Below are 55,714 nucleotides of genomic sequence, written 5' to 3' on the forward strand. Positions count from 1 at the left end.
CTCAACGAGAATGGGTTCGTTCCCAGCCGAATCAAGATTGTCGTAGATGAGGTCCATACCCGTTCGAAGCCTAACGTTGGAGGTAAAGGGCGCTGCGCGGTGCTTTATCGCGCAGCGTCCAGCGACCGAAGGGAGCGGCTTTGACCGCAGTGTTAGAAGGGTTTGCCGGGAAAGCGGTGGCACCAGCGAGACGCTTGCAGCCGCGACCGCTGGCGGCAAACTGGAAATACTGAGCAGCCGGGAAAGCCCCAAACCCCGAGGGTTTCGTTTTTGGCTGAAATTTCCCGTTGACCGTAGCAAACGAACAGGCGGCTGAGCCGGGCACGTAAAACCCAGAAGCCGTGCGCCGGAAGCACCCCACGCCGAGCCGGACTGGTGAAACCAGCACACAGCTAAAAACAAGCGAGAGAAGCTTGAACACCATAAGGGACAGAACCTTCTAACGTTGAAGCTCACCGGACGGCGGACAGCGTAGCTGGCCGACGGTCCGGTGGAGCAGATTGTTGGGCATTACGAGACAATGGCAATTTGCCTGTCCCACGAGCTGTGCTTTCCGGAAGGAAACGGGCGGCGACCGGGAAAAGACGTTGAGGTGAGCTTTAAGCCCGAAATTTTCGGGAGATCGAAACGACGCCATTCTGAGATACCACCAGAGCTGCTGCTGCCACCGACTTGGTAACCGAGAACCTGGGTAACGCAGCCATTTACACCCAAAACATGTGGCTCAATGAGACGCGGATGGCCGCTATAAAGGAACTCAATTAGCTTCTTGGTGGTGATAGCTTGCTGGATGAGTTGTTCCATGTGTGAGGCTCCTATTGTGATTATGCCCAACGTCTGAATTCACCGGACTGCGCGGCTTCTCGCGCAGGTCCGGTGGAATGATGGGTTGGGCAGTACAGGGAAAACCTACCGCACGCTCTGCGTATACTCATGGCAGGTCTATCCAGTTTTTGCTGGCAATGGAAGTTAGGGTAGGAAAGGTATAGCTCTTCATATTCGGGTGCGTCTTTTGCGCTTCGCTCAGCATTTGTTTGAGAGTCTTCTTGTATGACGCCAATACCTTCAAGAAGTCAAAAACGTCTTTTTCCGGAAGCGCAGTGCTTGGAGCGACTTGAATGCTGGTCAATATGCGTTGAAGCGCAAACTTTGGCACTTGCTTCTTCAGGATGCACCACAAATTAATCGCAACGTACAGCTCGGAATTGATTGCCGGAATTGCTGCACCTGACGAACCGATTGGGGGGAACTGAGAGCTAGCACCCGATGTGCCCAGTCCTCCTCCCGTAGATACTCCCGGTATCTGCATGTGCTGCAACGGATCCACCAGCGGTGGTAACGGCTGCCCAAGAATGTCTAGAAATGCCTTCGCGCAGTCTTTGCCAACGGAGAATGTATCCTCGTACTTTGTCTTCTTGTGTTTGTAATAAAAGACCGTATGCTCATTTTCCAAATCGCCGCAACACCCTTCAATTGTTTGGCCGGGCAGTAGCGCCATGCGTGATATGACCCTTACCTCATAATCTCTGCAAATCTGCTGCTTCTTTTCGTCGCCTCTGCAACTATCGATCTTTTCGGCCACAGTAGTTTCCTTGTTATTGAACATGGTGAGGGGAGTGTGCTGCCCAACGTGAAGTAGACGTCAAAAACGACGTATACGCTGGCGCACTGACGTCTACTCTGGAGTGCGGTTCGGTGTAAGTAATTGATTGCATGTGTAATCCGTCGAAATCACAAGGATATACGTCAATCATACACGTCACCGCGGTAAAAATGCCTATAGCATCCTATCGTGGTTGTTCAGAGGCAATGTCGTTCAGGATTAAATGCCCTCCTGCCAGCTTCCGTCGCGACAAAGCTGATCAACCAGCGTATGCACCACGCGGGCGACTGCCAGCGTGGCGGCGGAGGCGGGGATGTGGCGGGAGGCGCAGAGCACCACGCGGCGAGTCAGTGCCTCCGGGGCAACGGGAACGGCGCGTAGTTCGCCCCGCTCCAGTTCGCGCTGCATCGGCATCGGCGGCAGCAGGGTGTGACCGAGGCCGGCGAGCAGGCTGGTGCGCAGGATGCTGATCGAGCTGATGTCGGCGACGACGTTGGGGGCGGCGAGGCCGGCTCGTTTGGCGGCGGCCTCGATGATGGGGCGGACGCCGTGCGGCGAGGCGGGCAGGATGAGCGGCAGGCGCAGGGCGTCGCGCAGGCTGATCGGGTTGCCTGGGGCGTCGGCAGCATCGGCGGACGAAATCAGCAGCAGCGCTTCTTCAAGTAGCGGATGGCAGCGGAATTCGTCGAGTTGGCCGTCATCAAAAAGCACGGCCAGATGGATCAGTCCGGTGCGCAACTGCGGGATCAGGTTGCCGGTGAGTTCCTCGGTTAATTCCAGTTCGACGCGGGGCAGGGCGCTGCGCACGGCCTTGAGCAGCGGCAGGGCGAGCGCCTGCGACACGCTGTGCGGGATGCCGAAAATGACCTTGCCGACGATTTCGCCCTCGGCCTGGGTGACACTGTTCCGGGCATCGTCGACCTGGCGCAGGATGGACAGCGCATGCGGATGGAAAGCGCGGCCGGCCGGTGTCAGTTCGACGCCGCGCGGCAGGCGCTGAAAGAGCGCCTGACCGAGTTCGTCCTCCAGTTGCGCCAGTTGGTGGCTGAGCGCTGATTGCGCGACGTGGACCGAGCCGGCGGCCTTGGAAAAGCTGCCGTGTTCGGCAATGGCGAGAAAGTAGCGGAGTTGGCGCAGTTCCATGGCGGAGCGATCCCATGTGGAGCAGCTAGTCTATCTCGATTCAAGATGGGTGTATCGAGATTCTGAATTTTTCAGATGGATTGGTTTGCGATTAAATGGCAACAACTGATCTGCACCGACGCTGCCGGCCACAAGCCGGGAAGCAGTAGCCGAACCCGGCTCCGGTTGGTCCGGTCAGGCGCTTTTTACCGGAAGCGTTGCCCCGCCAGGGGAATGGAACAAGGGCAGGCCGGCATCGCCGGCCTGCCCTTTGCCTTTCTGTGGGCGCGGTATCCCGGAAAGGGGCGTGCCTTTTCCAGGAGAGAGCCTCCCGACTCAGGTTCGGTGCTGGTCTTCTCCTGCTGTGTCGGGTTCTACTTCGGCGTAAAGCTCCTTGATTTCGATAATGGCCGGGAGTTGCTCAATGAATAGATCGACCAGCAGTGGGTCGAAGTGCTTTCCCTTTTCGCGTTGCAGCAGTGCCACGGCCTCGTCGACCGGCCAGGCCTTCTTGTAAGGACGGACCGAGGTCAGTGCGTCGAATACGTCGGCGATGGCGACGATACGAGCCTCGATCGGGATGCTGTCACCGGCTATCCGGTAGGGGTAGCCGCTGCCGTCGTACTTCTCATGGTGGCAAAGGGCAATCCGGCGGGCCATCTGGAGTAATTGCGAGTCGTGTTCGCCGAGAATCTCGGCACCCATCAGCACATGTCGTTGCATGATGGACCACTCATTCGCATCCAGCGCCCCTGGCTTGAGCAGCACCGCATCCGGGGTGCCTATTTTTCCGATGTCGTGCATTGGCGCGGCATTGAACAGTTCGTCGGCGCGGGCCGTGCCGAAACCGGCGGCGAGCGCCAGAATGCGCGAGTAATGGCTCATGCGGATAACGTGCAGGCCCGTTTCGTTGTCGCGGTATTCGGCAGCGCGGCCCAGGCACTGAATGATTTGCAAGCGGGTTTTCTTCAGTTCGTCGGCGCGGACCAGCGAGAGGTGGGTGCGCACGCGGGCCCGGACGACAGGAGGGCTGACCGGCTTGGTAATGTAATCGACAGCCCCGGCTGCGAAGCCGGCCGATTCCTCCTCCACTTCGCTAAGCGCGGTGACGAAGATGACCGGAATGGCCTGGGCGGGCGCGGCCGACTTGAGGTGGCGACAGGTTTCCAGTCCGGTCATCCCGGGCATCATCACATCGAGCAGTATCAGGTTTGGCTGTTCGTCGGCGGCAATTTCCAGCGCCTTCTCGCCATTGCGGGCAAACAGCAGGCGGTAGTCCTCATGCAAGATCTGGCGCAGGATCTGCAGATTGGTAGGTTCGTCATCGACAATGAGAATTTTTGGCCGTTCGTCCTGCTGCGTGATCATGCGCATCCCTCTTTCCCGTAACGGGTCGTCAATCCTGAAACTACCTGCCTTGCCGCGTCAAAGTCAAACGCGTTGATAGCCTGGTCGAGGGCTGCGAGTTCGGATGGCGGGAGCAATCTGCCGAGTGCCGCCAGGCTTGCTTCAGGCAGTTCGCCACGGGCCAGCGCTTCGTCCAGGGTGCCCAGTTCGGGTAGCAGGCGGTCGGCATCGACGTTCTCGGCGATTTGGCGGATCGGCGTTTCCGGCTCCAGCTGGCCCAGCGTTTCGCCGACATTGGCCAGTTCGTCGGCCAGCCGGTCGAGCAGTGCTGGCAGTTCCTGCGATTGTCCGGTGACGGCACCGCTTTCCATGGTCTCGCTCAGGCTGGCGACCCGGGAGAGCGCGAGATTGGCGGCAGCGCCTCTCAGTCGATGGACCTGGGCGCGCAGTTCGTCCGGAGCGTGGAGCAGCTGGCGCAGGCGAGGGACCGTCCCGGCGAAGTCGATGAGGAACTGACGAATTGCCACACGGTGGCGCGGCTCGCTTCCCCAGAGCTGCTTGCCCCGTCCCCAGTCGATGACCGAGCCGCGAGCGCCGGGGACGTTTTGCTTGACCGGGGCTTCCGTCTGGGTAACCTGGATATCGAGGAGACGGGCGATTTCGAGGGTCAGGCGGAACAGATCCACCGGTTTGCTGGCGAAGCCTTCCATGCCGGCCTCGCGTGCGGCCAGGGCATCTTTTTCGAGAACGCTGGCGGTCAGGGCTATGATCGGGGTTGGTGCGCGTCCCGTCTCGGCTTCCAGGCGACGAATCTGACGGCTGGCATCGAGGCCGCTGAGGATGGGCATCTGCACGTCCATGAGCACGATGTCAAAATGGCCGTTGGCGAAGGCCTGTACAGCTTCCTGTCCATTGCCGGCCGTGGTGGTTTTATGTCCCAGTCGGCCGAGCATGATCTGCAAGAGTTCCAGATTTTGTGGAACATCGTTGGCGATCAGCAGACTGAGCGGGGGCAGCGCAATTACTTCCCGTTCGTGCGTCACTGCAACGGCGACCCCGATGGGCAGCGGCACTTCGACATGGAACTGGCTGCCGATACCCAGTTCGCTTTCCACCCAAATCCGCCCATGCATGATTTCGATCAACTGGCGGGCAATGGTCGTACCCAGCCCCGTTCCCCCGAAACGACGGCTCATCGAGGCATCGGCCTGGGCAAACGGATCGAAAATCCGGGCGATGCGGTCAGGGGCTATGCCAATGCCGGTATCGCTGACAACCAGGTGAACCACGTCGCCAAGATGGCGAACACTGATCCCGACCTCCCCGCGGTCCGTGAATTTGATGGCATTGCCGAGCAGATTGAGGAGAATCTGCTCGATGCGCAAGGCGTCGCCCTTGAAGAATTCCGGTTCGCGATCCGGGTAATCCAGAACGAGAGGGAGGCTCTTGGCCTGGGCGTTGACCCGAAGCGAGGCGATGACCTGCATGCACACGTCGCGTAGCGAGAAATCCTTGATTTCCAGCTCGACGGCACCTCTTTCCAGCTTGGCGGTGTCCAGGATGTCGTTGAGCAGGTAGAGCAGGGAGCGGGCCGAGTTGCGTACGGTGTTGAGATGGCGGCGCTGGGTGTCGCTGGCCGGCTCGCCGAGCAGAACCTCGGTGAAGCCGAGGATGGCGTTCATCGGTGTGCGGATTTCGTGGCTCATGTTGGCCAGGAAGGTGCTCTTGGCTTCGGCCGCCAGTTCAGCCCTGGCTTTGGCCTCGCGCAAATCCTGTTCCATCGCGTGGCGGTCGGACAGATCATTGGCGAATTTGATGATCTTGTAGGGGTGTCCGTCGGGATCGAAGATCGGGTTGTAGCTGCCGTTGATCCAGATGTCCTTGCCGCCCTTGCCGATACGATGGAAGTCACCGGAGACGTGTACGCCGCGGCGCAAGGTTTCCCAGAGCTGGAAATAATCGGTTGTTACCTCATCCGGGCCGCACAGCATCGCATGTGGATTGCCGACAAGCTCCTCACGGCTGTAGCCGGTGATGGCCAGAAAATTGTCATTGGCATTGAGAATGATGCCTTCGAGATCGAATTCGATGACCGCTACCGAGTGGCCGAGCGCATTGACCACGCCCTCGAATTCGGCATTGCGCCGCTTGCTCTCCGTAATATCGATGATGACGCCGTCGATCCACTGGATGGCGCCGTTCGTGTCGCATACCCCGCTGGCGCTCTCGGAAACCCAGTGCTCGTTGCCACTCCTGTCGATGACGCGGTACTCGATCATGTAGGGCCGGCCTGCGTTGAGCGCATCGCTGATCGTCGCGGCGGTCCGGCTCCGGTCTTCCGGATGCAGCAGTTGGACGAAGGTTTTCCTGCCCGATGCGAAGTCCTCCGGCTTCCAGCCGGTCAGGCGCTCCACGGCATCGCTGACGAACAGCATGCTCCGGTCGCTGTCGAGGCGGCAGCGGAAAGCCGTACCCGGCAGATTGCCAATCAGCGAGCGGTATTGTTGTTCGCTGTTACGCAGCGCCTCTTCCATCTGATGACGTTCGCTGATGTCGGTAATGAAGCCGACGAACAGCGTTTCATTCGGCAGCGTGGCCTTGCCGATGGCGAGGCGCAAGGGAAAGGTCGAGCCATCCTTGCGCAGACCAACGACCTTGCGGCCCGAGCCGATGATCTTGGCGACGCCGCTGTGCAGGTAGTTCTGCAGGTACGTGTCGTGCTGGCTGCGCTCCGGTTCTGGCATCAGCATGCTGATGTTGCGGCCGACAACTTCGTCGGCCTGCCAGCCGAAGATGGCTTCAGCTGCGCTGTTGAAGGCGCGGATGAGGCCGCGGCTGTCGATGGTGATGATCCCATCGATCGCCGTATCGACGATGGTCCGCATACGCGCCTCATTGCGCATCATGCGCTGATAGAGAGTGCGATAACGAAGCAGGACGTTGACGCCGCCGGTGATCAGGATGGCCAGGATGGTGGTTCCGGCGATCGACAGGGCGAGGTAGATGTTGGATTCGGCAGAGGTCTCTCCTTGCGCATTGGGCAGGAACCGGGCGGCAGCCATGCCGGTGTAGTGCATGCCGGAAATTGCGACGCCGAGTATGGTGCCGCTCAGGATGTTGATCTGGCGCGAACTGAAACGCTTGCTGGTGTCCAGGCCGAAACGCAGCCACAAGGCGAGGACCGACAGGACAACGGCGACGACGATGGAAATTGCGAACATGAATGGATCGAAGCGCAGGACCAGCGACGTGTGGACGGCGGCCATGCCGCTATAGTGCATGACGCCGATGCCGGCGCCGACGGTCAGGCCGCTGACCACCAGTTGCCAGCCAGTGATCCGCTCCTTGGTCAGCAAGAGCAGCGCGACCCACGAGGCAAGGAAACTCGGCAGCATCGAGAGCAGGGTGATGAGCGGGTCGTAGCGGGCGGTGCTGCATACGCTATAGGCGAGCATGCCGATGAAGTGCATTGACCAGACACCGGAGCCAAGCACGAAGGCGCCGGAGAACAGCGCCATCTGCCGATTGAGCTGTCGTGTCTCGACGCGCGCCATACCGGCCAGCTGAAAGGCCATGATGCCCGCCAGGACAGCCACGAACAGGGAAAGTGCGACGAGTGCCAGGTCATAGTTGCCATAGAGCAGCGATAACGACGGGCTGTCGGGCAGGAAAAAGCGGTCAAATGGCATGGCGGGAGGTTCGTGATGGGGCGATCCGTGCCGGATGCATCTCGGGCGGGCCGTCGCAGCGATGACATGGGCGTGAGTAAACGGTGATGGATTCTAGCCCCATCGCAGGATGTTTCGCATGCTTCCGGTGCTGGCCAGCGGGTTGTTTACTCGCTGTGCAGCCCGTATTTACGAATCTTGTCGTGCAGCGTCGTCTTGGCGATGGTCAGGGCTTCGGCGGTGCGCGCCAGGCTGCCGTAGCGGCGCAGGGCGTCGGCGATCAGGGCGCGCTCGAAGGCCTCGACGGTCTCGGCCAGCGGGCGGGGCGCCTCACCTGCCGGTTGCCCGAAAGGCGGCGAACCGGCTTCGATGCCGAGAACGCAGCGGTCGGCGACGTTGCGCAGCTCGCGCACATTGCCCGGCCAGTGGTAGCCGACCAGTTGCTGGATGCGACCGGCGGGCGTAGCCGGGACCGGGCGCTCGTGACGGGCGGCGGCCTGCAGCAGAAAGTGTTCGAAGAGCAGCGGAATGTCCTCGCGGCGTTCGCGCAGGGGCGGCAGCGGCAAGGTGGCGACGGAGAGCCGGTAGTAGAGGTCGGCCCGGAATTTCCCCTGCTCGGCCAGCACCGTCAGGTCTTCCTTGGTTGCCGCGATGATGCGGCAGTCGATGGGGATGGGCGTGTTCGAGCCGAGCCGTTCCAGCGTGCGCTCCTGCAGTACGCGCAACAGCTTGATCTGCATCGGTACCGGCATGGTTTCGATTTCGTCGAGGAACAGCGTGCCGCCGCTGGCGTATTCGATCTTGCCGATGCGCCGCTTGCTGGCCCCCGTGTAGGCCCCCGCTTCATGGCCGAATATCTCGCTTTCGAACAGCGTTTCCGGCAGCCCGCCGCAGTTGATGGCGACGAAGTTGCCTTTGGCGCGTGGGCTGGCATCGTGCAGGCAGCGGGCGACCAGTTCCTTGCCGGTGCCGGTTTCGCCATGGATGAGGACGTCGGCCGCGCTGCTGCCAAGGGCGCCGATCAGCCCGCGGACACGGGCCATGCCGGCCGAGTTGCCGATCAGGCGGGCGTCGAGCAGGTTGCGCTGGTCGAGCTGGCGGCGCAGGGTGCGGACTTCCAGCACCAGCCGCCGCTTTTCCAGCGCGCGGCGGGCAATGTCGACGAGTTGCTCGGGGGCGAAGGGCTTTTGCAGGAAGTCATAGGCGCCGTCCTTCATTGCCTGGACGGCCATCGACACATCGCCGTGCCCGGTGATCAGGACGACCGGCAGTTCGGGATCGATGGCCTGCAGTGCGCGTTGCAGGCTGAGGCCGTCCTCGCCGGGCAGGCGGATGTCGCTGATCACGATACCGGGGAAATCGGCTGTCAGACGGCGACGCGCCAGTTCGGCGCTGCCCACGCATTCGGCGGCCAGGCCTTCGAGTTGCAGTGCCTGCTCGCAGCCGAGCGCGACGTCCGGGTCGTCTTCGATGATCAGGATTTTGAGGTTGTCGGTCATGATGCGGGAGCGAGCGGGAGTTCTAGGGTGAAGACGGCACCGCCGCCTGGATGATTGGCGCCATGCAGGCTACCACCGAAGTCGCGGATGATGCCGGCGGAAATGGCCAGGCCCAGCCCGAGGCCGTCGCCGGCCGGCTTGGTGGTGAAGAAGGGCTCGAACAGGTGGGCCTGCGCTTCGTCGCTGAGGCCGGGGCCGTGGTCGCGGACATGCAGGCGGACCACGCCGTCGGTACATTCCCAGGAGAGTTTGAGGCGTGGCCGGGGGTGCTCGGCCATGGCGTCGAGCGCGTTGCCGATCAGGTTGATCAGCACCTGTTCCAGCCGGTTGGAGTCGCACAGGGCGACCGGTTCGTCGGCCGGGCAACTGCGCTCGATGTCGGCGCCGGCCCGGCGGATGCGGGGGTCGAGCAGGGCCAGCGCATTGTCGAGGGCGTGGCAGAGCGGCACCGGTGCCGACTGGCCGCTCGATTTGCGGGCGAAGTTGCGCAGCTGGCCGGTGATGCGGCCCATGCGGTCGACCAGGTCGGCAATACGGCCGAGGTTGGTGCGCGTCGTATCGACATCGCCGCGTGCCAGGAAGCGCTCGGCATTGGCCGACAGGGTACGCAGGGCGGCCAGCGGCTGATTCAGTTCATGGGCGATGCCGGTGGACAGTTGGCCGATGACCGCCAGCTTGCCGGCCTGCACCAGTTCGTCCTGGGCGGCGCGCAGGGTGCGTTCGGCGCGGATGCGTTCGCCGACCTCGTCCTGCAGTTGCTGGTTGGCGGCCGACAGGTCGGCGGTGCGCTCCTCGACCTTGCGTTCCAGCTCGTCGTGCGCCTTCTGCAGGGCTTCGCGGGCGGCCAGCCGGTCACGCAGGTGGCGGCGCCGTTCGTTGAGGATGATGACGAGCAGGCACAGGCAGGCGGCGCCGATGGCGGCCAGCGCGGCGCGGCTCTGGGCGAGGTCGTCGACCTGTTCGAGATGCGACAGCACGGTCAGCGTCCACGGTGTGCCGGGCAGGGTGCGCGATTGTTCGAGGAAACGCCCGGCGACCGGATACACCGAGACCGTTTCCGGGGCGCTGGCAGTGATGCGCACCAGGCGGGCACCGTGGTCGTAGTCTTCGAGGGTCTTGATGCCGAGCGGCTGCAGGGCGCGGCGGTTGTATTGCTGGGTATGGTCGAAAGCGGCGCGCGTGCTGTCGTCGAGCGGGCGCAGGGTGGCGAATTTCCAGGCGGGTACGGCGGAGAGGATGACCACGCCGTTCTCGTCGGCGACGAGGACCGGCGCCTCGACCGTGGTCCATGACTTTTCCAGCTGTTCGAGACTGACCTTGATCGCCGCAACCCCGCGTGTGCCGTTGTCGTCGGTCAGCGCGGAAGCGAGGTAGTAGCCCGGTTCACCGCGGGTGGTGCCGATGCCGAAGAAGCGACCGCTGCCGCTTTCCAGCGCATCGCGGAAATAGGGGCGGAAAGAAAGGTCTTCGCCAAGGAAGCTGTCCGGGCGGCGCCAGTTGCTGGTCGCCAGCACCTTCCCCCGGGTGTCCATGACATAGATGGAAAGGGTGCCGGTGCGTTCGTTGAGCTTTTCCAGGTAGGCGTTGACCCGGGTCGTCGCCTGTTCTCCCCCCTTGCCGGCCAGCAGGTCGAGCACTTCCGGGGTCAGGCTGAGAGTGCCGGGCAGGTAGGCGTATTTGCCGATCTCGCGCTCCAGGCTGGTGGCGTAGAGATCGAGACGGTGCAGGCCGGTCGCCTGCAGGTCGGCAATGCCCAGGCGCTGTGCGACCCGGTAGGCCGAGAAGCCACTCAGGGCGACCAGCAGCAGGCAGAGCAGCAACAGCGGCAGGGAACGGAAGCGGGGCATCGAAGGGCAGTCCGGACGGTGTGGCCTATGTTACCGCGCTCAGCCCAGGAGATCGGCCAGTTGCTTGGCGATCAGCACGACGACGACGCCGAGGAAAGCCTTGCGGATGAAGCCGGCACCATGCTTGAGCGCCAGGTGGGTGCCCATCCACGATCCGGCGAGATTGCACACGGCCATGATCAGGCCGACCTGCCAGAGGATCGGCCCGTGGCTGGCGAAGAAGGCGATGGCCGACAGGTTGGTGGCGAAGTTGATGACCTTGGCGCTGGCCGAGCCCTGCACGAAATCCATGCCGAACAGGCGGACGAAGCCGAAGATCAGGAAACTGCCCGTACCCGGGCCGAAGAAGCCATCGTAGAGGCCGATGATGCCGCCGAACAGGGCGCCTTTCCAGCGGTCGCGGCCGTCGATGACGCGCGTCACCTGTTGGCCGAGATCCTTCTTCATGAAGGTGTAGAGCGCCACGGCGATCATCATGACGACGACCAGCGGACGCATGGTCTCGCGGGGCAGCCAGGCGACCAGCGCGGCGCCGCCCCAGGCGCCGATCAGGGCAGCAACAGTGGCGGGCAGGACGACCGCCCATGGAATGCGCACGTTGCGGGCATAACGCCACAGGGCAGCGCCCGTGCCGGCGATGCTCGATACCTTGTTGGTGCCGAACAGGACGGGAATGGCCGTCTGCGGGAATTGCGAAAGCAGGACGGGAATCTGGATGAGGCCGCCGCCGCCGACCACGGCATCGACCATGCCGGCGAAGAAGGCAGCGGGAGCGAGGATGGTCCAGTCGATCATGGGCGGATTATGGTGTGTTCAGGACTTCTTCAGTAAAAAAAGCCCGGCGCGGGCGCCGGGCAAGCAAGGGGATCGGCACAGAGGGTTGGCCGAACCCGGAGGAGACAAAACGGTTCAGGCGCCCTGGATGACGGCGTCTTCAGGTACTGGCAAGGCCTCGTCGGCATCGGCCAGTTCGGCCGGTACCGGGTCGATGGCACCTTCCCATTTTGCGACGGCTGCCGTGGCGATGGCGTTGCCCAGCACATTGGTCACGGTGCGGCCCATGTCGAGGAAGTGGTCGATGCCGAGGATCAGCAGCAGGCCGGCTTCCGGCAGGCCGAACATGGGCAGCACGGCGGCGACGACGACCAGCGAGGAGCGCGGCACGCCGGCGATACCCTTGGAGGAGACCATCAGCACCAGCAGCATGGTGATCTGGGCGGTCAGCGACATCGGGATGTCGTAGGCCTGGGCGATGAACAGGGCCAGGAAGGTGGTGTACATCATCGAACCGTCGAGGTTGAACGAGTAACCGAGCGGCAGCACGAAGCCGGTGACGCGGTTCTTGATGCCGAACTTCTCGAGTTGTTCCATCAGCTTCGGATAGACCGATTCGCTGCTGGCGGTCGAAAAGCCGACCAGCATCGGGCCGCGTACCAGATTGAGCAGGCGGAAGATGTCCTTGCCGAGCACGACGTAGCCGGCGGCGATGAGCACGCACCACAGCACGGCGAGGGCGAGGTAGAAGCTGAGCATGAACTTGCCGAATACGGCCAGCATGCCCAGGCCCTGCGTGGTGATGGCACCGGCGACGGCGCCGAAGACGCCGAACGGGGCGAAGCGCATCACGTAGTCGGTGACCTTCAGCATGACGTGCACCACTTCGTCCATGGTGTTGACCAGCGAGCGGGCGGTCTGGTTATGCAGGTGGCCGAGGGCCAGGCCGAAGAACACCGCGAAAACCAGAATCTGCAGGATCTCGTTGCCCGACATGGCTTCCATGATGCTCTTCGGGAAAACGTGGGTGATGAAGTCCTTGAGGTTCAGCGCGCCGGTCTTCAGGTTCAGGCCGGCAGCGCTTTCCGGTAGCGGCACGGCGAGCGCGGCGCCCGGCTGCAGCAGGTTGGCGAAGAGCAGGCCGATGAACAGGGAGCAGAACGAGGCGACGATGAACCAGCCGAGTGCCTTGGCACCGATGCGGCCGACCGTCTTCGAGTCGCCCATGTTGGCCAGGCCGGCAACGAGGGTGGCGAAGACGAGCGGGGCGATGATCATCTTGATCATGCGCAGGAAGATGTCGGTCAGGATGCCGAAGTAGCCGGCGATCTCCTTGGCGGCGGCCGGTGAGGGCGCCAGAGTGTTGCAGGCGTAGCCGACGGCGACGCCGAGGACCATGGCAATGCCGATCCAGGTGGTCAGGCGGTTCATTTTCATGTTGTTTTCCTTGCGGTGCAGGGTGAGAAGACGCCTGGATCAGGCGGCGACAGGAAGGGGAATGTTTTGCGGACGGGTCAGCACCTCGGGGCGCAGGACATCGGCCAGCTGCTCGGGGCTCATCAGGCCGCGTTCGATGACCACTTCGGCGACGCCGCGGCCGCTGCGGAAGGCCTCGGCGGCGACTTCGGTGGCGTTGGCGTAGCCGATGTACGGGTTGAGCGCGGTGACGATGCCGATCGAGCGTTCGACCGATTCACGCAGCAGGTCGCGGTTGGCGGTGATGCCATTGACGCAGTGGTCGGCCAGCACCTTGCAGCCGTTGGTCAGGTGCAGCACGCTCTTGAACAGGCTGTGGGCGATGATCGGCTCGAAGGCGTTGAGCTGGAGCTGGCCGGCTTCGGCGGCGAAGGTGGCGGTGGCGTCGTTGCCGATGACCTCGAAGGCGATCTGGTTGACCACCTCGGGAATCACCGGATTGACCTTGCCCGGCATGATGGACGAACCGGCCTGGCGCGGCGGCAGGTTGATCTCGTTGAAGCCGGCGCGCGGGCCGGAGGAGAGCAGGCGCAGGTCGTTGCAGACCTTGGACAGCTTGACGGCGACCCGCTTGAGGACGCCGGACAATTGCACGAAGCTGCCGCAGTCCTGCGTCGCCTCGATCAGGTTGGGCGCGGTGACGACTGGAATACCGCTGATCTCGGCCAGCTTGCGGCAGACCAGCGGGGCGTAATCGGGGTGGGCGTTGATGCCGGTGCCGATGGCGGTGGCGCCGAGGTTCATCTCGCGGATCAAGAGAGCCGCTTCCTTCAGGCGCTCCTCATCCTCGCCGAGCATCACGGCGTAGGTCGAGAATTCCTGGCCGAGGGTCATCGGCACGGCATCCTGCAGTTGGGTGCGCCCCATCTTCAGCACATCGGCGAATTCGTCGGCCTTGCGCTCGAAAGCCTTGCGCAGGTAGGCCATGGCATCGACCAGGCGGAAGATGCCGACATAGGTGGCCAGTTTCAACGCCGTCGGATAGACGTCGTTGGTCGACTGGCTCATGTTGACGTGCTCGTTCGGGTGCAGCGCCTTGTAGTCGCCGCGGGCCTTGCCGAGGATTTCGAGGGCGCGGTTGGCGATCACCTCGTTGGCATTCATGTTGGTCGAGGTGCCGGCGCCGCCCTGGATGACGTCGACGACGAATTGGTCGTGCAACTGGCCGTCGATCACTTCGCGGCAGGCGGCGACGATGGCGTCGGTACGCGTCGCGTCGAGCAGGCCGAGCTGCCGGTTGGCCTGGGCGGCGGCCTTCTTGATCTGGGCCAGGGCGCGGATCAGGTCGGGATAGACGGCGATGGGAATGCCGGTGATGGGAAAGTTTTCCAGCGCGCGCAGGGTGTGCACGCCGTAGTAGGCACTATCGGGTACTTCGCGGTCGCCGAGCAGGTCGTGCTCGAGGCGGGTGGGTGTGTTCGCCATCTATTGTCTCCTGTGTTTTCGCATGCAACCGGCTTCGAGGCCGGGATGGGGTATTTCATTGCATGCGCCGTGCCAGGCTTGAGAGACGATGTAAGTGATTGATTTGAAGCCGGTTGATCTCCGGATGTCTTTCAGAGGCAATCGGAAAACCGAACTTCAGGTGTGGCGGCCGTTCGGAAATCCGAATGCAGCAACCCGGACTGCCTTCCCAGGCGGTCTTTCTGCGGTCGGCGGGGCAAACCTGCTAATATTTCCGATCCGCTGCAATGCAACATAACCAAACCATGATGTCCCCCCCACCATCTGATCGCATGAGCCCCGAGGAACGCCGCGTCGGAGCCTCGCTGGCGTCCATCTTTGCCCTGCGCATGCTCGGGTTGTTCCTGATCCTGCCGGTGTTCTCGGTGTATGCCAAAACCCTTCCAGGGGGCGACAACCTCGCGCTGGTCGGCTTCGCCCTCGGCGCCTATGGCCTGACCCAGGCGTTTTTCCAGATTCCCTACGGCATCGCTTCCGACATCTTCGGGCGCAAGCGCGTCATCGTCGTCGGCCTGCTTGTCTTTGCGCTGGGCAGCTTCGTTGCCGCCTGGGCGCCTGACATGAACTGGATCATCGTCGGTCGCGTGCTGCAGGGCATGGGGGCCATTTCGGCCGCGGTCACCGCGCTGGCCGCCGACCTGACGCGCGAGGAACACCGGACCAAGGTGATGGCGATGATCGGTTCGTCGATCGGTCTGGTCTTTGCGCTGTCGCTGGTGGGCGCGCCGATTCTCTATGGCTGGATCGGCATGTCCGGGCTGTTCGTCATGACCGGTGTGCTGGCCTTGGCGGCCATCGTCCTGTTGCTCAAGGCCGTGCCAGCGCCTCCGGCGCCGCAGGGTCACGAAAAGCTGCCGCTGCGCCGGGTGATTTTCGATATCGATCTGCTACGCCTGAATGCGGGCATCTTCACGCTGCACATGGTGCAGATGGCCATGTTCGTCGTCCTGCCGCATGCGCTGGTCGAGCATGGCGGGCTGGCTGCCGTATCGCACTGGAAGGTCTACCTGCCGGCGGTACTGGCTTCCTTCGCCATCATGGTGCCGGCCATCATCGCCGCCGAGCGCAAAGACAAGATGCGGCCGATTTTTATTGCCGCCGTCGGTCTGCTGGTCGTGGTCCAGGCTGGCCTTTTCCTGCTGCACGAAAGCCTGTGGTCCTTGGCGCTGTGGCTGCTCCTTTTCTTCGTCGCCTTCAACGTGCTGGAAGCCACGCTGCCGTCGCTGGTTTCGCGGACTGCGCCGCCGTCGGCCAAGGGAGCGGCACTGGGCGTTTACAACACCACCCAGGCGATGGGGCTTTTCATCGGCGGTGCGTTGGGCGGATATATTGCGCAGCATTTCGGCGATAATGCTGTTTTTGCTGCGTGCACCGGCCTGCTCCTGATCTGGCTGGTGGTGGCGAGTACCATGAATTTTCCGCAGCGGCGCCAGCCGGCCGGTGCGGCACCCTCTGTTTAGGAGATACAGGCAATGGCATCGGTAAACAAATGGATCGGCATCGGCAATCTGGGGCGCGACCCGGAAACACGCTATACCGCCAGCGGTGAGGCAATCTGCAATTTCAGCATCGCCTGCACGGAAAACTGGAAGGACAAGCAGACCGGCGAACGCAAGGAAATGACCGAGTGGGTCCGTATCTCGGCTTTCGGCAAGCTGGCCGAGATTTGCAGCCAGTATCTGAAGAAGGGCTCGCAGGTCTATGTCGAAGGCAGCCTGCGCACCCGCAAGTGGACGGACAAGGATGGCCAGGAGCGCTACACCACCGAAATTCGCTGCGACGACATGAAGATGCTCGGTTCGCGCCAAGGCATGGGCGCTCCGGCCGGCGGCGGTGGTGGCGGTGGCTACGACGAGCCGACGGACTACTCGCCGGCTCCGCCGAAGAACAAGCCGAAGCCTTCCTTCGACGATCTGGGTGACGACATCCCGTTCTAAGCCTGCCGACAGGCCGGGACGATAGCGTTTCCGGCCTTGTCCGAACAACCGTCCAAAGGTACACGCATGACCAACGCCGTCACCTTCAAGGTTCTCGAAGATATCGCCCGCGACCTGTCTGGTTCCGAGATTACCTTCCCGACCTTTCTCGACATCACCTTCCAGGTGCGTAGCGCGCTCAAGGATCCCAACCTGAGCATCGAGCAATTGGCGAAGCTGGTCGGCGCCGAGCCGCTGATGAGCGCCAAGATCATCCGCATGGCGAACTCGGTGGCATTGAACCCGAGCGGTCGCGAGATCGCCGACGTCAAAAGCGCCATCGTTCGCGTCGGCATGGAAGCGGTCCGTACGGTGTCCTTCGCCGTGGCCATGGAGCAGTTGCTGAAGTCGAAGCAGATGCAGCCGTTCGAAGGGATTTCCCAGCGTCTGTGGGAGCACACCTCGCATGTCGCGGCGCTGTGCCGCGTCCTGGCCCGCAAGCTGGCGAAGATCAATGGCGACGAAGCGATGTTCACCGGGCTGGTGCATGACCTCGGCGTTTTCTACCTGATGTCCCGCGCGGCCAATTTCCCCGAACTGGTGAACGACCGTGCCGAGTTGCACGCGCTGCTCGTCGGCTGGCACGACAATATCGGTCATGCCCTGTTGTCGGCCCTGGGCTCGCCGGAACCGGTGCTGGAGGCGGTGCGCGACCACGAGACCGATCGCGAGATCGAGTCGATCGGCAATCTGTCGGACGTGCTTTATGTCGCCAACAAGATTGCCAACCGCACCTCGTGCTGGCGCGACCCGGAGCTTGACGGCGAGGTCGACACCTCGGTGCTCGACACCTTGTTCGATGCCGAAACGCTGGCCGAGATCGTCGAAGAGTCAGAAGAGGAAGTCCAGTCGCTGAAGGCAGCGCTGGGCGGCTGAGCCAGGCCGGTGGGAGTGTCGCCCGCATGGGTGTGCTTCTGCCGGATCAACCGTAGCTTGAGCGGCCCGGACAGAAGGCCGCCAGATAGTCAGGAAGCAGCATTCCATGAATAACCAACCCGCGGCCGATGATATTTCCGGCAAGCGCTTTGCCGCACTGGCCTTGGCTGCCTTGGGCGTCGTCTATGGCGACATCGGGACCAGCCCGCTCTACGCGGTCAAGGAAGTCTTTGCCGGCAATCACCCGATTCCGGTCAACGAAGCCAATATCTACGGCAGCCTGTCCTTGTTCTTCTGGGCCTTGATCATCGTCGTTTCGGTCAAGTACGTGACTTTCATCATGCGCGCCGACAACCGGGGCGAGGGTGGCATCATGGCGCTGATCGCGCTGGCGCTGCATACCGTTCAGGACAAGCCGCACCACGCCAAGTGGATCATGATCGTCGGTGTGCTCGGCGCGGCGATGTTCTACGGCGACGGGATGGTAACCCCGGCTATTTCGGTGCTGTCGGCTGTCGAAGGGCTGGAGGTTGGTGCCCCGGCGCTGCACCCCTTCATCATTCCGATCACCATCGTCGTGCTGTTCGGGCTGTTCTTCGTCCAGAAAAGCGGTACCGCCGTGGTCGGCGCCTTCTTCGGGCCGGTCATGCTGATCTGGTTCTCGGTGCTGGCCCTGCTCGGCATCAACAATATCATCGGCCACCCGGAAATCCTGGCGGCGCTGAATCCGCTCCACGGTTACGAGTTCTTGCTCGCCAACAAGGCCATGTCGCTGGTTGCCATGGGTAACGTCGTGCTGGCGGTGACCGGGGCCGAGGCCTTGTACGCCGACATGGGGCACTTCGGCCGCAAGCCGATTTCGCGGGCCTGGTTCGCCTTCGTGCTGCCGGCGCTGGTGCTCAACTACTTCGGTCAGGGCGCGGCCATTCTGGCCGACCCGGCGGTAGCCGACAATTCCTTCTTCCGCTCGGCGCCGGAGTGGTCGCTTTACCCCTTGATCGGCCTGGCCACCCTGGCCACGGTGATTGCCTCCCAGGCGGTGATTTCCGGCGCCTTCTCGGTGACCCGCCAAGCCATGCAGCTCGGATTCGTGCCACGCATGGAAGTGCAGCACACCAACGAGAAGGAGCAGGGGCAGATCTACCTGCCGGCCGTCAACTGGGGCCTGATGATCGCCGTGATGATCCTCGTCCTCGGTTTCAAGTCGTCGAACAACCTCGCTGCCGCCTACGGTATTGCGGTGACCGGCGACATGGTCATCACCTCCATCCTAGCCACTGTCGTTGCCGCCAAGGTATGGGGATGGGGATGGATCAGGGCAGGGCTGCTGTTTGCCTGCTTCCTTGCCGTCGAACTGGTCTTCCTGACGGCCAATATCCTGAAGATTCCCGACGGCGGCTGGTTCCCGCTGGTTGCCGGGATGGGGGTCTTCATCCTGATGACGACCTGGAAGCGCGGCCGCCAGTTGCTCGCTGACCGACTGAAGGGCGAGCGCCTGGAATTGTCGATGTTCATCGAATCGCTGGCTTCGTCGATGCCGACGCGGGTGGCCGGGACCTCGGTATTCCTCAACGCCGATCCGAAAGGCGTGCCGCACGCCCTGCTGCATAACCTGATGCACAACAAGGTTCTGCATGAACGGGTCGTGCTGGTGTCGGTGCAGTTCTTCGACGTGCCCTATGTGCCGGACATCGACCGGGTCGAGGTGCACCAGCTCAAGGAGAACTTCTGGAGCGTCATCGTCCAGTACGGCTTCAAGGACGAGCCGGACATCCCGTTGGCCATGGGCATGTGCGCCGATTCGGGGCTGGAGTTCAGCTCGCTGGAAACGTCCTACTTCATCGGACGCGAGACGCTGATTCCCCGCCTCGGTTCGGAAATGGCCTTCTGGCGCGAAAAGCTGTTCGTTGCGATGTTCCGCAATGGCGGTTCGGCGACGGCCTTCTTCAATATTCCGAGCAACCGGGTCGTCGAACTCGGTACGCAGGTCGTCCTGTAAAAGCCGGGCGCCTGCCGCGGCAGGCGCTCAGATCCAGTGGCTGCGGTTGCGGCCGTCCTGCTTGGCGGCATAGAGCGCCCGGTCGGCACGGCTCAGGGAGGTCAGTTCGTCGTCGTCCAGGTGGCGCTGCGTACAGCCGATGCTGGCCGTGAAGGGGATCGGGCGATGGTTTTCCGGATGCTCGGCCGGTCGGCTGCGAATGGCATCGAGCAGTCGTCCGACCACGATTTCGGCAGCATCGGCCGGTGTGTCGACCAGCATGATGGCAAATTCTTCGCCGCCGATGCGCCCCAGTTTGTCGATGCTGCGCAAATGCTCTTGCAGCAGGTGCGACAGATGGACGAGTACCGCATCGCCCGCCGGGTGTCCCAGGCTGTCGTTGATCTGCTTGAAGTGGTCGATGTCGATCATGAGCACGGTCAGCGGTGTGTTCAGGCGCTGGCTGCGGGTCAGTTCGCCGGCCAGCGCGGCCATGAAGGCACGACGGTTGAGGAGGCCGGTCAGTGAATCGGTCGTGGCCAGATAGCGCAACTCCTCCTCGAGTGCCGCACGCTGGACAATCTCTGTCTCAAGGTGGTCGCGTTCGGCCTTGAGGGCATTGTTCTGGTTCTGCAACTGGATCTGGTAGCGTTCGAGCAGAACCTCCGACCAGCACAATACGCCGGTGGTCATCAACGCCAGGATGGTGTAACGGACAATGAAAACCGACGAGTAGGCGTGGGCTCCTTCCAGACTGCCTGCCTGAAACATCAGGGCGCAGGCGATGGCAATCGCGCCCACCGACCAGGCAGTCCCCTCGCGCGGCGGCAGCAGCATGATCGAGGTGAGCGGCACGGTCAGAAACCACAGGCTGCGTGCATGCTCGGTACCCGAAAAGGTCACCAGATACAGGGTCAAGGCGGTATGGCAGGCGATGCCGGGGCGTATGGCCCGGTACCCCCCCCCGTTTCTGCCAGAGCATGAAGGCGCCGATGGTCACGGCCAGCGCGCTCAAGGTGCCCAGTATCATGAGCGCCGGGCTGTATTCCGCAATGCCGGTGCCGACCCCGTAGCCGATGATGGGCAAGCCGATGACAAAAAAGGCCGCAGCCCGCAGGCGGGTTTGCTGCTCCCGCTCGCTCAGGCACTCGGTTTTCCTGTGGGACATCGGCATGGTTTTTGGTTCAGAGTCGCCGGATTTTTTCCAGCAACGCCGTCGTCGATTTCTGGTGAATGAAGGGGATCGAATGAACGCTGCCACCCCAGCCGCGAACCTCCTGGCAGCCGACTATCCTGTCGACCGGCCAGTCGCCGCCCTTGACCAGTATTTCCGGCCGGCATTCGAGGATGCGCTGGAGCGGTGTGTCTTCGTCGAACCAGGTAACCAGGGAGACGCAGCCGAGCGAAGCCATGACGGCAAGCCGGTCTTCCAGGACATTGACCGGGCGGTCATCGCCCTTGCCCTGTCGTTTCACCGAGGCGTCGGTGTTCAGCGCGACCACCATGGTGGCGCCGAGGGCGGCTGCCTGGGCCAGATAGGTGACGTGGCCGCGGTGCAGGATGTCGAAGCAGCCGTTGGTGAACACCAGCGGACGGGTGAGTTGGGCTGCGCGCGCGGCGAGTTGCTCCGGAGGGCAGATTTTGGTTTCGAAACCGGGTTGGGCGTAGGACATGGTGTGTCGGTCGTTGGCAATGTTGCCATTTTAGTGCCTCTTGGGTGGCGGCGGTATGAAAAGCGAATGCGGCCGGCCATCCGGTTGGGGGGAGGGCCCGCAAGGCGGTGTCCGATTCAGCGCGCGTTGCGCCGAAGGATGGCCTCGAGCTCGGGGCAAAGTGCGGCGCGGTCGCAGCTGATCTGCTGTTCGATGTGCTGTGCTTGGTTGACTTCACGTGCCGCCGCAGAGTGTTCGAGCAGCATGGGAAAGTCATGTTGGGCATCGCAGACCTTGAAAATCTGTATCAGCACATTGCTGCATGCCTGGTAATAGCTGGGGTCGAGACGGACTTCGCGGGCTCCGTTGTCGCAGTCGTCGATGTAGGCGGCTGCCCGGCTGGCAGTTGCCGCGAGCGATTCGATATCCAGTTGGCTGCAGTAGGTCATGATGCCGCTCCTCTGTGTTGGGTACCCCGGAAAATCTGCCTGTCACGCCTCTATTAACGTCATGTCGTACTAAAGGTTGAGCCTTGCGGAGTGGCGAAACAAAACGATACAAAACAGGAATGCAGCGTCATGGAATATCGGCATCCGGCGAACGGTATGGCAAGAGAATGGTCAATCCATCCAGAGGTGGCGATCGATCGCCTGGCGGTCGAACGGATCTTCGCAGGACACGCCTTTTGTCGGGCATTTTGTCCCGGACAGGACTTGATAGGAGCTGGCCATGAACGGTTTTCTGAAACGCCGCGTCGGCATCGTCGCTCTGTTATTGGCCGGTGCGCTGCCCGCGAGCGTTGCGGCGGGGTGTCCGCCGTTACTCGAGCATACCTTCAGCGTTCTGCAGGACGGCAAGCCGATGCCGCTCTGCCAATACGCCGGCAAGGTGATTCTTGTCGTCAACACCGCCAGCTACTGCGGCTTCACCTCGCAGTACGACGGCCTCGAGAAGCTGTATGCCCGCCTCAAGGACAAGGGGCTGGTGATCGTCGGTTTCCCTTCCAATGATTTTGGCGAGCAGGAACCGGGCAGCGATCGGGAGATCGCCGATTTCTGCCGGCTGACCTATGGCGTCGAGTTTCCGATGGCCGGCAAGACGGTAGTCAAGGGCGAGCGAGCCAACCCCTTCTATCGGCAGCTGGCTGAGATGACCGGTAGTCGGCCAAGGTGGAATTTTCACAAATACCTGATCAATCGGGACGCAACGCAGGTGGTTGCCTACAGCAGCTTGACCAAGCCCGACGACAAGGCGTTGCTGAAGAAGATTGATGAATTCCTCAAGTAGCGGGGCCAGGGGGGCGGCTGCGTAATCCGGTTCAGGCGTGCATCGGGGGCAAAGGGCGCTGCCCCCCTTCAATGGCACGGTCCAGGCGCGTGCGCAAAGCCATGGTCACTTCGTCGGGAGGGGATTCGGTGAGTTTGAAGCAGGTGTCGGTCACGCCTTCGATCAGGTCGTACAGCCAGGCCTGCTCCCAGGTTTCGTCGGTGGACAGCGGCATCGTCTCCCAGCTTTGGGTGAGCCCCATGGCCTCGATCAAGTCGCGCATCAGGTCGTGAACGACCAAGTGCACGTCCGGCCTGGATGGGGAATTTTCCAGGTTCAGGCGGGCTCTGTGAAGCGATGAAAGGACATGTTTCATTCGGTCGTTCATTCGGGGCTGGGGCGAGATCTTGAGTTAGATGTTAATGATTGGCCGCCCCGATCTATCCCTAAAGTTAGGGGTAGGATCGATTAAATAAATTGATAAAATCAACACAAACAACCGGACGTGGTGTTTATGCCCTCTCAGATGCAAAAATTGCTGTGTGTAGAGCCCTCACCAACCCAGCTGGCAATCGTTCAGCAGTTGGCCGCGCAACACGGGCTTGGTTGTGTTTCCTGCTCCGGGGAAACCGAGGCGCTGCGCATGCTGGACGATGACTATGCCTTGATGATCGTGGCCAATGAACTGGCCGATGGTGACAGTCTCCAGCTGATCGAGGCAGTTCGCCTGTCGATCGAGACCGCCATGCTGCCTGTCGCTTTTGTGACGGGAAACGAAGACCGTGCGCTGGCCAACGTGGCGATGCGCGCCGGTGCAACAGAGGTCTTTCTGCGGCGCGACCCGGGGGCATTGGGCGACTTTATCGCCGCTTATGTGGCAGCCCGCGAGCAGGCCCATTTCAGTGGCCAGGTTCTGCTGCTCGAAGACTCGGAATCGCATGCCAGCTACGTGGTGCATTTGTGTCGTGCGCTCGGGCTCGAGGTCGACGTGTGCACCAGCGTCAAGGCCGGCTTGGCCCGCTACCGCCGGGGAAAATACCAGCTGCTCATCGTCGATGTCGTTCTGGAGGGTATTCAGAGCGGCATCAGCATGGTGCGGGACGTTCGCGAACGCCATCTGGACGGCCGGCAGCCCATCCTCGTCATGTCGGGCTACGATGACCTGCCGCGACGGCTTCTGGCTTTGAAAAGCGGCGCGGACGATTTCATCAACAAGCCCTTTTCCCCCGAAGAGTTCATCTGGCGTCTGACCAAGCTTCTGCGCACCCATGCGCTATCCCACGCCGAGCCGGTATCGCCGATGACCGAAGGACAGGATTTCATGTCCCTGCTGTCGCAGCGGGAACGCGAGATTGCCAAAAGGATCGTGGCTGCCAAGACCGACAAGGAAATTGCCCGCGAGATGGGCATTTCATTCTGGACGGTGCGCAGTCACATCGAACAGATTTTCATCAAGACCGGCGCCCACAACCGCCGCGACCTGATCGTGCGTTATCGCGGCTAAGGCTGGCTGCTGACAAGCGCCGGGAAGGATCGGCAGGTAGCGCCCCGCAAACGAACAGGGCGCCCCGGTTACCCGGGACGCCCTGTCAGCGAATGCCTACGGGGTTGGCTGAACAGCGGCCAATCAGCGGTTTTCGACCGGCGCGCTCGGCGGCGGCGGGTTGCGGGCGCCCAGCACCTGGTTATCGAGGCGGCGGGTTTCATCCTCGCCGACCACTTCCAGTACATTGACCACCTTGGCCACGCCGGCGGTCGTGCGGGCGACGGCGATGGCGACCTTGGCCTCGCGTTCGTTGACGATACCCATCAGATAGACGATGCCACGCTCGGTCAGCACCTTGATGTGGTTGGCCGACAACTGGTTGGTGTCGACCAGGCGGGCCTTGACCTTGGAGGTGATGAAGCTGTCGTTGCTGCGGCTGGTCAGCGGCGTGGCCGGGCCGATGCCCAACTCGTTGAAGACATCCTTGACCCCCTCGATCTTGCGCACTTCCGCCTCGATGCTGGACTTGGCGTCCTCGTTCGGTACCTCGCCGGTGATCAGGATGCGACGATTGAAGGCGGTGAAGTTGGCGTGCGCCTGCTTGGCGTACTGGGCCGGAACGTGGTTGTTGGCCTTCCATTCCATCGTTTCGTCGTCGGTCTGCGTACCGGTCGAGCGGCGATCATGCGCCGACATGACGCTGGCTGCCGCGGCGGTACTCAGCAGGGCGGCTTCCACGCAACCCTGCAGGGCGGGCAGGGTGACGATCAGGGTCAGCGCGGCAAGGCTCAGTTTGGCTTTTTGCATCATTCGACTCCCAGAAGTAGTGCATCGATGCCATCGCACAGGCAGTGGATGATCAGCAGGTGGGTTTCCTGGATACGTGCCGTGCGGTCGGCCGGCACGCAGAGGTGGATGTCGTCGTCGAGCAGCATCTCGCCGATCTGGCCGCCGCCCTTGCCGGTCAGGGCGATGACGCGCATATCGGCCTCGTGGGCGGCCTTGATGGCTTCGATCACGTTGCCGGAGTTGCCGGAGGTCGAGATGGCGAGGAGCACGTCGCCGGCATGGCCGAGGCCGCGCACCTGCTTCGAGAAAATCTGGTTGAACGAATAGTCGTTGGCGATCGCGGTCAGGATCGAGCTGTCGGTGGTCAGCGCGATGGCCGCCAGTTCCTGGCGCTCGGCCTCGAAGCGGCCGATCAGTTCGGCGGCGAAGTGCTGCGCGTCGCCGGCCGAGCCGCCGTTGCCGCAAGCGAGAATCTTGCCGCCGTTGATCAGGCTGTTGGTCATCGTTTCGATGGCGGCGGCGATCGGAGCAGCCATCAATTCGACGGCGTTGAGCTTGGTGTGGGCGCTGTCTTCGAAGTTCTTGGCAACGCGGGCAATCAAATCCATATCATTCGGGCTATTGTGTCCATAGATCAGGCCATTCTACCTCACAGCTCGACGAAGACCTCGAAGGCCACGCGTAGCCAGGGATTTTTGTTGTCGCTTACCGACGACACGCGGGCGGTCAATCGGTCGCCGGCGTCCATGGCTGCGGCGATCAAACGGTTTTGGGCGCACGGCACGTAGCCCAGCTTCTGCCCGCGCCATTCGACGCGGATGGCGTTGCGGTCATGGCGATTCTCCGGTTCGCGCACCAGCGTCAGCGCATCTCCCGCCCGGATGTCCTGCCACACGCCGCTCAAGGCGTAATACTGGCTGCCGGCCAGCGGCGAACTCTGGATCAGGGCGCGTACGCCTTCCGCCTGCGCGCAGCCCAGCCAGGCAAGCAGGCTAAGCGTCAGCAGAAAACGCATCTTTGAGCCATTCCAGCCGCTCGCCGTCGATCAGCACGCAATCGAAACGGCAGTCGCACTCGGGTTTGCCGGCGAGATAGTGTTGTGCGGCGAGAACGATACGACGCTGCTTGGTCGTCGTGATGCTGGCGCCGGCACCGCCGTAGTCGCTGCGGCTGCGCTGGCGCACCTCGACGAAGACCAGCTGCCTGCCGTCGCGGCAGATCAGGTCGATCTCGCCACCGCGTACGCGGAAATTGCGCGCGACGACATGCAGGCCATGGCGTTCCAGATGGTGCGCCGCGCGCGCCTCGGCTTCGCGGCCGCGGGCGGTGGTGGTATCGTCGGCTTTTGTCTGCATGTCCGAGAATATGACGGAAGAATCCGCTGCATTGTATGTTGTCCCGACCCCGCTCGGGAACCTTGCCGACCTCACCCGGCGCGCCGAGGAAATCCTGCGCACCGTGCCCTGGGTGGCCGCCGAGGACACCCGGCACAGCGGTCCGCTGCTCAAGCAGCTCGGCGCCCAGGCGCGCACCCTGCCGGCCCATCAGCACAACGAACACGAAGCGGCGGCACGCATCGTCGACCGCCTGCGGGCCGGCGAATCGGTGGCGCTCATTTCCGATGCGGGGACGCCGGGTATTTCCGATCCGGGGGCACGCATCGTCGCCGCTGTGCGGGCCGCCGGCTGCAAGGTCGTACCGCTGCCCGGCCCGTGTGCTGCGACCACGGCCCTGTCGGCTTCCGGTCTGCTCGACGAGCATTTCCTGTTCTACGGGTTCCTGCCCTCCAAGGGCGGCCAGCGCCGGCAGGCACTGGAGGCCTTGCGCGACACGCCGTGCGCCCTGGTTTTCTACGAAGCGCCGCACCGCGTGCTGGAAACCGTGGCCGACATGGCGACGGTGTTCGGCGAGCGCACCCTGGTCATCGCCCGCGAACTGACCAAACTGTTCGAGACGGTGCATTCCCTGCCACTGGGCGAAGCACTCGACTGGCTGAAGGAAGACCCGAATCGCCAGCGCGGCGAATTCGTGCTGATGCTGTCCGGGGCGCCGGAAGGCGGCGACGATGGCGAAGGCGAGCGCGTACTGAAGCTGCTGCTCGCCGACGGCCTGCCCACCAAGCAGGCGGCGAAGCTGGCGGCGGCGATTACCGGCGCGGCGAAGAACGCCCTCTACGAGCGGGCACTGGCCCTGAAGGAATAGGTTGTGGGCAGTGGGCTGACCCCGGTCGTCATCCGTTCACGGGCGGGGCATTGGGCCTTGTTGGCGCTTGCCGTTCTGTGGGCACTCGCCGGTTGGTGGATCATTGTCGATGGGAGCCTGACGCTGTCGGTCGACAAGCGTTCCTTGCATCCCATGCCGATCGATGGCGAGCAGGCCTTGTTCATGGCGGCTGTATTCCTGTTGCTGTCGACGGTGACGGCGGCCGCCGTCTTGCAAAGCCTGCGGGCCGGCCGGCGCTGGTACGGACTGCTGCTGTTCGTCAACCTCGGCCTGCCGATTGCTGCCTGGCTTGCCTTCCATTGAGGGGCATCTCTTCGTTGTGCCGGGCGGCGGGCTGCTAAAATCGCGGAAGAATGTTTCCGGAAATCCAAACACATATGCAACTCACCATCACCCGCCCCGACGACTGGCATCTCCACCTGCGCGATGGCGAAGCGCTTGCCGCCGTCCTGCCGCACACTGCTCGCCAGTTCGGTCGCGCCATCGTCATGCCCAACCTGAAGCCGCCGGTCACCACCGTCGAGCAGGCGGCTGCCTATCGCCAGCGCATCCTCGCTGCGCTGCCGGCCGGCATGACTTTCGAGCCGTTGATGACGCTGTATCTCACCGACAATACGCCGGCCAGCGAAGTGGCCAAGGCGGCCGCATCCGGCTTCGTCAAGGCGGTGAAGCTCTATCCGGCCGGGGCGACGACCAATTCCGACGCCGGCCTGACCGACATCGCCAAGGCCTACGACACGCTGGCCGAAATGGAGCGTGTCGGCCTGCCGCTGCTGGTGCATGGCGAGGTGACCGATCAGAAGGTCGATCTGTTCGACCGCGAGAAGGTGTTCATCGACACCGTGCTGCTGCCGCTGACGCAGCGCTTCCCGAAGCTGCGCGTGGTCATGGAACACATCACGACCAAGGACGCCGCTGAGTTCGTGGCGTCGACGCCGGCTAACGTCGGCGCGACGATCACCGCCCACCACCTGCTGTACAACCGCAACGCCATCTTCCAGGGCGGCGTGCGCCCGCACTGGTATTGCCTGCCGGTGCTGAAGCGCGAAACGCACCGCGAGGCGCTGGTGGCGGCGGCGATTTCCGGCAATCCGAAATTCTTCCTCGGCACCGATTCGGCACCGCATGCCAAGGGGGCCAAGGAGGCTGCCTGCGGTTGTGCCGGCTGCTACACCGCCTATGCCGCCATCGAGCTGTACGCCGAAGCCTTCGAACAAGCCGGAGCGCTCGACAAACTGGAAGGTTTTGCCAGCTTCCACGGTCCGGACTGGTACGGCCTGCCGCGCAACGGCGACCGGATTACCCTGGCCAAGCAAGAGTGGACCGTGCCGGCCGAGTATCCGTATCTCGCCACTGACAGCATCGTGCCGCTGCGGGCCGGCGAAACCCTGTCCTGGAAAATGCTCTGAGGAAACCCATCATGCGTCTGCGCACTCTTCTCCTGCCGCTGCTCGCCCTGCCGCTGTTGTCAGCCTGCGTGAATGACGGCGCGACGTATGAAGTCGACGGTACCCGCGAGCATGGGCTGTCGCTGATCCGCGAACAGCCGTATTTCTGGGACAGCAAGATCAATCTCTATCTGGTCGTTTCCCGGATGCCAGCCTGCATGCGCCGGCACAGCCTGGGCATGGGCACGGAAAAGACCAAGGTCGAGGTCTATCAGGTGCCTTCCGGCGCCTTCGTCGTCAAGGTTGGCAAGAAGATGTTCGCGACCGAAACGCAGACCTGCGAGAGCTTCGCCAAGATGGACAGCGAGCCGCCGGAGGGGTTGGGCACCCTGATGGGTACCTTCCGCGTCAAGAAAGGCGTGCTTGTCTTCGTCAAGGCCGACGAGGCGGATAAGTCCGTAACTGAAGAGTGAGCGCACGCTCACTCTTTGATTGTTTCCTGTTCGATCCCTTGCGGTGCTGGCTCGGGCAATTGCCCGAGCGGCCGGATTGCGAGGCCTTGCGGGCGCTTGCCGAGCACTATCCGGTGCATGCCGACAACGGGCGGCGCATTCGCTTTGTGCCGCCGCAGGATGATGGCCGGATCTACGAGTGCCGCATCCATGAGTCCGGCGAAGTCGAGACGCGACCCGACAACTGGCACGATTTCTTCAATGCGCTGGTCTGGTTGAGCTTTCCCCTTACCAAGAATGCCCTCAGCGCCGCCCATGTAGGCGCCATGCAGGCTGCTGGCGAGCAGCGGGGAAAAGTACGCGATGCGCTGACCCATTTCGACGAGTGCGGCATGGTTGTTTTGTCGACCAATCCCGAACTGCTCGACTTGCTCCGCCAGTTTCGCTGGCAGGAGTTGTTCGTCGAGCGCCGCGCCGCCGTGCGGCGCGATATGCGATGGGTGGTTTTCGGGCACGCCACTTACGAGGCGCTGCTTTCCCCTTTTCGTGGCCTGACCGCCAAGGCCGTTCTGTACGATGCGGACGGCGAATGGCTGGCGATGGACACCGAACGCTTGAGGGCCGAGGTGGACGGGCGGCTGGCCGCCGATATCCGCATGGCCCGCTGGACGAGGGCGAGGGATCTGCAGCCGGTGCCCTTGCTGGGTATTCCGGGCTTGACCCCGGCCAGCGAGTGTCCCGCCTTTTACGATGACACCTGGCAATTTCGTTCCGGCCGCCGATGTTGATGCGGTGATAAGCTTGGCAGATCGTTTTCTGTCGGTATGTCGTCATGAATCACTCTGTCGAACAGCACGTTCGTAAACCCCGTGGCCGCGACATCCACGAAGAGCATCGCGTATCCACTCCCCTGGAACTGTTATTCGATCTGACTTTCGTGGTCGCCATTGCGCTGGCTGCCGCCCAGTTGCATCACGGTTTGGCAGAACATCATCTTGCGCAGGCCTTGCCCGTGTTCGGGCTGGTCTTTTTCTCCATCTGGTGGGCATGGATGAACTATTCGTGGTTCGCCTCGGCATACGACAATGACGATACGGCATTTCGACTGCTCACCATGCTGCAGATGCTTGGCGTTCTCGTTCTGGCGACGGGTATCGGCGGCGCATTCGAGGGACAGTGGGCGGCGATGGTTTTCGGCTATGTCCTGATGCGCGTGGCGCTGGTCGTGCAATGGGTGCGCGCCGGCCGCGGCGACCCCGAGCGCCGTTCAACCTGCTATCGCTATGCTCTCGGCGTTGCTGCCGTGCAGGTTTTCTGGGTTGCCCGATTGTCTTTCCCTGCCGACTGGATGTGGCCGATGGCGGTTCTCGGGGTCGTACTGGAGTTGGCGGTTCCGGCATGGGCCGAACGGGTTGGTACGACGCCATGGCACGCTCACCATATCGCCGAGCGCTACGGTTTGATGACCATCATCGTGCTGGGCGAATGCGTTCTGGGAACCGGCAACAGTATCGCCAGCGTGCTGCAGAGCGAGGGCTGGTCGTGGGGATTGGCCGTAGTCGGTATTGGTGGCCTCGGCTTGGTGCTGGCCTTGTGGTGGATCTATTTTTTATTGCCTTCGGCGGAGGCGCTGCACCATCATCGTGAACGCGCCTGGGGCTGGGGTTATGGTCATTTTTTCGTCTTTGCCTCGGTTGCGGCGCTCGGTTCCGGGCTGGAAGTTGTCGCTGACATGCTCAAGGTGTCCTCGCATGGCGGTGCAGAGGGGAATGGCTCGACCTCGCTGGAGGCCATCTTGTTTCTGGCGGTGCCGCTGACCATCTACGTGCTGGCGGTATGGCTGCAATGGGGCTGGGTGACGCGCGCCCGAGAGAGGCAGACGGGCATTGCGTTCCTATGTCTGGCCTGTTTCGCGCTGGTCGTGGTTGCCGTCGCGTTGGGCTTGCCCTTGCCGTGGGCCTTGCCCCTGCTGTGCGTGGGACCTTTGGTCGTGATCGTCTACAACGAGCACGGCCGCAAGCATTGCGGCGAATTTTTCCAGGTTCGTTGATTCAGCCGGTCTCCGCTGCAAGGCCGGGGAATGCTATTTCTTCCCCGGCCCTCTCGGTCAGGCTGCCTGCTGGATACCGCCGATGACATCGAGGCGGTTGATGCCGCTGACGATGGCCTTGATCGAGGCGGTGACGATGTTGCTGTCGATGCCGACACCGAAGGTTTCTCCCTTGCCGGTTGCGGCCATCTCGACGAAGGCGCAGGCGTGGGCATTGCCGTCCTCGCCCATCGGTACCATCGAACGTTCCTCGTAATTGCGTACCTGCACCTTGATGCCGGCACTTTCGAGGGCATGCATCGCGGCGTTGATCGGGCCGTTCCCTTCGCCGGTGAGGATGTGCGGCGTGCCGTCGATGTCGACCGAGAGACGGATGCCCTGCGCGCTGCCATGCTCGTAAAGGTGGTGCTCACGATAACGGACGACGTTCTGTGCATCGAGGTAGGTCTGGCTGAAGATGTTCCAGATGTCGTCTGCGCTCACTTCACCGCCATGTTGATCGGTATGGCGCTGGACGACGCCCGAGAACTCGACCTGGAGGCGGCGCGGCATGATCACGCCGTACTCGGTTTCCATCAGGTAGGCGATGCCGCCCTTGCCGGACTGGCTGTTCACCCGGATGACCGAGTCGTAGCTGCGACCGACGTCGGCCGGGTCGATCGGGAGGTAAGGCACTGCCCATTGCTCGTCCGCCTTTTGAGCAGAGAACCCCTTCTTGATGGCGTCCTGGTGGGAGCCGGAGAAGGCCGTGAAAACGAGATCCCCGACGTATGGGTGGCGCGGATGGATCGGGAGCTGGCTACAGTGTTCGAAGGTGCGCGCAACGGCGTTGATGTCCGAGAAATCGAGGCCCGGATGGACGCCTTGCGTGTACATGTTGAGGGAAAGCGTGACGAGGTCGACGTTGCCGGTCCGCTCGCCATTGCCGAAAAGACAGCCCTCCACGCGGTCGGCGCCGGCCATGAGCCCGAGTTCGGCGGCGGCGACGGCGGTGCCGCGGTCGTTGTGCGGGTGGAGGCTGATGATCACGCTGTCGCGGCGGGCGAGGTTGCGGTGCATCCACTCGATCTGGTCGGCATAGATGTTCGGCGTGGCGATCTCGACCGTGGTCGGGAGGTTGAGGATGACCTTGCGCTGCGGCGTGGCGCCCCATACTTCGGTGACGGCATCGCAGACTTCCTTGGCGAAATCGAGTTCGGTGGCGGTGAAGAGTTCCGGGCTGTATTCGAGGGTGATCTCGGTTTCCGGCATCTCGTCGGCAAGCGTGCGGATGAGGCGGACGGCATCGGTGGCCATGGCGACGACCTCGGCCTTGCTCATGCCGAAGACGTTGTCGCGGAAGGTCTTGCAGGTGGCGTTATAGACGTGGACGATGGCCTTCCTGGCACCCTTGAGCGATTCGAAGGTGCGGCGGATGAGATGCTCCCGCGCCTGGGTGAGCACTTCGATGGTCACGTCGTCCGGGATGTGGCTGCCTTCGATGAGGTCGCGCACGAAACCGAATTCGGTTTCCGAGGCCGACGGGAAGGCGACCTCGATTTCCTTGAAGCCGATGTCGCAGAGCATCTTGAACATGCGCATTTTCTTGTCGGCGTTCATCGGTTCGAAGAGCGCCTGGTTGCCATCGCGCAAATCGGTGCTCATCCAGGTCGGCGCCTTGTCGATGATGCGGCTCGGCCACTGGCGATCGCTGATCCGGACCGGCGGGAAGGCGGTGTATTTGGTGCTGGGGTTCTGCTTCATGGCGCTGTTCCTGAAAGAGGCTTCGATGGACTGCATCTTACGGAACAATGCCCGGCATGTGCTTGCGTTTTATCGCAATGGATGTCGTGTTATTGGTGTTTTATTGTCTGTTTATCTTATTTAAAAGAATAAAATTGTTTTTGATCGACGATGATTGGATGGATATGCTTGTGATGAAGTGTGTTCACCACAAATTGGGGCCCTGCCGGCATTGCTCAAGGCCTTGGAATCGGACAGGGCGCCAAGCGGATGGAGGGGGGCGCAGGATAATGATTTTCCTTTTGTCAGCCTGTGCGACCGAAAATTGCGCCGGTTGATTACTGCTTGAGCGAGGCTTGCTTAAATGGCGCTCAGGCAGCAAGATTGCCGCCTCCATTCTTGCGGGCCATTCCATGGAACTCGATCGCTACGACCGGCAAATCCTGACCATCCTGCAGCACGATGGGCGCATCAGCAACCAGGATCTGGCTGACCGCATCGGCCTGTCGCCTTCGCCTTGTCTGCGCCGCGTGCGCACGCTGGAAGAGTCGGGGCTGATCGCGGGTTACCGGGCACACCTCGACGCCAAACGGCTTGGGCTGACGCTGACAGCACTGATCGGCATTTCGATGGACCAGCACACCCCCGAGCGCTTTGCCAACCTGGAGGCCAGCGTCGCCGATATTCCGGAGGTCCTGGAATGCCTGTTGATCACCGGTCAACAGTCGGATTACCAGCTCAAGGTCGTGGTGCGCGACATGGATGCCTACCAGGATCTGTTGCTCAACAAGCTGACCCGGATTACCGGTGTGACCGGCGTACATACCAGCTTCGTATTGCGCAAGGTCATCGACCGGAGCGCCTTGCCGGTCGGCGCGAATACGCCCTAATCCCGGGCGCGCTCGAAGACGCGGGAGGCGAGATCCGCCGGGTCGTGGAGGGTCGGGAAGGGAAGGCTGGGCAGCGATGCGGAAAAGTAGGTTTCCCACTGCTTTTCCGACAGTTCCACCTCGGTCACGCTGGTGACGCGGCGTTCCTGGTAAAGGCGGCGCTCGCTCAAGCCCTTGGGGGGGCCTGAGTTGCGCATGCGCCGATCCCGCCGTTTGCGGCGTTCGCTGGAGATGGCTTTGGGTTGGGGCTGCACATCGGGCATCTCGGCGCCATGGGCCCGCAGCAGATCGACGATGGCGCGGTGTTCGCCGCGTAGCGCCATGCGGATCGGGCCGCCCCTGCCCTGGGCGTTCGGGGCATGGATGTCGGCGCCTCGCCAGATGAGTTCGCGGACGAGGTCGATATGCCCCTTGAAACAGGCGACGCGCAACGGCAACCCGGGGTCGCCGTGAATGTCGGCTTCCTCGATGTCGGCACCGTGATCGAGGGCGATCATGGCTGCTTTCAGATTTCCTTTTTCGACGGCTCGTCGAAGTGCGCTATACATGGTTCCGGTTCCTGCAAACGATAGCCCGGCGCTCAAGCTCTGGTCGATGCTGGCTTTTGTTACCGGGTACGTCTCAAGCGTATCGCTGCCCGCCATAAACCGCTGTTAAATGCTTCACGAAGCGGGCGACGACGGTTGTCGGGCTGAGGAGCGGGGCAAGCGCGTATAATCGGCCCCGGAAAGTCGGCCAGGCAATCGCTGGATACTTCGGTATCGGGAGGAAAGTCCGGGCTCCATTGGGCAGGATGCCAGCTAACGGCTGGGTGCTATAAGTCGCAAGACCCAAGGCAACGGAAAGTGCAACAGAGAACAGACCGCCGATGGCGTCGCAAGACGCACAGGTAAGGGTGAAACGGCGAGGTAAGAGCTCACCGCGTCCACGGTAACGGCGGACGGCACGGCAAACCCCATCCGGAGCAAGACCAAATAGGGAAGCTGAGGCGTGGCCCGCGCTGCTTCCGGGTAGGTTGCTTGAGCCTGTCGGTGACGGCAGGCCTAGAGGAATGATTGCCGAACCCCGCAAGGGGGGAACAGAACCCGGCTTATCGGCCGGCTTTCCACTTTTATTCGTTTACGGCAACTGCTGTTCGCGCGCTATTTTCCAGTGGCCGTCTTCGCGGACGACGGTGAGAATCTTGCCGCGAGCGGTTTCGCGATAGCTGCCCGACGCGTAGTCCTGCAGGAAGCTGACCTGGTACTGGCCTTGTTCCGTCGGCTCGATGGCGACGTTGCGCAGATCGAGCGTGATGGCGGCGGCACCGGCGAGCTTTCTGGTCCGGGTGTTGGTCCAGGCATCCCGACTGCTGCCGTCGGCCGGTTTGAACGCTGCGGCGTAGGCGTCGAGGTAGGTGGCAACGTCGCGATTGCGCCATGCCTGGCGCCAGGATTCAAGCATGGCACCAATCTCGATGTCGGCCGGAACCGCGGCAACTGCCGTTACTGCCACATCCTTGCTGGCGGCAGCGACCGGAGGTGCCGATTCCGCAATCACGCTGGCCGGAACCGATACAACCACTGCGGCCTGAGGCTCGGCGGATGGCGCTTCGCCAGGGGACATCGTCAGCCAGCTGGCTCCAGCGCCCAGGGCCGCCGAGACGACGCAGGCCAGAATCATCTGCCAGGACGTCGAACCGCTTTTCGTCGGACGGGCCTCTGGGGCAGCGACGTAGGGAGCTTTGGTGGCAAGCGCGATGACCGGTTCGCTGGCGGCCCCGCCCAAGGCACTGTTCAGTTGCCGCAGGCGATCGGCCATGGCTTTTTCCTGATGGGCGGCAAACCGGGCGGCCGGGTGCGAACCTGGCGGCGTCAGGAATGCGGCATCGATCAGGCTTCCGGTGCGGAGGGTATTCAGGGTGGCCACGATGGTTTCCTCGCTGCGGGTCGTCGATAAGGACCCGATGGCCTCATTCTGGTCGCGACCTGCGGCAGCGGAAATCGATTAATTCACGCTTGAACGCGTTTTCCGTCCGAACGATTTATTTCGAGAGATGGCGCATCGCGCGTTCGAGGCCATCGAGCGTCAGCGGGAACATCCGGTCGGCCCCGATCACCTCGCGGATCATGCCGATCGACGCTGTGTAATTCCAGTGCGCTTCAGGGAGTGGGTTGAGCCAGGCGGCATGCGACCAGGTGTCGATCATCCGTTGTAGCCAGACGGCGCCGGCTTCCTCGTTCCAGTGCTCGACGCTGCCGCCGGGACGCCCCACTTCGTAGGGGCTCATGCTGGCATCGCCGACGAAGATCAGCTTGTAATCCGGGCCGTAGGTATGGATGACGTCCCAGGTCGACAGCTTTTCGCCGTGCCGCCGACGGTTGTCCTTCCACACGCCCTCATAGACGCAGTTGTGGAAGTAGAAATGTTCGAGATGCTTGAATTCGGCACGCGCGGCGGAGAACAGTTCCTCGCAGGCCTGGATGTGGTCGTCCATCGAGCCGCCGATGTCGAGGAAGAGCAGCACCTTGATGGCGTTGTGGCGTTCCGGGCGCAGGTGCAGGTCGAGCCAGCCGCCGTTGCGGGCGGTGCCGGCGATGGTGCCGTCGAGGTCGAGCTCGGTCGCCGCGCCCTTGCGGGCAAAGCGGCGCAGACGGCGCAACGCGACCTTGATGTTGCGCACGCCGAGTTCGACCGTGTCGTCGAGATTGCGGAATTCGCGCTGATCCCACACCTTGATCGCCGTCCGGTTGCCGACCGATTCGCCGCCGATGCGCACGCCTTCCGGGTTGTAGCCGCCATGGCCGAAAGGTGAGGTGCCGGCGGTGCCGATCCACTTGCTGCCGCCGGCGTGGCGTTCCTTCTGCTCGGCCAGCCGCTCCTTCAACTGTTCGAGTACCTTCTCGTAGCCCAGCTTCTGCAGGCGGGTGCGGTCGGCTTCCGACAGATGCTTGCGGGCGGCCAGTTCCAGCCATTCCTCGGGGACCATGGCGTCGAAGCCGGGTAGCGCCTCGATGTCCTTGAAGTATTCGCCGAAAGCCCGGTCGAAGCGGTCGTAGAGGGCTTCGTCCTTGACCAGCAGGGTACGTGACAGCAGGTAGAAGTCGTCCAGACTGCCGGTGACCAGCCGCGCTTCCAGTGCTTCGAGCAGGGCCAGCAGTTCCTTGGTCGACACCGGCAACTGGCGCGACTTCAGGTGCAGGAAGAAATCGACGAGCATTTACGACTTGTTGCGGCGGCTCATGAAGGCCAGGCGTTCGAACAGGTGCACATCCTGCTCGTTCTTGAGCAGCGCACCGTGCAGCGGCGGGATGGCGTCCTTGGCCTCCTTGGCGCGCAAGGCTTCCGGCGGGATATCCTCGGCCAGCAGCAGTTTCAGCCAGTCGATCAACTCGCTGGTCGACGGCTTCTTCTTCAGTCCGGGAATCTCGCGCAGGTCGAAGAAGACTTCCAGCGCTTCCTTGAGCAGCTCATGCTTGAGCACCGGGAAATGCACGTCGACGATGCGCTGCATCGTCTCCTTGTCCGGGAACTTGATGTAGTGGAAGAAGCAGCGGCGCAGGAAGGCGTCGGGGAGTTCCTTCTCGTTGTTCGAGGTGATGATGATCAGCGGCCGGTGCCTGGCCTTGATGGTGCGGTGCAGCTCGTAGCAGTGGAATTCCATGCGGTCGAGTTCGCGCAGCAGGTCGTTGGGGAACTCGATGTCGGCCTTGTCGATCTCGTCGATCAGCACCACCGACGGCTGGTCGCATTCGAAGGCCTGCCACAGCACGCCATGCACGATGTAGTGCGAGATGTCCTCGACGCGCGGGTCGCCCAGTTGAGAGTCACGCAGTCGGGAGACGGCGTCGTATTCGTAGAGGCCCTGCTGTGCCTTGGTCGTCGATTTGACGTGCCACTGGAACAGTGGCATGTTCAGCGCCCGCGCCACCTCCTCGGCGAGCAGCGTCTTGCCGGTGCCCGGCTCGCCCTTGATGAGCAGCGGACGTTGCAGGGCAACGGCGGCATTGACCGCCAGGGTCAGATCGCGCGTGGCGACATAGCTATCGGTACCTTCGAATTTCATTGTTTGTCTTCGGTGCTGGGGATGAGGGGATTGTATGACTAAAGAGGTCGGCGGAAGTGCCCTACAATGCGGCATGGAATCGATTCAACTCCCTGAAATACACTGGCTGGAAGGCGGCCATGAGCACCGTGCGGGCTGGCGTTCGGAAGCCGGTGTCGCCCCGCACGGCGAGATCGGTATCGTCGACGACCGCTCGTCGGCCGACGACACTTACCGGCAACTGGAATCCGGCACGGCGTTGCTCTGGCGTGGCGACTGGGTCAATGCCCGGCACCTGATGCAGGCACTCACCAAGCGGGCCGACCGCCGTTTCGGCGCACAACGCGGCAAGGCGCCGAAGACGCCGGCCGAGGCCTTTGCCCGTCACCGTGAAACGCAGGGCAAACGGGCAGCCTTGCTCAATCGCCTGCTGGTGCCGCTGGCCGGCGACTACAGCGTGCCGCTGCGCCGGGCGCAGGATGTTGGCGAGGCCTGCCGGGCGGCCTATGGTGAAGCGTCGGGGGAACCCAGCCTGGTGGCCTTGCGCGAACTGCTGGCCGTGATCAGTGCCCATGAATGGCGCAAGAAGGGTATCCCGGTCCCGGCCGTTCAGGGACGCATCTATCCGCATTACGGCGTGTTCTCTCCGGTCCGTGGCGAGTACGTCGATCTGGTGGCGACGGCGCCGATACCCGCCGGCTGTGCGTTGGCCTTCGATATCGGCACCGGCTCCGGGATCATCGCCGGCGTGCTGGCGCGGCGTGGCGTGCCGCAGATTGTCGCCACTGATCAGGATGCACGCGCACTGGCCTGCGCTACCGAGAACATCGAGCGTCTGGGGCTGTCGGCTCAGGTACGGATCGTCAAGGCAGACCTTTTCCCGGACGGCAAGGCGTCGCTCGTTGTCTGCAATCCGCCCTGGTTGCCGGCGCGGCCGACATCGCCGGTCGAATATGCCGTCTATGACCCGGAATCGCGGATGCTGCGCGGCTTTCTCCACGGGCTGGCGGCGCATTTGGCCGACAACGGCGAAGGCTGGCTGATCATCTCCGATATTGCCGAATTGCTCGGCCTGCGTTCGCGCGAACAATTGCTGGCCTGGATCGCCGAAGCCGGGCTGAAGGTCATCGATCGCTTCGATACGCGGCCGAAGCATCCCAAGGCGAACGATGCAGGCGATCCACTACATGCCGCGCGGTCGGCCGAAGTCACGTCCTTGTGGCGTCTCGGGAAAACCTAGGGAATAAAACGATGGTCCGCTCCGTTTACTCAGGTGTAGCACCCCAAAACCAACGGAGACGACCATGAAAAAAACAAACCTGATGTGCGCGCTGCTGGTGTCGATGACGCTGGCGGCTTGCGCCGGTGGCGGCATGAAGTCGGCACCAGCCATGATGTCGGATGGCGCGCTGACCGGCGCCAATGGCATGACCCTCTACACCTTCGACAAGGACGCTGCCGGCAGCGGCAAGAGCATGTGCAACGGGCCATGCGCCACCAACTGGCCGCCGTTGTTCGCGATGGATGGCGACATGGCGAGCGGTGAGTACAGCATCGTCAATCGCGACGACGGCAAGAAGCAGTGGGCGTTCAAGGGCAAGCCGCTCTACTACTGGGTCAAGGACCAGAAGCCGGGTGACCGGACCGGCGACGGCTTCAACAACGTCTGGCGTGTCGCCAAGCCCTGACCTGCATGGACAGTCGCGCCATCCTCGCCGAACTACCCCGCCTGCGCCGCTATGCGCGGGCGATGCTCGGCGACCGCGCGGCGGCGGACGATCTCGTGCAAGACACCCTGGAACGTGCCTGGAGCCGGATCGCCCAGTGGCGGCCGGGCAGCGACCTGCGCGCCTGGCTGTTTGGCATCATGCACAACCTGCGGGTCGACCAGCTGCGGCGGGGCGGGCTGTCGACCTCGTCGCTCGATGAAGACGAGGTAGCCGATGTTCCTGTCCGTCCGACCCAGAGCGATCTGCTCGAAGTGATGGACCTCGAAACCGCTCTTCGCCAGTTGCCGGACGAGCAGCGTGAAATCCTGTTGCTGGTCGCGCTGGAGGAAATGAGCTACGCCGACATTGCCGCCTTGCTCGGTATCCCCATCGGTACGGTGATGTCCCGCTTGTCACGCGGCCGCGAGCGGCTGCGACTGGTCATGGAGGGCCGCCAGCCGGTGGCCGGTCTGAGAGTTGTACGATGAATGCGCATCCGATTTCCGATTTCGATCTGCAGGCCTACGTCGATGAGGCCTTGACGCCGGAGTTGCAAGCGGCGGTCGAGGATCACCTGACCCGGCATCCCGCCGATGCCGAGCGCGTTGCCGCCTATCGTGCCCAGAAACAGGCGCTCAAGGCCCTCTTTCGGCCGGTGCTCGACGAACCGATTCCTGAATCCCTGCACGCGCTGACCGTGCAGCCGATCAAGGCCCCGACCGCCCGGGGCGGTTGGCCCGGCGGTGGCCTGTGGCAACGCCTGGCGGCCGGTGTCGTGATCGCGGCGCTGGGCGGTGTGGGGGGCTGGCTGGCGCATGGCCAGCTGCAGCCAGCCGACCGCTTGGCGCGCGCCCTTCCCTTGTCGCACCAGGCCGCCGTGGCCCATGTCGTGTATAGCCCGGATGTCCGCCGCCCGGTGGAGATTGCCGCCGATCAGGAAGAGGCGCTGGTCAAATGGCTGAGCAAGCGCCTCGGCACGCCGGTCCGGCCGCCCAAGCTGGGGGCGCTGGGGTATGAACTGGTCGGCGGTCGCCTGCTGCCCGGCAACAGTGGTCCGGTGGCCCAGTTCATGTATCACGACGGGAGCGGGCAGCGCATGACGCTGTATGTGACGACCGAAGGCACCGAGAAGCGCGATACCGGTTTCCGCTTCGCCCGCGAAGGCCCGGTCAATGTGTTCTATTGGGTCGACGGCAAGTTTGGTTATGCCCTGTCGGCCGGCATCGACAAAGGCGAACTGGCCAAGGTAGCCACTGCCGTGTACGACCAGCTCGACCAAAAATAAACGCAGCACCCCAACCCCGAGGAGATTTTCATGCAGAAAAATTGTTTCGCGCTGTCGGCGCTGGTGCTGGCCTTGCCGTTCGCCAGTGCTGTCGGTGCGGCTGACAGCGCGCCGGATGCCGGCCAGGTCGTGGCTGCCATCGAAGGGGTATTCGGCACGACCCCGGGCGAACGACGCAATCACATCAAGGGTACCTGTGCGGCCGGCGACTTCGTCGGAACCAGGGAGGCCGCCAGGATCAGCGCCTCGCCGCTGTTTTCCGGCAAACCGGTGCCGGTCGTTGCCCGCTTCTCCTTGTCGGGCGGCAATCCGAAAGCGCCGGATGTCGCCAAGAGCGGGCGCGGCATGGCCCTTGAGTTCCAGTTGCCGAAGGGGCAGTTGCACCACATCACCATGCTCAACACGCCGATGTTCGGTGCCGCCAATCCGCAGACCTTCCTTGACCTGATGCAGGCCTTGCAACCGGATCCGGCAACCGGCAAACCTGACCCGGAAAAGATAAAAACCTTCAAGGCCAGCCATCCGGACAACAAGGCGCAGGCCGATTACCTGGCGAGCAACAACCCGCCAGCCAGCTATGCCAGCAGCAGCTATTGGGGTATCCATACCTTCAAGTTCGTCGACAAGAAAGGCAAGGCGACGCTGGTGCGCTGGCAATTCGTCCCGCAGGATGGCGAGAAACGCCTGAGCGATGACGAGTTGAAGACGGCGGGGGGTAACTTCCTTGAGTCGGCCCTGATCGAAAGGACCGGGCAGGGCCCGGTGCGCTGGGACATGATGGTCAGCATCGGCCAGCCGGGCGATGCCGAAACCGACCCCACGGTGCTCTGGCCAGCCGAGCGTCCGCAAATCAAGGCCGGGACGCTGACGATCCGCAGCGCAGTCGCCCAGAAGGGGGCGCCGTGCGAGCCGATCAACTACGATCCGCTGGTCATGGCGCCAGGTATCCAGCCGACGGCCGACCCGGTCCTGCAATTCCGCTCACCGGCTTACGCCGTCTCGTTCGGCAAGCGCCTGAGCGAACGCTGAGCACTCGGAAGCACTCATGAAAAAGGCCCGCATCGCGGTGCGGGCCTTTGCTTATTCGAGAAAAGGGAGGCGCCCCCCGGGGGAGTGGAGGCGCCTCCAAGGGCTCACGTCAGAAACTCTTGTTCCACAGCAGGCCGAGGCGAGTGACGTTGTAGCCGGCCATGTTCAGCGCATCCTTCAGGTAGGCGGCCTGAACGCTGAGCACGTCGGTCTTGTTGGTCGGCACGCGGTAGGTCAGGGTCATGTCGATTTCCCGGCCATCCGGCACCAGGCTGCTCCAGCTCTTGTCGTACACCGCATAACCCTGCTCGTCGACGCTGGCCGTGACGATGGCGGCGCTGCCGGAACTCAGGCGCAGCGGCTGCTTGATCGAGGCAGCGAAATGGTCGTTCGCCTTCCAGATATTCTGCTGCAGATAGGTGACGCTCCAGGAGCGGGATTGCAGGCTGCTGGTCGCCGCGAAGAGGCTGCCCTGGTCGCCCTGGCCGGCCTTGGTGTGGGCGAACTCGCTGTTGAACAGCAGGCTGCTGTCGCGATCCATGCGGTAACCCAGCGAGAAGCCGACGACCTCGGTGTTGTTCTGGCCGAGCGACAGGATGCTGCCGCTGGTGTAGGAGGCGCCGAGCAGTGAGCTGCGCTCGGCGACGTTGCCGTAGGTCATGCCGCCGGTGAATTGTTCGTCGAAGCGATAGGCGAGACCGAACTTGACCTGGTTGTTCTGCGGCGTACCGGGGGCCATGATCGTCGTTTCCGGCGTTGCGGTGTAGGAGGCGGCGACGCGCAACGCCGGGGTGACGCTGACGCCATAGCTCATCTGGTAGCCACCCTGGGCCAGCGCGCCGGCATTGCTGGCATCGAAGTCGCTCATCTGGCGGGCGATCATGTCGTCGTTGTACAGCGCCTTGGCGAACGGATAGGACGATGAAACGCCGTAACCGAGGCCGGAGACGGTGCCGCCCTGGCTGGTGAACAGGGTGTAGCCAACCATCGTCGGCCGAACCGCCTCGGCGTTGTAGCCGAATTGGCCCAGATGCTGGAGCGGGCTGGTGGTGTTTTCCAGCGAGAAGGCCAGTTCGCCGCCGGCGTATTTCATGACTTTCGGACCGGCGTAGGTGTTGGTCGGCAGCGGATTGGTCGTCGCCGGGCTGGTCGGCGTCTTGATCAGGCCGGATAAATTGACGCTGAAGTTGCGGGCGTAGCTGTCGAAGGCCGTGTAGTTGGCCAGCTTGGACTGGATGGTGCTCAGGCTACCGAGGGCGCCGCTGGAGAGCAGGCTGCCGGTCAGCGAACTGACGGCGATGGTCTGTCCGTTGGCCTTGGTCACCGTCAGCGCGCCATAGGGATTGAAGGCGGCCTGCAGGTTGACCAGGCCGCTACCGTAGGTGCTGTCCGTTCCCTTGGTGCCCAGGTCGGTAGCCGTCGCCAGCAGCAGGTTGGCGGTCGTGCCGTTGGTCTTCAGGATGGGCCAGGCGTTCTGCAGCAGCATCAGCGAGCCGCTGACGATGGGAGCGGCCATCGAGGTGCCCGACCACAGGGAATAGGCGCTGTTGCCGGCGAGCGTGTAGGGGGCGATGATCGATTCGCCCGGCGCCATGATCCAGCGTACGGCATAGCTGGTGGCCGTTCCCGTCGTGCTGACCAGGTTGCCGGTGCCCGGCTTGTTGGTGAAGCTGGAAGCGACGTTGGCGCTGTTGACCGAGCCGGCGAAGATCAGGCGCTGGATGGCAGTGGTGGTCAGCCCGCTGGTGTTCAGATTGCTCAGCAGGTTCTGGGCGCTGTTGCCGCCGGCCCAGACGATGAAGGCGCCTTTGGAGGCCGCGTAGTTGATGGCGGCGACGGTGTTGGCATCGTTGCCGTAGGTGATCGAGACATTGATGACCCCGGCGCCTGCGTCGGCCGCCTTCTTGATGCCATTGGCGACATCGGTCGAATAGCCGGAGCCGGCCGCGTTGAGGACCTTTTCCGAGAAGATGTTGGCCGCCGGTGCGACGCCGATGAAATTCCCGGCGACCGTGGTGTAGCCGCCGGCGGTGACCGTGCTGAACTGCGATGTCCGGTTGCCGGCGGCGATGCTGGCAACGGCCGTGCCGTGGCCGTTATCGTCGGCAAAGCCATTGGAGCAGCGGAAGGAGACGGCGGCACAGGAACTCAGCGCCTGCGACACCTGCCCGGCGGCGAACTGCGGGTGGGTGGCGTTGATGCCGGTGTCGACGACGCCCAGCAACTGCCCCTGCCCCCATTTGGCCGCCGATTCGATGGTGTTGGTGATGCCGATCTGGCGCAGCCAGGGGGCGTAGGTTTGCGCATGCGCCTGCTTGGCGCAGGTAAAACAGGCCATCGCCAGCAATACGGCGTAGGAGCACTGCTTGAGAGGCAGGGGGTGCTGCAGGCGTTGGGCGTTCATTGCGGTCTCCGGATTGTCGATGGGCGCAAATCGGGAGACGGTCAGGCGGCGGAGAATCGCTACCCGGCAACCCCGCTAGCTTGGATGTTCACGTTGTGAGCATCCGTCAGCCCGGTGGCTTTGCGTCCCCGGCTTTCGCACGGGTTTGCCAAAATTGTTGTTTATTGTAATTATGTGTAACAAGAAATGCAAGAAAAAAAATAACCGGCACAAATGGCCGGTTATTAACTTATTTGCCGAATTTCGCAAAATTCTTGCGGCGCAAGGCCTTTCAGTCCTTGAGCAGCATCCAGCGCCCGTCCTTCACCGTCATCATCACGCGGGCCCGTTGGTCCATGCCGTTGTGGTTCTGCGCGTTCATGTTGAAGACCCCCTGGGCGCCGACGACTTCCTTCGATTGTTCCAGTGCATCGCGCAGGGCTTCGCGGAATTCGACTGTGCCCGGCTTGGCCTTCTTCAGCGCCGTCGGGATGGCCTTCTGCAGCAGCAGGCCGGCATCGTAGGTGTTGGCGCCGAAGGTGGACATCGTGCCCGGGCCATACTTGCCTTCGTAGGCCTTGATGTAGCCCTGGGCAACCGCCTTGATCGGATTGCCGCCGGCCAGGTCGGCGGCCACCAGCATCGGGCCACCGGCCATCAGCGTACCTTCCACGGCCTTGCCGCCGATGCGGATGAAGTCATTGGTCGCCACGCCATGCGTCTGGTAGATGCGGCCCTTGTAACCTTTCTCCTGCAGGCTGGTCTGCGGCAGTACGGCCGGGCCGCCGGTGGCGGCAACCAGTACCGCATCCGGTTTGGCCGTGATGACCTTGAGCGCCTGTCCGGTGACCGATTGATCGGTGCGGTTGTAGCGTTCGCTGGCCACCATCTTCAGGCCGGCTTTCTCGGCCATGGCGCTGAATACCTTGAACCAGTTCTCGCCGTATGGATCGTTGAAACCGATGAACCCCAGCGTCTTCACGCCGGCGGCCATCATGTGGTCGATCAGTGCCGCGGCGATCAGGTCGTCGTTCTGCGTCGTCTTGAAAACCCAGCGCTTCTTGTCGTCGAGCGGCAAAATCACGGCGGAAGACCCGACGGTCGTTACCAGCGGAATCCTCGATTCGGCGACGAAATCGAGCATGGCCAGCGCCGCTGGCGTCGTTGTCGGGCCGATCAGCGCATCGACCTTCGATTCGGAAATCAGCTTCTTCACCCCGGTCACCGCGTTGGTCGGATCGGAGGCGTCGTCGAGCACGATGTATTCGACTTTCTGGCCGCCGATCTCGGTCGGCAGCAGCGCCACGGTATTCTTTTGCGGAATGCCGACCACGGCCGTCGGGCCAGTCGACGAGGCGATGACACCGATCTTGATGTCCGCAGCGGCGAGGCTGCTGGCCAGTATCAGGGCGAAGAGGGTGGAAACGTTGCGCAGCTTCAAGGCAATCTCCGGAGCGATAGGCGAAAGCGCAGATTATAGAGAGCGGTGTCGATATTCGGCTGACCCAAAGCAAAAGGCCTGCGATTTCTCGCAGGCCTTCTGGCAGGTTTGGTGGGCCCGCACGGACTTGAACCGTGGACCAAAGGATTATGAGTCCTCTGCTCTAACCAACTGAGCTACAGGCCCGGAAAACTTAGTTGTTGTTGGTGTCGATGAAGCTGCGCAGCTTGTCCGAGCGGGTCGGGTGGCGCAGCTTGCGCAGGGCCTTGGCTTCGATCTGGCGGATGCGCTCGCGGGTGACGTCGAATTGCTTGCCGACTTCCTCAAGGGTGTGGTCGGTGTTCATTTCGATGCCGAAGCGCATGCGTAGGACCTTGGCTTCCCTCGTCGTCAGGGTGTCGAGGATTTCCTTGGTCACGCCGCGCAGGCTGGAGTACATCGCCGCGTCGGCCGGAGCGAGCGTGGCGGAGTCTTCGATGAAGTCGCCGAGGTGGGAGTCGTCGTCGTCGCCGATCGGGGTTTCCATGGAGATCGGCTCCTTGGAAATCTTCATGATCTTGCGGATCTTGTCTTCCGGCATGTCCATCTTCTTGGCCAGCGTGGCGGGATCCGGCTCGACGCCGGTTTCCTGCAGGATCTGGCGGGAGATGCGGTTCATCTTGTTGATCGTTTCGATCATGTGAACCGGGATACGGATGGTGCGCGCCTGGTCGGCAATGGAGCGGGTGATCGCCTGGCGGATCCACCACGTGGCGTACGTGGAGAACTTGTAGCCGCGACGGTATTCGAACTTGTCCACCGCCTTCATCAGACCGATGTTGCCTTCCTGGATCAGGTCGAGGAACTGCAGGCCGCGGTTGGTGTACTTCTTGGCGATAGAGATGACCAGGCGCAGGTTGGCCTCTGTCATTTCGCGCTTGGCGCGGCGGGCCTTGGCTTCGCCGGTGGACATCTGCTTGTTGATGTCCTTCAGTTCCTTCAGCGAGATGCCGATGCGATCCTGCAGGGCGAGCAGCTTCTTTTGTTCTTCCTTGATGTCCGGCGCGTTGCGGGTCAGGACGGCGACATAGGTCTTCGGGGCGGCCGCGACTTCGGCGTCGGCCCAGTCGAGGTTGATTTCGTTGCCCGGGAAGGACTGGATAAAGTGCGGACGCGGCATCTTGACGCGATCCACGCAGATTTGCTGGATCTTGCGTTCGCAACCGCGGACCTGCTCGACCATGCCGCGCACGCTGTCGCACAGGCGCTCGATGGAGCGCGAGGTGAAGCGGATGTTCATCAGCTCGTCGGACAGTTGCTGCAGCAGCTTGAGGTAGGCCTTGTCCTGCGAACCCTTGCTCGACAGCGCCTTCTGCATCTTGGCGTGGATGCCCTTGATGGTCTTGAAGCGCTCGAGGGCGTCGGCCTTCAGCTGCAGCAGGGAGGCTGCAGCGGCACCGCCACCACCGCCTTCGCCGTCCTCGTCCTCTTCGTCCTCTTCTTCTTCGTCAGCTTCCGGCATTTCGGCGGCCGGGGCTTCCTCGACGGCGTTCGGGTCGATCAGGCCATCGACCAGTTCGTCGATGCGCATTTCGTCGGTTTCGACCTTGGCGGCCATGTCGAGGATGTCGACGATGGTCGTCGGGCAGGCGGAAATCGCCTGGATCATGTGCTTGAGGCCTTCCTCGATGCGCTTGGCGATCTCGATTTCGCCTTCGCGGGTGAGGAGTTCGACCGAACCCATTTCGCGCATGTACATGCGGACCGGGTCGGTGGTGCGGCCGAATTCGGAATCGACAGTGGACAGCGCCTGCTCGGCTTGCGCTTCGACTTCTTCGTCGTCGGCGGCGGCCACGGCGTTGTCGGACATCAGCAGGTCTTCGGCAGCCGGGGCTTCGTCGAAGACCTGGATGCTCATTTCGCTGAAGGTCGAGATGATCGCTTCGATGGATTCGGCGTCGACCACGTCATCCGGCAGGTGGTCGTTGATCTCGGCGTAGGTCAGGTAACCGCGCTCCTTGCCCAGCTTGATGAGGGCCTTGAGGCGCATCTTGCGCGCTTCGGCATCGAGCGGTTCCGGAGTTTCAGCCATCTGGCCCTGCAGCAGCGCCTTTTCGGCGGCCTTTTCCTTGGCCTTGCTGGCGCGAGCCTTCGGGGCTTCCTTAGCGGTGTCTTTTGCCTTAGCCATGAACACGATCCATAGAATTCGAGAAAACCGTAGATTTTACCACAACTTAGCTACGATTCGCCTTGGTGGTGAGGAACTGAATGTAGGCCTGTTTTTCCGCGGCGCTCAGGCCCGCTACGCCGAATTGCTGTGCTTTGCGTTGCAATTCATCGAACGCCCGTTTTTCGTCGCCTTCCTGGAGTTTTTCCAGAGTGTCCCGGAATTCGGCGTCCGCGCCTTCTTCGTCAAACGGCAGGCCAAGAAGTTCCGAGGCCGCGTGTTCGATTACGCTTTCTTCGGGCAGGCCGCGCAGTTGTTCGCGCAGGGCGGCGTAGCTGACGGCCTCCGCGCTGGCGGAAACCAGTTGGTGCAGGCGCGTCAATGCCGGGCGTTCCGGGGTGTCGGGAAGCAGCGCAATCGGCAACTGACGGGCGAGTTGCGGCTTGTGCAGCACGATGCGCAGCAGATTGCGGGTCAGCGAAGGGGCGGTGCGCTTGGCCCTGGCCGGCGGTGCCGGCGTGTAGGACTTCAGTTCGCAGAGGCGCTCGACTTCGGGTTGGGCAAAGCCGCTGGCCTCGGCCAGGCGCTTGACCAGTTGCAGGCGGAGCAGCGGCGTCGGCAACTTGAGCAGCAGGGGCTTGGCTTCGTAGATCAGGCGGGCTTTGCCTTCTGAGCTGGTCAGGTCGCAGCGCTGGGCCAGTTCGCGCAGCAGGAAGTCGGATAGCGGCATGGCCTGGGCGACCATCCGGTCGAATTCCGGCTTGCCGTATTCGCGGATGAAACTGTCCGGGTCGTGCTCGGCGGGCAGGAATACGAAGCCGATCTGCTTGTTGTCGGCCAGTGCTTCAAGGGCATTTTCCAGCGCGCGCCAAGCGGCCTTGCGGCCGGCGTTGTCGCCGTCAAAGGAGAAAACGATGCGGTCGACCTGGCGCAGCAGTTTCTGGACGTGCGTTGGCGTGGTGGCCGTGCCCAGCGTCGCGACAGCATTGCCGACGCCGTTCTGCGACAGCGCGATGACGTCCATGTAGCCTTCGGTGACGATGGCTGTGTTCGTCTCGCGCAGCGCCTGTCGGGCCTGCGGCAGGCCAAACAGTTCGCGACCCTTCTCGAAGAGCGGCGTTTCCGGCGAGTTCAGGTATTTCGGTTCGCCCTGATCGATGATGCGGCCGCCGAAGGCGATGATCTCGCCCTTCGGATTGACGATGGGGATCATCAGTCGGTCGCGGAAACGGTCGTAGCGACGGCCGGCCTCGTTCTCGATGATCAGGCCGGCGACTTTCAGTTCATCGGCGTTGTAATCAGGGAATACGGCTTCGAGATTCTGCCAGCCATCCGGTGCGTAACCGATGCCGAAGCGAGCGGCCACTTCGCCGGAAAGCCCCCGTTTTTTGCAATATTCGATGGCGCGCGGTGAAGCCTTGAGCTGGGCCTTGTAGTAGGCGGCGGCGCGGGCCATGACCTCGATCAGCGTGCGGGTCTGGCCCGGTTTTTCGTCATGGAAGCTGCGCCCCTCGCTTTCCGGGACTGTCATGCCGGCGCGGCTGGCCAGTTCCTGGACGGCATCGACGAAGCCCATGCCCTGGTATTCCATGACGAAGCCGATGGCCGTGCCGTGCGCGCCGCAGCCGAAGCAGTGGTAGAACTGCTTGGTCGGGCTGACCGTGAAGGACGGCGATTTCTCGTTGTGGAAAGGGCAACAGGCGGCGTAGTTGGCGCCCGCCTTCTTGAGCGGCACGTAGCTGTCCACCAGGTCGACGATGTCGACCCGGGCCAGCAAATCCTGGATGAACGACTCCGGGATCATGATGCGCGATTAGCCGGCGAGCGCGGCCTTGACCAGCTTGGAAACCTCGGCCATGTCGGCCTTGCCGGCGAGTTGCGGCTTGAGCACGCCCATCAGCTTGCCCATGTCGGCCGGGCCCTTGGCGCCGGTTTGTGCCACGGCGGCGGCCACGGCGGCGGCGACTTCCTCGTTGCTCATTTTTTCGGGCAGGTAGGCGGAGAGGATTTCGATCTCGGCCTTTTCGATGTCGGCCAAGTCCTGTCGATTGGCGGCTTCGTACTGGGTCACGCTGTCCTTGCGCTGCTTGACCAGCTTTTCGATGACGGCGGCGACGGCGGCGTCGTCGAGTTCGATGCGCTCGTCGACTTCCTTCTGCTTGATCGCGGCGGTGAGCAGGCGGATGGCGGACAGCTTGGCCGCTTCCTTGGCCTTCATGGCCGACTTCATGTCTTCGGTGATGCGTGCTTTGAGGCTCATGGGCTTATTTGGGGTTCCGGCGAAGATAAAACGAAAAAAGCCGCCGGCTTTTAGGGGCTGGCGGCTCTTTGATGCTACGAAGGCTTACTGATCAGTAAAGCTTCGGCGGCAGGGTCAGGCTACGGAGGCGCTTGTGCTGGCGTTTGACGGCAGCGGCAGCCTTACGCTTGCGCTCGGTCGTGGGCTTTTCGTAAAACTCACGGGCACGCAGCTCGGTCAGGAGACCAGTCTTTTCGACGGTGCGCTTGAAGCGGCGGATGGCCACCTCGAACGGTTCGTTTTCCTTGACGCGAATGTTCGGCATGTAATTCACCCCCTTCCGTTAGGCGCCTGCCAGGTCAAGTAAACGGCAGTGCGCGCAAAATTGTTTCCGCTGGTTTGCGGAGAGCCGAACATTCTAAGCGAGAAAACCCTTTTGCATCAAGTGGTAAAATAGGCGGCATGTTGATCCTCGGCGTCGAATCCTCCTGCGACGAAACCGGCATTGCGCTGTACGACAGCGAAGCCGGTCTTCTTTCCCATGCCCTGCATTCCCAGGTGGCGATGCACGCCGAGTACGGCGGCGTCGTGCCGGAACTTGCCTCGCGCGACCATATCAGGCGAGTCGTGCCGCTGCTGCGCGAAGCCTTGGGGCGGGCCGGCAAGCATTTTGACGACATCGATGCCGTGGCCTACACGCGGGGGCCGGGGCTGGCCGGTGCGCTGCTGGTCGGTTGCGCCTTTGCCGAAGCGCTGGCGCTGGCCATCGCCAAGCCGACCATTCCCGTGCATCACCTTGAAGGCCATCTGCTGTCGCCGCTGCTGTCGAGCGACCCGCCGACCTTCCCGTTCGTCGCCTTGCTGGTATCGGGTGGCCACACGCAATTGATGAAAGTGACCGGCGTCGGCGAATACGAGTTGCTCGGCGAAACGCTGGACGATGCGGCCGGCGAGGCTTTTGACAAGAGCGCCAAGCTGCTCGGTCTGCCTTATCCGGGCGGTGCCTTGCTGTCGAAGCTGGCCGAGACGGGAACATCTGGTGTCTACGAGTTGCCGCGCCCGATGCTGCACTCAGGCGACCTGAGTTTCAGCTTTTCCGGCCTGAAGACGGCCGTGCTGACATTGGTCCGCGAACAGGGCGAAAACTTGAGCGACACCTTTAGGGCCGATGCGGCGCGGGCGTTCCAGGAAGCCATCGTCGAGGTGCTGGTCAAGAAGTCGCTGAAGGCCATGAAGCAGACCGGCCTGAAGCAACTGGTCGTGGCCGGCGGCGTCGGCGCCAACAAGCAGTTGCGTGCCACGTTGAATGACGAAGCGAAGCGCAAACGTTTCCGCGTCTATTACCCGGAACTCGAATTCTGCACCGACAACGGCGCCATGATTGCGCTGGCCGGCTGCCTGCGCCTGCAGGCTGGAACACCGTCCAAACCGGCCGGCGAATTCTCGGTCCTGCCGCGCTGGCCTTTGATGGAGATGTCGGCCACGCGGTGAATGCTGCCTCAGTCATCACCGATTTGCGTGATGAACTCGCCGCTGTAGCGAAACAGTTCGCCGAACAGCGGGTGCGTTAGCCGGAAGTCCATGGCGAAGCGCCGTTCGTCGAGCGCTCGCTCGATGATGGTGGTGTGACCGAGCACCAGCCATTCGGGAATCGGCAGGCGCCAGCCCCCGAATCGGGCCACGAAGCGGATGCCGCGATAATGCAGTTGGTCGCCGACCACATAGGGCAGCATTTGCAGCCCGAGCACCGGATTGACGTATTCGATCAATGTGCCGTTGTCGCCGGGCTCCCAGATGCTGTCGAAACGTATGCTTTCCCCGTCGGCGAAGCGTATGGTGCGCTGCCAGAATTGACGCTCACCGGCCACCCGCTTGTCGACCGTGGTCGCAATGCGCTGACCGCCGCGCGGGACAAGGGCTCCAAGGCGATGCAGCAGGCGTAGCCACGGGCGCATGGCGGCGGGGAAGGCGATGTCCAGCCAGCCGCTGTCGCGTGTCGTGCCGTGCCGGTAGTGGGCGCGCAGGGCAGGTGGCAGTTTGGCGAAATCGTCGCCAAGGGCGGTTTGCATCGGGCTGTTCATTGGAATTCTCCAGGGGTGTGCTTGAAAACCATCAGGGCAACGACCAGGACCATGGCGCCGAAGGCCGGGACGCCGAGCCAGAACCAGTGTCGGGCCATACGCCAATAGGCTGGTGGCAGGGGCGTGCCGGCTGCCAGGGCGTCGGCGGCGAGGTCGCGCATGCGGATCTGCAACCAGACCACCGGTAGCCAGCAGGCGCCGGCCAGCGCGTAAAGGCCGAGGCTGGTGGCGACCCAGGGCGTACTCACGGGCAAGCCGAGCAGATGGAGCATCCACAGGCCGCTGAGCGGCTGGAAGATGACGGTCGGGGTCGTGAAGCACCAGTCGGCCAGCACGACATGGCGATTGGTGACGGCGATATGCGCCAGTACGCCGCTGCGATCGGCCATCCATTTGTAGAAGGCACTCCCCAGCCCGGTGCCGAAAAGCAGCACCATGCTGAGAATGTGCAGGGTCTTGATCAGCGTGTAGTCCATGAAAGGGCCTCCTGGGCATCGAGAAAGAAAAACTCGGGGGAAAAATCCAGTGGCGCGCGGCCAAGAAAGTCGGCGAGTGGCGCAGGATCGGCGTGATAGCCCTTGAGCAGCATGCGCAGGTTGTCCGGCTGGCAAAGCGGATGGACATGGCGCAGGTACTGAAAAGCGCTCATCACCCAATGGATCGGGATGGGCAGGGTGCAGCCGGGGCCAAGGCCCTGAGCAGCTCGCATGCGTTCGAGCCAGGCGGCGAAGGTGACGGTTTTGTTGCCGACGATATCGATGGTCTGGCCGGGCGCCGGACTATCCAGGCAGCGCCGGACGCAAGCGACGACATCGGCGATATGGACCGGCTGCAAGGCCTGCTGGCCATCGCCGATGAGCGGTATCACTGGCCAGCTGGCCAGACGCAGGAAAAATTCGGCGCTGCCGCCTCCCCGGCCGTAGATCAGCGATGGGCGGAGGATGAAGCTGTCCGGATCGAGGGCGCGCAAGGCCTCGTCGGCAGCCCGCTTGCTCAGGTGATAGGCGGAAAAGGCCGTCTCGTCGGCACCCAGCGCGGAGATCTGGATGACACGCCGAATCCCGGCATCGGCGCAGGCGGTAAAGAGCGCGATGGGGGCATCACGGTGCAACGGCGCGAAGGGTTGCTGCCGGGTCTCCCTGATGATGCCGACGCTGTTGATCACGGCGTCGATGCCGCGCAGGGATGGCAACCAGTTGGCCGGGGCGGTCGTGTGCCGGAAGTCGATGCCGGTTTGCCGGGACAACGGAACGATACGATGACCGGCTTGCGACAGGACGGCTGCGATATTGCGACCGATGAAGCCGCTGGCGCCGGTGAGCAGGATGTTCATGGCGCACTCCGGAAGGTGTCGGCGATATCGATAAAACGTCCGAGTCGCTTGCCAACGAGCCACAAGCCGATCAGCAGCCCGCCCAGGGTGGCAATCAGGCCATAGCGCAGTTTGGCCATCAGGTCGGCGCTGCCGATGAAGAGATCGAGGAGCAGGACGCAGAGCAGGGGCGCGAGGGCGAGCATCAGCTGTGTATAGCAACGCCAGAAATGGGCGGAGGCTTCGTCCGGACACAAGCGATTGAGCAGCCCGGCGAGAGGCTGGCTCAGAAAGCGCAGGATGGCCAGACTGAGCAGGACGCTCAGCAGGCATTCAAGCAACAGGGGGAAGGGATCGATCATGACAGTCTCCGGCGATGGGGGATGACTGCCATTTCAGCGTTTGGGGCCGCTCAGGGCTTCCGTTTGGATCGAAACGGAGCGAAATGTGATTCCGGAATGATCATTCCGAAGAAAAAACGAACCTCAGGGTGCTTTCGGGGAGAGATTCAGCTTGCGGTACTGGCCGGGTGTCATGCCCTCGATTTCGCGGAAGGCGTCGTAGAAATTCGATTGCGCGGTGAAGCCGACATTCAGGCCAACCGAAAGGACGGAGGCGGACGGTTCGGCGATCAGCATCCGGCGAGCGGCGCTGACCCGCCATTCGCGCAGGAAACGGGAGAAGCCCTTGCCGAGCCGGGTGTTCAGCAGTTCGGAGAGCTGGTGCGGGCTCAGGTCGAGGCGCTCGGCCAGCATGGCCAGGCTCAATTCCGGGTTAGCGTACAGGCCATCATCCTGCATTAGCGTGTTCAACCTGAGCTCGGTGGCAGCGCAATCCACCTGGCCGAGGGTGGAGACGGCGTAGGCGGCACGGGCTGCCTCGCCCACCTCGCTGGGCAGTTCCGGTCGCCGGCCGAGGGCGAGCTGGACGAGCAGGAAGGCGAGCCCGATGGCGCAGGCGTAAAGCGTGTAGAACAGCTTGCCCGGCAACTCCGCCTGCACCAGGCCGAGGCCGGCGACGCCGAGGGCGATGACGAAAATGCCGCCCAACAGTCCCATTTCCCGGTGAAACCCGGTGCGGCTGGCGCGCAGGCGGTAGAGGCTGTGCGCCAGCCAGACCAGATAGCCGGCACCCACGACGAACGCTGCGGGCAAGGCCGTACTGGCAGGTAGTGCGGGCGCTAACAGGATGGGCAACAGATGCAACAGCTGCCCGGGACGAAACCCCGAGGGCTGTTCGGGGTGCAGCAGGGGGCGGGCAAACAGGTAGAAGGCCGGGGCGACGACGAACAGCGTCATCCGGTAAGGCAGGCTGGCGGTCCAGGGCTGGTCGAGGTCGAGCCAGGCGAAGTGGGCCAACTGCAGTCCGGCCAGGGCCAGGAGCAGGAGGCGTCCCATGTGGCGTGCCGACGGGTGGTCGCCGTAGGCATCTTTCCGGAAGTGCGTGACGCTCAGCGTCAGGGCGCTGAACAGCGAATAGCCGGCAAGGAGGATGGCGATCTGGTGCAAAGTGAATTCTGGCGGGATGAGGGGACGGCAGCGATGGGCCAAGCCGTCGTCATGCGCCCGCTAAGATAGCACGCCGCCCGCTACGTCGGTTCAGGCGTCGGTGTCGCTTGGGGAAATGGGCCAGAAAGTCAGGGGGGCGGGGGAAACCAGGCACGCCCCGTCACACTTGCCATGTTTCCTGTGTTTCTTCTTGAGCTTCGGACAGCCCTTGCAGGGCGGCTCCGACTTGCAGCATTTCTTGCCCATCAGTGCGCTCTGGGGCGATTGCTGCGTGCAACCCAGTACGTGGCGCCAGCCGGCCCGTAGCGCTCGGCATGCGGCTCGTCGGCATCCAGCGAGAAGCGGTCGCCGGGCTGCAGGTGGCGAGTGTGCTCGCCAAGCTGCAGCCACATTTCGCCCAGCACCACCACGGCGCTGACCCCGAAGGGATGGGTGTGGGTTTCCAACACCGCGTCCGCCGGCCACTGGCGTTCGAGAACCTCGTCGAAGCCTTCGGCCAGCGCTTGCTGCCTGAATGCGTCAAAGTCGTGGGCGGGCATGGCGAATGTCTCAGAGTGCGGCCAGCGCGGCGGCGTAGTCCGGTTCGTTCTTGATCTCGGAGACCAGCTCGCTGTGCAGCACGCGGTTGTTTTCGTCGAGGACGACCACGGCACGGGCGCTGACGCCGGCCAGCGGGCCGTTGGCGATGGCGACACCGTAGGCTTCGAGGAAGTCACGGCCGCGCATGGTCGACAGGGTGATGACGTTGTCCAGGCCTTCGGCGCCGCAGAAACGGGCCTGGGCGAAGGGCAGGTCGGCCGAGATGCAGAGGATGACGGTGTTGGGCCTGTCGTTGGCCTTGGCGTTGAACTGGCGAACCGAGGTGGCGCAGGTCGGCGTATCGATGCTCGGGAAGATGTTGAGAATCTTGCGCTTGCCGGCCAGGCTGCCCAGGGTGACATCGGACAGATCCTTGGCGACGAGCGAGAAGGCCGGGGCGGTATCGCCTTTTTGCGGGAAGGTGCCGCTG

The 55,714-nt window shown here is 62.9% G+C and carries 55 protein-coding genes, 1 tRNA gene, 1 other RNA gene and 1 riboswitch (1 of these 58 cut by a window edge); of the genes, 20 read left to right on the forward strand and 37 right to left on the reverse strand.

The features are described 5' to 3' along the window. Positions 1-510 precede the first annotated feature (510 nt). The 10 genes from F1002_RS00005 to aspA form a co-directional block, all read right to left on the reverse strand. Positions 511-804 carry a hypothetical protein gene (locus F1002_RS00005; RefSeq protein WP_150426992.1) on the reverse strand — a complete coding sequence of 98 codons (294 nt, stop codon included), beginning with the start codon at positions 802-804 and terminating at the stop codon, positions 511-513. A gap of 127 nt (positions 805-931) precedes the next feature. Then, positions 932-1,582: a hypothetical protein gene (locus F1002_RS00010; protein ID WP_150426993.1), complete on the reverse strand. Its 651-nt coding sequence runs from the start codon at positions 1,580-1,582 to the stop codon at positions 932-934. Between the two features lie 240 nt (positions 1,583-1,822). After that, positions 1,823-2,746, reverse strand: coding sequence for a LysR family transcriptional regulator (locus tag F1002_RS00015; RefSeq protein WP_150426994.1), 924 nt, complete (start codon positions 2,744-2,746; stop codon positions 1,823-1,825). Positions 2,747-3,061: 315 nt separating this feature from the next. Next, positions 3,062-4,099: a two-component system response regulator gene (locus F1002_RS00020; protein WP_223879393.1), complete on the reverse strand. Its 1,038-nt coding sequence runs from the start codon at positions 4,097-4,099 to the stop codon at positions 3,062-3,064. Next, the gene (locus tag F1002_RS00025) at positions 4,090-7,761 is read right to left on the reverse strand and encodes a PAS domain S-box protein (protein ID WP_150426995.1); all 3,672 of its coding nucleotides are present in this window, start codon (positions 7,759-7,761) and stop codon (positions 4,090-4,092) included. The genes F1002_RS00020 and F1002_RS00025 overlap by 10 nt, the downstream gene beginning before the upstream one ends. Positions 7,762-7,907: 146 nt before the next feature. After that, positions 7,908-9,239 carry a sigma-54 dependent transcriptional regulator gene (locus F1002_RS00030; protein WP_150426996.1) on the reverse strand — a complete coding sequence of 444 codons (1,332 nt, stop codon included), beginning with the start codon at positions 9,237-9,239 and terminating at the stop codon, positions 7,908-7,910. Continuing rightward, the gene (locus F1002_RS00035; RefSeq protein ID WP_150426997.1) at positions 9,236-11,086 is read right to left on the reverse strand and encodes an ATP-binding protein; all 1,851 of its coding nucleotides are present in this window, start codon (positions 11,084-11,086) and stop codon (positions 9,236-9,238) included. The genes F1002_RS00030 and F1002_RS00035 overlap by 4 nt, the downstream gene beginning before the upstream one ends. A gap of 39 nt (positions 11,087-11,125) precedes the next feature. Then, on the reverse strand, positions 11,126-11,881 hold the full coding sequence (locus tag F1002_RS00040) for a TSUP family transporter (RefSeq protein WP_150426998.1): 756 nt from the start codon (positions 11,879-11,881) through the stop codon (positions 11,126-11,128). A gap of 114 nt (positions 11,882-11,995) precedes the next feature. Then, positions 11,996-13,297, reverse strand: a complete 1,302-nt coding sequence (locus F1002_RS00045) for a dicarboxylate/amino acid:cation symporter (RefSeq protein WP_046534984.1) — start codon at positions 13,295-13,297, stop codon at positions 11,996-11,998. A 39-nt stretch (positions 13,298-13,336) separates the two neighbouring features. Beyond that, complete coding sequence (gene aspA, locus F1002_RS00050; protein WP_150426999.1) at positions 13,337-14,761, reverse strand: aspartate ammonia-lyase; 1,425 nt, start codon at positions 14,759-14,761, stop codon at positions 13,337-13,339. 311 nt (positions 14,762-15,072) lie between these two features. On the opposite strand from aspA, the gene F1002_RS00055 reads away from it, so the two are divergent. From F1002_RS00055 to F1002_RS00070, 4 genes are all read left to right on the forward strand, one after another. After that, positions 15,073-16,260, forward strand: coding sequence for an MFS transporter (locus tag F1002_RS00055; RefSeq protein ID WP_223879394.1), 1,188 nt, complete (start codon positions 15,073-15,075; stop codon positions 16,258-16,260). A 12-nt stretch (positions 16,261-16,272) separates the two neighbouring features. After that, entirely contained in the window at positions 16,273-16,737 is a 465-nt protein-coding gene (locus tag F1002_RS00060; protein WP_150427001.1) for a single-stranded DNA-binding protein, read from the forward strand. 66 nt (positions 16,738-16,803) lie between these two features. After that, on the forward strand, positions 16,804-17,652 hold the full coding sequence (locus F1002_RS00065) for an HDOD domain-containing protein (protein ID WP_150427002.1): 849 nt from the start codon (positions 16,804-16,806) through the stop codon (positions 17,650-17,652). Positions 17,653-17,758: 106 nt separating this feature from the next. Further along, complete coding sequence (locus F1002_RS00070; protein WP_150427003.1) at positions 17,759-19,651, forward strand: potassium transporter Kup; 1,893 nt, start codon at positions 17,759-17,761, stop codon at positions 19,649-19,651. A gap of 27 nt (positions 19,652-19,678) precedes the next feature. On the opposite strand, the gene F1002_RS00075 is transcribed toward F1002_RS00070, so the two are convergent. From F1002_RS00075 to F1002_RS00085, 3 genes are all read right to left on the reverse strand, one after another. Beyond that, a complete protein-coding gene (locus tag F1002_RS00075; RefSeq protein WP_150427004.1) occupies positions 19,679-20,548 on the reverse strand; it encodes a GGDEF domain-containing protein in 870 nt (289 codons plus the stop codon). Positions 20,549-20,814: 266 nt separating this feature from the next. Next, complete coding sequence (locus F1002_RS00080) at positions 20,815-21,303, reverse strand: adenylyltransferase/cytidyltransferase family protein (RefSeq protein ID WP_150427005.1); 489 nt, start codon at positions 21,301-21,303, stop codon at positions 20,815-20,817. 116 nt (positions 21,304-21,419) lie between these two features. Beyond that, the gene (locus tag F1002_RS00085) at positions 21,420-21,731 is read right to left on the reverse strand and encodes a hypothetical protein (protein WP_150427006.1); all 312 of its coding nucleotides are present in this window, start codon (positions 21,729-21,731) and stop codon (positions 21,420-21,422) included. 280 nt (positions 21,732-22,011) lie between these two features. On the opposite strand from F1002_RS00085, the gene F1002_RS00090 reads away from it, so the two are divergent. Further along, positions 22,012-22,569: a glutathione peroxidase gene (locus F1002_RS00090; RefSeq protein ID WP_150427007.1), complete on the forward strand. Its 558-nt coding sequence runs from the start codon at positions 22,012-22,014 to the stop codon at positions 22,567-22,569. 31 nt (positions 22,570-22,600) lie between these two features. On the opposite strand, the gene F1002_RS00095 is transcribed toward F1002_RS00090, so the two are convergent. Beyond that, the gene (locus tag F1002_RS00095; RefSeq protein ID WP_150427008.1) at positions 22,601-22,855 is read right to left on the reverse strand and encodes a hypothetical protein; all 255 of its coding nucleotides are present in this window, start codon (positions 22,853-22,855) and stop codon (positions 22,601-22,603) included. 336 nt (positions 22,856-23,191) lie between these two features. On the opposite strand from F1002_RS00095, the gene F1002_RS00100 reads away from it, so the two are divergent. Beyond that, positions 23,192-24,052: a response regulator transcription factor gene (locus tag F1002_RS00100; RefSeq protein ID WP_191090258.1), complete on the forward strand. Its 861-nt coding sequence runs from the start codon at positions 23,192-23,194 to the stop codon at positions 24,050-24,052. A gap of 123 nt (positions 24,053-24,175) precedes the next feature. Here F1002_RS00100 and F1002_RS00105 read toward each other — a convergent pair whose 3' ends face one another. From F1002_RS00105 to F1002_RS00120, 4 genes are read right to left on the reverse strand one after another with little or no spacing between them, the layout of a single operon-like run. Then, positions 24,176-24,841: a BON domain-containing protein gene (locus tag F1002_RS00105; protein WP_223879395.1), complete on the reverse strand. Its 666-nt coding sequence runs from the start codon at positions 24,839-24,841 to the stop codon at positions 24,176-24,178. Continuing rightward, the gene (locus F1002_RS00110) at positions 24,841-25,431 is read right to left on the reverse strand and encodes a phosphoheptose isomerase (RefSeq protein WP_150427011.1); all 591 of its coding nucleotides are present in this window, start codon (positions 25,429-25,431) and stop codon (positions 24,841-24,843) included. The genes F1002_RS00105 and F1002_RS00110 overlap by 1 nt, the downstream gene beginning before the upstream one ends. A gap of 41 nt (positions 25,432-25,472) precedes the next feature. Then, complete coding sequence (locus tag F1002_RS00115; protein ID WP_150427012.1) at positions 25,473-25,838, reverse strand: HIRAN domain-containing protein; 366 nt, start codon at positions 25,836-25,838, stop codon at positions 25,473-25,475. Then, positions 25,816-26,178: a YraN family protein gene (locus F1002_RS00120; RefSeq protein WP_150427013.1), complete on the reverse strand. Its 363-nt coding sequence runs from the start codon at positions 26,176-26,178 to the stop codon at positions 25,816-25,818. The genes F1002_RS00115 and F1002_RS00120 overlap by 23 nt, the downstream gene beginning before the upstream one ends. Positions 26,179-26,188: 10 nt before the next feature. Between F1002_RS00120 and rsmI the strand changes: the two genes are divergently transcribed. From rsmI to F1002_RS00150, 6 genes are all read left to right on the forward strand, one after another. Continuing rightward, positions 26,189-27,025 carry a 16S rRNA (cytidine(1402)-2'-O)-methyltransferase gene (gene rsmI / locus F1002_RS00125; protein WP_150427898.1) on the forward strand — a complete coding sequence of 279 codons (837 nt, stop codon included), beginning with the start codon at positions 26,189-26,191 and terminating at the stop codon, positions 27,023-27,025. 3 nt (positions 27,026-27,028) lie between these two features. Continuing rightward, the gene (locus F1002_RS00130; RefSeq protein WP_150427014.1) at positions 27,029-27,349 is read left to right on the forward strand and encodes a hypothetical protein; all 321 of its coding nucleotides are present in this window, start codon (positions 27,029-27,031) and stop codon (positions 27,347-27,349) included. A gap of 74 nt (positions 27,350-27,423) precedes the next feature. Continuing rightward, entirely contained in the window at positions 27,424-28,455 is a 1,032-nt protein-coding gene (gene pyrC, locus F1002_RS00135) for a dihydroorotase (protein WP_150427015.1), read from the forward strand. An 11-nt stretch (positions 28,456-28,466) separates the two neighbouring features. Further along, positions 28,467-28,907 (forward strand): hypothetical protein, encoded by a 441-nt coding sequence (locus F1002_RS00140; RefSeq protein WP_150427016.1) that lies wholly within the window; start codon positions 28,467-28,469, stop codon positions 28,905-28,907. Next, the gene (locus F1002_RS00145; protein ID WP_150427017.1) at positions 28,904-29,674 is read left to right on the forward strand and encodes a DUF3025 domain-containing protein; all 771 of its coding nucleotides are present in this window, start codon (positions 28,904-28,906) and stop codon (positions 29,672-29,674) included. The genes F1002_RS00140 and F1002_RS00145 overlap by 4 nt, the downstream gene beginning before the upstream one ends. Before the next feature lie 44 nt (positions 29,675-29,718). After that, positions 29,719-30,936: a low temperature requirement protein A gene (locus tag F1002_RS00150; RefSeq protein WP_150427018.1), complete on the forward strand. Its 1,218-nt coding sequence runs from the start codon at positions 29,719-29,721 to the stop codon at positions 30,934-30,936. Between the two features lie 57 nt (positions 30,937-30,993). Here F1002_RS00150 and leuA read toward each other — a convergent pair whose 3' ends face one another. Beyond that, on the reverse strand, positions 30,994-32,679 hold the full coding sequence (leuA, locus tag F1002_RS00155; RefSeq protein ID WP_150427019.1) for a 2-isopropylmalate synthase: 1,686 nt from the start codon (positions 32,677-32,679) through the stop codon (positions 30,994-30,996). A gap of 392 nt (positions 32,680-33,071) precedes the next feature. Between leuA and F1002_RS00160 the strand changes: the two genes are divergently transcribed. Then, positions 33,072-33,548, forward strand: coding sequence for an Lrp/AsnC family transcriptional regulator (locus F1002_RS00160; protein ID WP_150427020.1), 477 nt, complete (start codon positions 33,072-33,074; stop codon positions 33,546-33,548). Here the strand turns inward: F1002_RS00160 and F1002_RS00165 are convergent. Beyond that, positions 33,545-34,045: an ankyrin repeat domain-containing protein gene (locus tag F1002_RS00165; RefSeq protein ID WP_370452079.1), complete on the reverse strand. Its 501-nt coding sequence runs from the start codon at positions 34,043-34,045 to the stop codon at positions 33,545-33,547. The genes F1002_RS00160 and F1002_RS00165 overlap by 4 nt on opposite strands. 230 nt (positions 34,046-34,275) lie before the next feature. Here F1002_RS00165 and rnpB point away from each other — a divergent pair. Then, positions 34,276-34,657, forward strand: an RNA gene (gene rnpB, locus F1002_RS00170) — RNase P RNA component class A. Positions 34,658-34,667: 10 nt separating this feature from the next. Here the strand turns inward: rnpB and F1002_RS00175 are convergent. The 3 genes from F1002_RS00175 to F1002_RS00185 form a co-directional block, all read right to left on the reverse strand. Then, positions 34,668-35,456, reverse strand: coding sequence for a nuclear transport factor 2 family protein (locus F1002_RS00175; RefSeq protein ID WP_150427022.1), 789 nt, complete (start codon positions 35,454-35,456; stop codon positions 34,668-34,670). A 115-nt stretch (positions 35,457-35,571) separates the two neighbouring features. After that, positions 35,572-36,747, reverse strand: coding sequence for a VWA domain-containing protein (locus F1002_RS00180; RefSeq protein WP_150427023.1), 1,176 nt, complete (start codon positions 36,745-36,747; stop codon positions 35,572-35,574). Next, a complete protein-coding gene (locus tag F1002_RS00185; protein ID WP_150427024.1) occupies positions 36,748-37,593 on the reverse strand; it encodes a MoxR family ATPase in 846 nt (281 codons plus the stop codon). It abuts the gene before it with no gap. A 34-nt stretch (positions 37,594-37,627) separates the two neighbouring features. On the opposite strand from F1002_RS00185, the gene F1002_RS00190 reads away from it, so the two are divergent. The 5 genes from F1002_RS00190 to F1002_RS00210 all read left to right on the forward strand — a co-directional run bounded on the left by F1002_RS00190 (position 37,628) and on the right by F1002_RS00210 (position 41,595). Beyond that, positions 37,628-38,812: a class I SAM-dependent methyltransferase gene (locus tag F1002_RS00190; RefSeq protein WP_223879397.1), complete on the forward strand. Its 1,185-nt coding sequence runs from the start codon at positions 37,628-37,630 to the stop codon at positions 38,810-38,812. Positions 38,813-38,876: 64 nt separating this feature from the next. After that, a complete protein-coding gene (locus F1002_RS00195) occupies positions 38,877-39,260 on the forward strand; it encodes a hypothetical protein (RefSeq protein ID WP_150427025.1) in 384 nt (127 codons plus the stop codon). A gap of 5 nt (positions 39,261-39,265) precedes the next feature. After that, entirely contained in the window at positions 39,266-39,769 is a 504-nt protein-coding gene (locus F1002_RS00200) for an RNA polymerase sigma factor (RefSeq protein WP_150427026.1), read from the forward strand. Continuing rightward, a complete protein-coding gene (locus tag F1002_RS00205) occupies positions 39,766-40,566 on the forward strand; it encodes an anti-sigma factor (RefSeq protein ID WP_150427027.1) in 801 nt (266 codons plus the stop codon). The genes F1002_RS00200 and F1002_RS00205 overlap by 4 nt, the downstream gene beginning before the upstream one ends. Positions 40,567-40,596: 30 nt before the next feature. Further along, entirely contained in the window at positions 40,597-41,595 is a 999-nt protein-coding gene (locus F1002_RS00210; protein WP_150427028.1) for a catalase family peroxidase, read from the forward strand. Positions 41,596-41,704: 109 nt separating this feature from the next. On the opposite strand, the gene F1002_RS00215 is transcribed toward F1002_RS00210, so the two are convergent. The 7 genes from F1002_RS00215 to rpsU all read right to left on the reverse strand — a co-directional run bounded on the left by F1002_RS00215 (position 41,705) and on the right by rpsU (position 50,129). Continuing rightward, the gene (locus F1002_RS00215; RefSeq protein WP_150427029.1) at positions 41,705-43,999 is read right to left on the reverse strand and encodes a S8 family serine peptidase; all 2,295 of its coding nucleotides are present in this window, start codon (positions 43,997-43,999) and stop codon (positions 41,705-41,707) included. Between the two features lie 62 nt (positions 44,000-44,061). Continuing rightward, positions 44,062-44,159: riboswitch (cyclic di-GMP riboswitch) on the reverse strand. Positions 44,160-44,270: 111 nt separating this feature from the next. Further along, complete coding sequence (locus F1002_RS00220; RefSeq protein WP_150427030.1) at positions 44,271-45,419, reverse strand: ABC transporter substrate-binding protein; 1,149 nt, start codon at positions 45,417-45,419, stop codon at positions 44,271-44,273. Positions 45,420-45,528: 109 nt separating this feature from the next. Beyond that, a tRNA-Ile gene (locus F1002_RS00225) sits at positions 45,529-45,605 on the reverse strand. Between the two features lie 7 nt (positions 45,606-45,612). Beyond that, positions 45,613-47,586: an RNA polymerase sigma factor RpoD gene (gene rpoD, locus F1002_RS00230; protein WP_150427031.1), complete on the reverse strand. Its 1,974-nt coding sequence runs from the start codon at positions 47,584-47,586 to the stop codon at positions 45,613-45,615. Positions 47,587-47,632: 46 nt separating this feature from the next. Then, on the reverse strand, positions 47,633-49,369 hold the full coding sequence (dnaG, locus tag F1002_RS00235) for a DNA primase (RefSeq protein WP_150427032.1): 1,737 nt from the start codon (positions 49,367-49,369) through the stop codon (positions 47,633-47,635). A 9-nt stretch (positions 49,370-49,378) separates the two neighbouring features. After that, positions 49,379-49,825: a GatB/YqeY domain-containing protein gene (locus F1002_RS00240; RefSeq protein WP_150427033.1), complete on the reverse strand. Its 447-nt coding sequence runs from the start codon at positions 49,823-49,825 to the stop codon at positions 49,379-49,381. Between the two features lie 91 nt (positions 49,826-49,916). Continuing rightward, positions 49,917-50,129: a 30S ribosomal protein S21 gene (rpsU, locus tag F1002_RS00245; RefSeq protein ID WP_011286295.1), complete on the reverse strand. Its 213-nt coding sequence runs from the start codon at positions 50,127-50,129 to the stop codon at positions 49,917-49,919. A 137-nt stretch (positions 50,130-50,266) separates the two neighbouring features. Between rpsU and tsaD the strand changes: the two genes are divergently transcribed. Beyond that, positions 50,267-51,295, forward strand: a complete 1,029-nt coding sequence (gene tsaD, locus F1002_RS00250) for a tRNA (adenosine(37)-N6)-threonylcarbamoyltransferase complex transferase subunit TsaD (RefSeq protein WP_150427034.1) — start codon at positions 50,267-50,269, stop codon at positions 51,293-51,295. 8 nt (positions 51,296-51,303) lie between these two features. Here the strand turns inward: tsaD and F1002_RS00255 are convergent, their stop codons facing one another. The 7 genes from F1002_RS00255 to tpx all read right to left on the reverse strand — a co-directional run. Then, entirely contained in the window at positions 51,304-51,885 is a 582-nt protein-coding gene (locus F1002_RS00255) for a DUF4166 domain-containing protein (protein WP_150427035.1), read from the reverse strand. After that, complete coding sequence (locus F1002_RS00260; protein ID WP_150427036.1) at positions 51,882-52,361, reverse strand: DUF2269 domain-containing protein; 480 nt, start codon at positions 52,359-52,361, stop codon at positions 51,882-51,884. Before F1002_RS00260 ends, F1002_RS00255 begins: the two co-directional genes overlap by 4 nt. Then, positions 52,346-53,218 (reverse strand): NAD-dependent epimerase/dehydratase family protein, encoded by an 873-nt coding sequence (locus F1002_RS00265; protein WP_150427037.1) that lies wholly within the window; start codon positions 53,216-53,218, stop codon positions 52,346-52,348. The genes F1002_RS00260 and F1002_RS00265 overlap by 16 nt, the downstream gene beginning before the upstream one ends. Further along, positions 53,215-53,559, reverse strand: coding sequence for a hypothetical protein (locus tag F1002_RS00270; RefSeq protein ID WP_150427038.1), 345 nt, complete (start codon positions 53,557-53,559; stop codon positions 53,215-53,217). Before F1002_RS00270 ends, F1002_RS00265 begins: the two co-directional genes overlap by 4 nt. 123 nt (positions 53,560-53,682) lie before the next feature. Beyond that, positions 53,683-54,705 carry a helix-turn-helix domain-containing protein gene (locus tag F1002_RS00275; RefSeq protein WP_150427039.1) on the reverse strand — a complete coding sequence of 341 codons (1,023 nt, stop codon included), beginning with the start codon at positions 54,703-54,705 and terminating at the stop codon, positions 53,683-53,685. Between the two features lie 245 nt (positions 54,706-54,950). Beyond that, the gene (locus tag F1002_RS00280; protein WP_150427040.1) at positions 54,951-55,244 is read right to left on the reverse strand and encodes a cupin domain-containing protein; all 294 of its coding nucleotides are present in this window, start codon (positions 55,242-55,244) and stop codon (positions 54,951-54,953) included. A gap of 10 nt (positions 55,245-55,254) precedes the next feature. Beyond that, positions 55,255-55,714, reverse strand: partial view of a thiol peroxidase gene (tpx, locus tag F1002_RS00285; RefSeq protein WP_150427041.1) — the 3' portion only. It continues 41 nt past the right edge of the window; only the last 460 of its 501 coding nucleotides appear in the window; its start codon lies beyond the right edge, outside the window; its stop codon occupies positions 55,255-55,257.

Origin of the sequence: Dechloromonas sp. CZR5, from assembly GCF_008711155.1 — a bacterium.
In the GTDB taxonomy this organism is placed as follows: domain Bacteria; phylum Pseudomonadota; class Gammaproteobacteria; order Burkholderiales; family Rhodocyclaceae; genus Azonexus.

Bases quoted from the DNA above. Each gene is read 5' to 3' on its own strand.
- F1002_RS00005 (WP_150426992.1), bottom strand. From the start codon at position 804: ATGGAACAACTCATCCAGCAAGCTATCACCACCAAGAAGCTAATTGAG.
- F1002_RS00015 (WP_150426994.1), bottom strand. From the start codon at position 2,746: ATGGAACTGCGCCAACTCCGCTACTTTCTCGCCATTGCCGAACACGGC.
- F1002_RS00020 (WP_223879393.1), bottom strand. From the start codon at position 4,099: ATGCGCATGATCACGCAGCAGGACGAACGGCCAAAAATTCTCATTGTC.
- F1002_RS00025 (WP_150426995.1), bottom strand. From the start codon at position 7,761: ATGCCATTTGACCGCTTTTTCCTGCCCGACAGCCCGTCGTTATCGCTG.
- F1002_RS00030 (WP_150426996.1), bottom strand. From the start codon at position 9,239: ATGACCGACAACCTCAAAATCCTGATCATCGAAGACGACCCGGACGTC.
- F1002_RS00035 (WP_150426997.1), bottom strand. From the start codon at position 11,086: ATGCCCCGCTTCCGTTCCCTGCCGCTGTTGCTGCTCTGCCTGCTGCTG.
- F1002_RS00040 (WP_150426998.1), bottom strand. From the start codon at position 11,881: ATGATCGACTGGACCATCCTCGCTCCCGCTGCCTTCTTCGCCGGCATG.
- F1002_RS00045 (WP_046534984.1), bottom strand. From the start codon at position 13,297: ATGAAAATGAACCGCCTGACCACCTGGATCGGCATTGCCATGGTCCTC.
- aspA (WP_150426999.1), bottom strand. From the start codon at position 14,761: ATGGCGAACACACCCACCCGCCTCGAGCACGACCTGCTCGGCGACCGC.
- F1002_RS00055 (WP_223879394.1), top strand. From the start codon at position 15,073: ATGAGCCCCGAGGAACGCCGCGTCGGAGCCTCGCTGGCGTCCATCTTT.
- F1002_RS00060 (WP_150427001.1), top strand. From the start codon at position 16,273: ATGGCATCGGTAAACAAATGGATCGGCATCGGCAATCTGGGGCGCGAC.
- F1002_RS00065 (WP_150427002.1), top strand. From the start codon at position 16,804: ATGACCAACGCCGTCACCTTCAAGGTTCTCGAAGATATCGCCCGCGAC.
- F1002_RS00070 (WP_150427003.1), top strand. From the start codon at position 17,759: ATGAATAACCAACCCGCGGCCGATGATATTTCCGGCAAGCGCTTTGCC.
- F1002_RS00080 (WP_150427005.1), bottom strand. From the start codon at position 21,303: ATGTCCTACGCCCAACCCGGTTTCGAAACCAAAATCTGCCCTCCGGAG.
- F1002_RS00085 (WP_150427006.1), bottom strand. From the start codon at position 21,731: ATGACCTACTGCAGCCAACTGGATATCGAATCGCTCGCGGCAACTGCC.
- F1002_RS00090 (WP_150427007.1), top strand. From the start codon at position 22,012: ATGAACGGTTTTCTGAAACGCCGCGTCGGCATCGTCGCTCTGTTATTG.
- F1002_RS00100 (WP_191090258.1), top strand. From the start codon at position 23,192: ATGCTGGACGATGACTATGCCTTGATGATCGTGGCCAATGAACTGGCC.
- F1002_RS00105 (WP_223879395.1), bottom strand. From the start codon at position 24,841: ATGCAAAAAGCCAAACTGAGCCTTGCCGCGCTGACCCTGATCGTCACC.
- F1002_RS00110 (WP_150427011.1), bottom strand. From the start codon at position 25,431: ATGGATTTGATTGCCCGCGTTGCCAAGAACTTCGAAGACAGCGCCCAC.
- F1002_RS00115 (WP_150427012.1), bottom strand. From the start codon at position 25,838: ATGCGTTTTCTGCTGACGCTTAGCCTGCTTGCCTGGCTGGGCTGCGCG.
- F1002_RS00120 (WP_150427013.1), bottom strand. From the start codon at position 26,178: ATGCAGACAAAAGCCGACGATACCACCACCGCCCGCGGCCGCGAAGCC.
- rsmI (WP_150427898.1), top strand. From the start codon at position 26,189: ATGACGGAAGAATCCGCTGCATTGTATGTTGTCCCGACCCCGCTCGGG.
- pyrC (WP_150427015.1), top strand. From the start codon at position 27,424: ATGCAACTCACCATCACCCGCCCCGACGACTGGCATCTCCACCTGCGC.
- F1002_RS00140 (WP_150427016.1), top strand. From the start codon at position 28,467: ATGCGTCTGCGCACTCTTCTCCTGCCGCTGCTCGCCCTGCCGCTGTTG.
- F1002_RS00150 (WP_150427018.1), top strand. From the start codon at position 29,719: ATGAATCACTCTGTCGAACAGCACGTTCGTAAACCCCGTGGCCGCGAC.
- leuA (WP_150427019.1), bottom strand. From the start codon at position 32,679: ATGAAGCAGAACCCCAGCACCAAATACACCGCCTTCCCGCCGGTCCGG.
- F1002_RS00160 (WP_150427020.1), top strand. From the start codon at position 33,072: ATGGAACTCGATCGCTACGACCGGCAAATCCTGACCATCCTGCAGCAC.
- F1002_RS00165 (WP_370452079.1), bottom strand. From the start codon at position 34,045: ATGATCGCCCTCGATCACGGTGCCGACATCGAGGAAGCCGACATTCAC.
- F1002_RS00180 (WP_150427023.1), bottom strand. From the start codon at position 36,747: ATGCTCGTCGATTTCTTCCTGCACCTGAAGTCGCGCCAGTTGCCGGTG.
- F1002_RS00185 (WP_150427024.1), bottom strand. From the start codon at position 37,593: ATGAAATTCGAAGGTACCGATAGCTATGTCGCCACGCGCGATCTGACC.
- F1002_RS00190 (WP_223879397.1), top strand. From the start codon at position 37,628: ATGACTAAAGAGGTCGGCGGAAGTGCCCTACAATGCGGCATGGAATCG.
- F1002_RS00195 (WP_150427025.1), top strand. From the start codon at position 38,877: ATGAAAAAAACAAACCTGATGTGCGCGCTGCTGGTGTCGATGACGCTG.
- F1002_RS00200 (WP_150427026.1), top strand. From the start codon at position 39,266: ATGGACAGTCGCGCCATCCTCGCCGAACTACCCCGCCTGCGCCGCTAT.
- F1002_RS00205 (WP_150427027.1), top strand. From the start codon at position 39,766: ATGAATGCGCATCCGATTTCCGATTTCGATCTGCAGGCCTACGTCGAT.
- F1002_RS00210 (WP_150427028.1), top strand. From the start codon at position 40,597: ATGCAGAAAAATTGTTTCGCGCTGTCGGCGCTGGTGCTGGCCTTGCCG.
- F1002_RS00215 (WP_150427029.1), bottom strand. From the start codon at position 43,999: ATGAACGCCCAACGCCTGCAGCACCCCCTGCCTCTCAAGCAGTGCTCC.
- rpoD (WP_150427031.1), bottom strand. From the start codon at position 47,586: ATGGCTAAGGCAAAAGACACCGCTAAGGAAGCCCCGAAGGCTCGCGCC.
- dnaG (WP_150427032.1), bottom strand. From the start codon at position 49,369: ATGATCCCGGAGTCGTTCATCCAGGATTTGCTGGCCCGGGTCGACATC.
- F1002_RS00240 (WP_150427033.1), bottom strand. From the start codon at position 49,825: ATGAGCCTCAAAGCACGCATCACCGAAGACATGAAGTCGGCCATGAAG.
- rpsU (WP_011286295.1), bottom strand. From the start codon at position 50,129: ATGCCGAACATTCGCGTCAAGGAAAACGAACCGTTCGAGGTGGCCATC.
- tsaD (WP_150427034.1), top strand. From the start codon at position 50,267: ATGTTGATCCTCGGCGTCGAATCCTCCTGCGACGAAACCGGCATTGCG.
- F1002_RS00255 (WP_150427035.1), bottom strand. From the start codon at position 51,885: ATGAACAGCCCGATGCAAACCGCCCTTGGCGACGATTTCGCCAAACTG.
- F1002_RS00260 (WP_150427036.1), bottom strand. From the start codon at position 52,361: ATGGACTACACGCTGATCAAGACCCTGCACATTCTCAGCATGGTGCTG.
- F1002_RS00265 (WP_150427037.1), bottom strand. From the start codon at position 53,218: ATGAACATCCTGCTCACCGGCGCCAGCGGCTTCATCGGTCGCAATATC.
- F1002_RS00270 (WP_150427038.1), bottom strand. From the start codon at position 53,559: ATGATCGATCCCTTCCCCCTGTTGCTTGAATGCCTGCTGAGCGTCCTG.
- F1002_RS00280 (WP_150427040.1), bottom strand. From the start codon at position 55,244: ATGCCCGCCCACGACTTTGACGCATTCAGGCAGCAAGCGCTGGCCGAA.